The 57,671-nt window shown below is 63.1% G+C and carries 48 protein-coding genes and 1 tRNA gene (2 of these 49 only partly in view); 39 read left to right on the top strand and 10 right to left on the bottom strand.

The window, feature by feature from the left end; translation table 11 throughout:
- The 9 genes from phaC to ACS13N_RS16550 all read left to right on the top strand — a co-directional run.
- Positions 1-1,256, top strand: the 3' portion of a protein-coding gene (gene phaC, locus ACS13N_RS16590; protein WP_438932651.1) for a class I poly(R)-hydroxyalkanoic acid synthase. Its footprint begins 541 nt before the window's first position; 1,256 of the gene's 1,797 nt are visible here — the last part of the coding sequence; the start codon falls outside the window, past its left edge; it ends in the stop codon at positions 1,254-1,256.
- An 86-nt stretch (positions 1,257-1,342) separates the two neighbouring features.
- Positions 1,343-2,524: an acetyl-CoA C-acetyltransferase gene (locus ACS13N_RS16585; RefSeq protein WP_438932650.1), complete on the top strand. Its 1,182-nt coding sequence runs from the start codon at positions 1,343-1,345 to the stop codon at positions 2,522-2,524.
- Positions 2,525-2,635: 111 nt separating this feature from the next.
- Positions 2,636-3,376, top strand: a complete 741-nt coding sequence (locus ACS13N_RS16580; RefSeq protein WP_438932649.1) for a 3-ketoacyl-ACP reductase — start codon at positions 2,636-2,638, stop codon at positions 3,374-3,376.
- Between the two features lie 407 nt (positions 3,377-3,783).
- Positions 3,784-4,338, top strand: a complete 555-nt coding sequence (gene phaR / locus ACS13N_RS16575; RefSeq protein ID WP_024975563.1) for a polyhydroxyalkanoate synthesis repressor PhaR — start codon at positions 3,784-3,786, stop codon at positions 4,336-4,338.
- 197 nt (positions 4,339-4,535) lie between these two features.
- Positions 4,536-5,528 carry a tRNA dihydrouridine synthase gene (locus tag ACS13N_RS16570; RefSeq protein ID WP_438932648.1) on the top strand — a complete coding sequence of 331 codons (993 nt, stop codon included), beginning with the start codon at positions 4,536-4,538 and terminating at the stop codon, positions 5,526-5,528.
- Positions 5,529-5,595: 67 nt separating this feature from the next.
- Entirely contained in the window at positions 5,596-6,957 is a 1,362-nt protein-coding gene (gene rimO / locus ACS13N_RS16565) for a 30S ribosomal protein S12 methylthiotransferase RimO (RefSeq protein ID WP_438932647.1), read from the top strand.
- A 107-nt stretch (positions 6,958-7,064) separates the two neighbouring features.
- Positions 7,065-8,249 carry a beta-ketothiolase BktB gene (bktB, locus tag ACS13N_RS16560; RefSeq protein ID WP_438932646.1) on the top strand — a complete coding sequence of 395 codons (1,185 nt, stop codon included), beginning with the start codon at positions 7,065-7,067 and terminating at the stop codon, positions 8,247-8,249.
- The gene (locus ACS13N_RS16555) at positions 8,224-8,976 is read left to right on the top strand and encodes a hypothetical protein (protein ID WP_438932645.1); all 753 of its coding nucleotides are present in this window, start codon (positions 8,224-8,226) and stop codon (positions 8,974-8,976) included. The genes bktB and ACS13N_RS16555 overlap by 26 nt, the downstream gene beginning before the upstream one ends.
- Positions 8,977-9,040: 64 nt before the next feature.
- Positions 9,041-10,252 carry a cystathionine beta-lyase gene (locus tag ACS13N_RS16550; RefSeq protein WP_438932644.1) on the top strand — a complete coding sequence of 404 codons (1,212 nt, stop codon included), beginning with the start codon at positions 9,041-9,043 and terminating at the stop codon, positions 10,250-10,252.
- 81 nt (positions 10,253-10,333) lie between these two features.
- Here ACS13N_RS16550 and serB read toward each other — a convergent pair whose 3' ends face one another.
- From serB to mfd, 3 genes are all read right to left on the bottom strand, one after another.
- Positions 10,334-11,191, bottom strand: a complete 858-nt coding sequence (gene serB / locus ACS13N_RS16545; RefSeq protein ID WP_438932643.1) for a phosphoserine phosphatase SerB — start codon at positions 11,189-11,191, stop codon at positions 10,334-10,336.
- A 102-nt stretch (positions 11,192-11,293) separates the two neighbouring features.
- Positions 11,294-12,478, bottom strand: a complete 1,185-nt coding sequence (argE, locus tag ACS13N_RS16540; protein ID WP_438932642.1) for an acetylornithine deacetylase — start codon at positions 12,476-12,478, stop codon at positions 11,294-11,296.
- 38 nt (positions 12,479-12,516) lie between these two features.
- Positions 12,517-15,948 (bottom strand): transcription-repair coupling factor, encoded by a 3,432-nt coding sequence (mfd, locus tag ACS13N_RS16535; RefSeq protein ID WP_438932641.1) that lies wholly within the window; start codon positions 15,946-15,948, stop codon positions 12,517-12,519.
- A 175-nt stretch (positions 15,949-16,123) separates the two neighbouring features.
- On the opposite strand from mfd, the gene ispD reads away from it, so the two are divergent.
- The gene (gene ispD / locus ACS13N_RS16530) at positions 16,124-16,885 is read left to right on the top strand and encodes a 2-C-methyl-D-erythritol 4-phosphate cytidylyltransferase (protein ID WP_438932640.1); all 762 of its coding nucleotides are present in this window, start codon (positions 16,124-16,126) and stop codon (positions 16,883-16,885) included.
- Positions 16,882-17,388: a 2-C-methyl-D-erythritol 2,4-cyclodiphosphate synthase gene (ispF, locus tag ACS13N_RS16525; protein ID WP_438932639.1), complete on the top strand. Its 507-nt coding sequence runs from the start codon at positions 16,882-16,884 to the stop codon at positions 17,386-17,388. Before ispD ends, ispF begins: the two co-directional genes overlap by 4 nt.
- A 72-nt stretch (positions 17,389-17,460) precedes the next feature.
- On the opposite strand, the gene ACS13N_RS16520 is transcribed toward ispF, so the two are convergent.
- The 4 genes from ACS13N_RS16520 to ompR all read right to left on the bottom strand — a co-directional run bounded on the left by ACS13N_RS16520 (position 17,461) and on the right by ompR (position 21,009).
- Positions 17,461-17,979: a carboxymuconolactone decarboxylase family protein gene (locus ACS13N_RS16520; RefSeq protein WP_438932638.1), complete on the bottom strand. Its 519-nt coding sequence runs from the start codon at positions 17,977-17,979 to the stop codon at positions 17,461-17,463.
- A 79-nt stretch (positions 17,980-18,058) separates the two neighbouring features.
- Entirely contained in the window at positions 18,059-18,607 is a 549-nt protein-coding gene (locus ACS13N_RS16515) for a peroxiredoxin (protein ID WP_438932637.1), read from the bottom strand.
- Between the two features lie 283 nt (positions 18,608-18,890).
- Positions 18,891-20,252, bottom strand: coding sequence for an ATP-binding protein (locus tag ACS13N_RS16510; protein WP_438932636.1), 1,362 nt, complete (start codon positions 20,250-20,252; stop codon positions 18,891-18,893).
- A 34-nt stretch (positions 20,253-20,286) separates the two neighbouring features.
- Positions 20,287-21,009 carry an osmolarity response regulator transcription factor OmpR gene (gene ompR, locus ACS13N_RS16505; RefSeq protein WP_004627064.1) on the bottom strand — a complete coding sequence of 241 codons (723 nt, stop codon included), beginning with the start codon at positions 21,007-21,009 and terminating at the stop codon, positions 20,287-20,289.
- Positions 21,010-21,199: 190 nt separating this feature from the next.
- On the opposite strand from ompR, the gene ACS13N_RS16500 reads away from it, so the two are divergent.
- The 3 genes from ACS13N_RS16500 (at position 21,200) to ACS13N_RS16490 (ending at position 24,574) form a co-directional block, all read left to right on the top strand.
- Complete coding sequence (locus ACS13N_RS16500) at positions 21,200-21,670, top strand: hypothetical protein (protein WP_438932635.1); 471 nt, start codon at positions 21,200-21,202, stop codon at positions 21,668-21,670.
- Positions 21,671-21,738: 68 nt separating this feature from the next.
- The gene (locus tag ACS13N_RS16495; RefSeq protein WP_438932634.1) at positions 21,739-23,355 is read left to right on the top strand and encodes a DUF1800 domain-containing protein; all 1,617 of its coding nucleotides are present in this window, start codon (positions 21,739-21,741) and stop codon (positions 23,353-23,355) included.
- A 25-nt stretch (positions 23,356-23,380) separates the two neighbouring features.
- Complete coding sequence (locus tag ACS13N_RS16490) at positions 23,381-24,574, top strand: DUF1501 domain-containing protein (RefSeq protein ID WP_438932633.1); 1,194 nt, start codon at positions 23,381-23,383, stop codon at positions 24,572-24,574.
- Here ACS13N_RS16490 and hpnD read toward each other — a convergent pair whose 3' ends face one another.
- Positions 24,575-25,459, bottom strand: a complete 885-nt coding sequence (gene hpnD, locus ACS13N_RS16485) for a presqualene diphosphate synthase HpnD (protein ID WP_438932632.1) — start codon at positions 25,457-25,459, stop codon at positions 24,575-24,577.
- A 144-nt stretch (positions 25,460-25,603) separates the two neighbouring features.
- Here hpnD and ACS13N_RS16480 point away from each other — a divergent pair, with 144 nt between their 5' ends.
- From ACS13N_RS16480 to ACS13N_RS16470, 3 genes are all read left to right on the top strand, one after another.
- Positions 25,604-26,821, top strand: a complete 1,218-nt coding sequence (locus ACS13N_RS16480; protein ID WP_438932631.1) for an efflux RND transporter periplasmic adaptor subunit — start codon at positions 25,604-25,606, stop codon at positions 26,819-26,821.
- A gap of 42 nt (positions 26,822-26,863) precedes the next feature.
- A complete protein-coding gene (locus ACS13N_RS16475) occupies positions 26,864-29,983 on the top strand; it encodes an efflux RND transporter permease subunit (protein ID WP_438932630.1) in 3,120 nt (1,039 codons plus the stop codon).
- Between the two features lie 164 nt (positions 29,984-30,147).
- Positions 30,148-30,234, top strand: a tRNA-Leu gene (locus ACS13N_RS16470).
- A 36-nt stretch (positions 30,235-30,270) separates the two neighbouring features.
- On the opposite strand, the gene ACS13N_RS16465 is transcribed toward ACS13N_RS16470, so the two are convergent.
- Entirely contained in the window at positions 30,271-31,590 is a 1,320-nt protein-coding gene (locus ACS13N_RS16465) for an MFS transporter (RefSeq protein ID WP_438932629.1), read from the bottom strand.
- A 147-nt stretch (positions 31,591-31,737) separates the two neighbouring features.
- Between ACS13N_RS16465 and cyoA the strand changes: the two genes are divergently transcribed.
- From cyoA to ACS13N_RS16435, 6 genes are all read left to right on the top strand, one after another.
- A complete protein-coding gene (cyoA, locus tag ACS13N_RS16460) occupies positions 31,738-32,796 on the top strand; it encodes a ubiquinol oxidase subunit II (protein WP_438932628.1) in 1,059 nt (352 codons plus the stop codon).
- Positions 32,797-32,876: 80 nt separating this feature from the next.
- A complete protein-coding gene (cyoB, locus tag ACS13N_RS16455; protein ID WP_438932627.1) occupies positions 32,877-34,880 on the top strand; it encodes a cytochrome o ubiquinol oxidase subunit I in 2,004 nt (667 codons plus the stop codon).
- Positions 34,873-35,529 carry a cytochrome o ubiquinol oxidase subunit III gene (cyoC, locus tag ACS13N_RS16450; RefSeq protein ID WP_438932626.1) on the top strand — a complete coding sequence of 219 codons (657 nt, stop codon included), beginning with the start codon at positions 34,873-34,875 and terminating at the stop codon, positions 35,527-35,529. The genes cyoB and cyoC overlap by 8 nt, the downstream gene beginning before the upstream one ends.
- The gene (gene cyoD, locus ACS13N_RS16445) at positions 35,526-35,960 is read left to right on the top strand and encodes a cytochrome o ubiquinol oxidase subunit IV (protein WP_438932625.1); all 435 of its coding nucleotides are present in this window, start codon (positions 35,526-35,528) and stop codon (positions 35,958-35,960) included. The genes cyoC and cyoD overlap by 4 nt, the downstream gene beginning before the upstream one ends.
- A gap of 93 nt (positions 35,961-36,053) precedes the next feature.
- The gene (locus ACS13N_RS16440; RefSeq protein WP_438932624.1) at positions 36,054-36,479 is read left to right on the top strand and encodes a GNAT family N-acetyltransferase; all 426 of its coding nucleotides are present in this window, start codon (positions 36,054-36,056) and stop codon (positions 36,477-36,479) included.
- 90 nt (positions 36,480-36,569) lie between these two features.
- A complete protein-coding gene (locus ACS13N_RS16435; RefSeq protein WP_438932623.1) occupies positions 36,570-36,905 on the top strand; it encodes a hypothetical protein in 336 nt (111 codons plus the stop codon).
- A gap of 4 nt (positions 36,906-36,909) precedes the next feature.
- On the opposite strand, the gene ACS13N_RS16430 is transcribed toward ACS13N_RS16435, so the two are convergent.
- Positions 36,910-37,806 (bottom strand): LysR family transcriptional regulator, encoded by an 897-nt coding sequence (locus ACS13N_RS16430; RefSeq protein WP_438932622.1) that lies wholly within the window; start codon positions 37,804-37,806, stop codon positions 36,910-36,912.
- Between the two features lie 117 nt (positions 37,807-37,923).
- On the opposite strand from ACS13N_RS16430, the gene ACS13N_RS16425 reads away from it, so the two are divergent.
- The 16 genes from ACS13N_RS16425 to clpX all read left to right on the top strand — a co-directional run.
- Positions 37,924-39,687 (top strand): acyl-CoA dehydrogenase family protein, encoded by a 1,764-nt coding sequence (locus ACS13N_RS16425; RefSeq protein WP_438932621.1) that lies wholly within the window; start codon positions 37,924-37,926, stop codon positions 39,685-39,687.
- Entirely contained in the window at positions 39,684-40,871 is a 1,188-nt protein-coding gene (locus ACS13N_RS16420) for a CaiB/BaiF CoA transferase family protein (protein WP_438932620.1), read from the top strand. Before ACS13N_RS16425 ends, ACS13N_RS16420 begins: the two co-directional genes overlap by 4 nt.
- Before the next feature lie 80 nt (positions 40,872-40,951).
- Positions 40,952-42,337 (top strand): MFS transporter, encoded by a 1,386-nt coding sequence (locus ACS13N_RS16415; RefSeq protein ID WP_438932619.1) that lies wholly within the window; start codon positions 40,952-40,954, stop codon positions 42,335-42,337.
- Positions 42,338-42,442: 105 nt separating this feature from the next.
- Entirely contained in the window at positions 42,443-42,637 is a 195-nt protein-coding gene (locus ACS13N_RS16410; protein ID WP_438932618.1) for a hypothetical protein, read from the top strand.
- A gap of 159 nt (positions 42,638-42,796) precedes the next feature.
- The gene (locus ACS13N_RS16405; RefSeq protein ID WP_438932617.1) at positions 42,797-43,315 is read left to right on the top strand and encodes a sigma-70 family RNA polymerase sigma factor; all 519 of its coding nucleotides are present in this window, start codon (positions 42,797-42,799) and stop codon (positions 43,313-43,315) included.
- A gap of 84 nt (positions 43,316-43,399) precedes the next feature.
- Positions 43,400-45,604 (top strand): TonB-dependent siderophore receptor, encoded by a 2,205-nt coding sequence (locus ACS13N_RS16400; RefSeq protein ID WP_438932616.1) that lies wholly within the window; start codon positions 43,400-43,402, stop codon positions 45,602-45,604.
- Positions 45,605-45,896: 292 nt separating this feature from the next.
- Complete coding sequence (locus ACS13N_RS16395; protein WP_438932615.1) at positions 45,897-47,264, top strand: lysine N(6)-hydroxylase/L-ornithine N(5)-oxygenase family protein; 1,368 nt, start codon at positions 45,897-45,899, stop codon at positions 47,262-47,264.
- Positions 47,261-48,508, top strand: a complete 1,248-nt coding sequence (locus ACS13N_RS16390) for an MFS transporter (protein WP_438932614.1) — start codon at positions 47,261-47,263, stop codon at positions 48,506-48,508. The genes ACS13N_RS16395 and ACS13N_RS16390 overlap by 4 nt, the downstream gene beginning before the upstream one ends.
- Positions 48,498-49,100 (top strand): GNAT family N-acetyltransferase, encoded by a 603-nt coding sequence (locus ACS13N_RS16385; protein ID WP_438932613.1) that lies wholly within the window; start codon positions 48,498-48,500, stop codon positions 49,098-49,100. The genes ACS13N_RS16390 and ACS13N_RS16385 overlap by 11 nt, the downstream gene beginning before the upstream one ends.
- A gap of 15 nt (positions 49,101-49,115) precedes the next feature.
- On the top strand, positions 49,116-51,002 hold the full coding sequence (locus tag ACS13N_RS16380) for an IucA/IucC family protein (protein WP_438932612.1): 1,887 nt from the start codon (positions 49,116-49,118) through the stop codon (positions 51,000-51,002).
- Positions 51,003-51,010: 8 nt separating this feature from the next.
- Positions 51,011-51,817, top strand: coding sequence for a siderophore ferric iron reductase (locus tag ACS13N_RS16375; protein ID WP_438932611.1), 807 nt, complete (start codon positions 51,011-51,013; stop codon positions 51,815-51,817).
- A gap of 86 nt (positions 51,818-51,903) precedes the next feature.
- Positions 51,904-53,064, top strand: coding sequence for an aromatic ring-hydroxylating oxygenase subunit alpha (locus tag ACS13N_RS16370; protein ID WP_438932610.1), 1,161 nt, complete (start codon positions 51,904-51,906; stop codon positions 53,062-53,064).
- A gap of 76 nt (positions 53,065-53,140) precedes the next feature.
- Complete coding sequence (gene mnmC, locus ACS13N_RS16365; protein ID WP_438932609.1) at positions 53,141-55,159, top strand: bifunctional tRNA (5-methylaminomethyl-2-thiouridine)(34)-methyltransferase MnmD/FAD-dependent 5-carboxymethylaminomethyl-2-thiouridine(34) oxidoreductase MnmC; 2,019 nt, start codon at positions 53,141-53,143, stop codon at positions 55,157-55,159.
- Positions 55,160-55,402: 243 nt separating this feature from the next.
- Positions 55,403-56,746 (top strand): trigger factor, encoded by a 1,344-nt coding sequence (gene tig, locus ACS13N_RS16360; protein WP_438932608.1) that lies wholly within the window; start codon positions 55,403-55,405, stop codon positions 56,744-56,746.
- A gap of 41 nt (positions 56,747-56,787) precedes the next feature.
- Entirely contained in the window at positions 56,788-57,435 is a 648-nt protein-coding gene (gene clpP, locus ACS13N_RS16355) for an ATP-dependent Clp endopeptidase proteolytic subunit ClpP (RefSeq protein ID WP_438932607.1), read from the top strand.
- A 196-nt stretch (positions 57,436-57,631) separates the two neighbouring features.
- Positions 57,632-57,671, top strand: the 5' end (the start) of a protein-coding gene (clpX, locus tag ACS13N_RS16350; RefSeq protein ID WP_438932606.1) for an ATP-dependent Clp protease ATP-binding subunit ClpX. It continues 1,235 nt past the right edge of the window; only the first 40 of its 1,275 coding nucleotides appear in the window; the start codon lies at positions 57,632-57,634; its stop codon lies off the right edge, out of view.

The raw sequence follows: 57,671 nt of genomic DNA, 5'->3' as shown, positions 1-57,671 counted from the left end.
TTGAATCGCGCGGCGAATCCCTGCGGACCGGCATCCTGAACATGCTGCAGGACATGGAGCGAGGCAAGATCTCGCAGACCGACGAGACGGCGTTCGAGATTGGTCGCAACGTGGCCAACAGTGAAGGCGCGGTCGTCTTTGAAAACGACTACTTCCAGCTCATCCAGTACAAGCCACTGACGGCCAAGGTGCATGCACGCCCGCTGCTGCTGGTGCCGCCTTGCATCAACAAGTACTACATCCTCGATTTGCAGCCGGCCAACTCGTTGGTGCGCTATGCGGTGGAGCAGGGCAATACGGTGTTCCTGGTGTCGTGGCGCAACCCCGATGTCAGCATGGCCTCGCGCACCTGGGAGGACTACATCGAGGGCGGCGCGATCGAAGCTATTCGCGTGGCGCGTGAAATCTCGGCGCAGGACCAGATCAACGTTCTGGGCTTCTGCGTAGGCGGCACGATTCTCTCCACGGCACTGGCCGTTTTGGCCGCGCGTGGCGAGCATCCGGCCGCAAGCCTGACGCTGCTGACGACGTTGCTGGACTTTACCGACACCGGCATTCTGGATGTCTTCGTCGACCAGGCCCAGGTGGAGATGCGTGAGCAGACCATCGGTGCAAATGCACCGACTGGCCCTGGTTTGCTGCGCGGCGTGGAACTGGCGAACACCTTTTCGTTCCTGCGCCCGAACGATCTGGTCTGGAACTACGTGGTCGAGAACTATCTGAAGGGCAAGACGCCCGCACCGTTCGACCTGCTGTACTGGAACGGCGATTCGACCAACCTGCCGGGGCCGTGGTACTGCTGGTATCTGCGCCACACGTATCTGCAGAACGACCTGAAGGAGCCGGGCAAGCTGGCAGTGGGCGGCACGCCTGTCGACCTTGGCAAGATCGATGTGCCGGTCTACATCTACGGCTCGCGCGAAGACCATATCGTTCCGTGGCAATCGGCGTATGCGTCGGTGCCGCTGCTTAAGGGCAATCGGCGCTTTGTTCTGGGTGCCTCGGGGCATATCGCCGGTGTCATCAACCCGCCGGCAGCCAACAAGCGCTCGCACTGGATCAATACCAAACTGCCCGAGACCGCCGATGCGTGGTTCGACGGCGCTAAAGAGCACCCGGGCAGCTGGTGGCCCGACTGGTCGGCCTGGCTGGCGTCGCACGCTGGCGCACAAAAGGCCGCCCCCAAACGCTATGGCAATGCGGACTACTCGGAGATCGAGCCCGCACCTGGCCGTTACGTCAAACAGAAAGCGTAAGATCGCGCGCAAGATCCCCCGTTGCCCCGGCGGCTGCAGCCGCCGGCGGTGTTCCCGACTCTCTTTCGACTGTGGAAGGTAAGCAAATGACCGATGTTGTGATCGTATCGGCGGTTCGTACCGCCGTAGGCAAGTTTGGTGGTTCGCTGGCGAAGATCGCCGCGCCTGATCTGGGCGCAGCCGTGATTCGCGAGGCGCTGTCGCGTGCCAAGGTCTCGCCGGACCAGGTGAGTGAAGTCATCATGGGCCAGGTGCTGACGGCCGGTTCGGGCCAGAACCCGGCGCGCCAAGCTGTCATCAAGGCGGGGCTGCCCAACATGGTGCCGGGCTTGACCATCAACAAGGTGTGCGGCTCGGGTCTGAAGGCTGTGATGCTGGCCGCCAACGCCATCATTGCAGGCGACGCGGATATCGTTGTGGCCGGCGGCCAGGAGAACATGTCCGCCGCACCGCACGTGCTGCCGGGTTCGCGCGACGGTTTCCGCATGGGCGACGCCAAACTCATTGATTCAATGATTGTGGACGGGCTGTGGGACGTCTACAACCAGTACCACATGGGCATCACCGCCGAGAACGTCGCCAAGGAATACGGCATCACGCGCGAGGCGCAGGACGAGTTTGCCGTGGCCTCGCAGAACAAGGCGGAAGCCGCGCAGAAGTCCGGCCGTTTCAACGACGAAATCGTCCCGATCATGATTCCGCAGCGCAAGGGCGATCCGATCGCCTTCACGCAGGACGAGTTCGTTCGCCATGGCGCGACGCTGGATTCGATGGCCGGCCTGAAGCCTGCCTTCGACAAGGCCGGTACTGTCACGGCGGCCAATGCCTCGGGTCTGAACGATGGCGCTGCTGCTGTGGTCGTGATGTCGGCGACCAAGGCCAAGGAGCTGGGTCTGACGCCGTTGGCAACCATTCGCGCCTACGCCAGCGCTGGCTTGGATCCGAAGGTGATGGGCATGGGCCCGGTGCCGGCGTCCAAGCGCTGTCTGTCGCGTGCCGGCTGGTCGGTGGGCGACCTGGATCTCATGGAGATCAACGAGGCGTTTGCCGCGCAGGCGTTGGCGGTGCATCAGCAGATGGGCTGGGATACGTCGAAGGTGAACGTCAATGGCGGTGCAATCGCCATCGGTCACCCGATTGGCGCATCGGGCTGCCGCATCCTGGTGACGCTGCTGCACGAGATGCAAAAGCGTGATGCGAAGAAGGGCTTGGCCTCGTTGTGTATCGGCGGCGGCATGGGTGTGGCGCTGGCAGTCGAGCGTCCGTAAATCTTTGTAGTGTTATCGGCGTGTGTTGAACGAAAGCAGCGCACGCCGATCCGAAGCATCTCCGTTTGAGAAAAACTCAGGCGGCTCCAACAACAAGGACTAGGAGTGGACATGACCAAACGCATCGCATACGTCACCGGTGGCATGGGCGGTATCGGAACGGCGATTTGCCAGCGCTTGGCGCGCGACGGCTTTATTGTCGTCGCAGGTTGCGGCCCGAACTCGCCGCGCAAGGCAAAGTGGCTCGAGCAGCAGAAGGCGCTGGGCTTTGATTTCGTCCCGTCCGAGGGCAACGTCGGCGATTGGGAGTCGACCAAAGCCGCGTTTGACAAGGTCAAGGCCGAAGTGGGTGAGGTGGACGTCCTCGTCAACAACGCCGGCATTACGCGCGACGTGGTCTTCCGCAAGATGACCCGCGCTGACTGGGACGCTGTCATCGATACCAACCTCACGTCGCTGTTCAACGTGACCAAGCAGGTGATCGACGGCATGGTGGATCGCGGCTGGGGTCGCATCGTCAACATCTCGTCGGTGAACGGCCAGAAGGGGCAGTTTGGCCAGACCAACTACTCGACGGCCAAGGCAGGCCTGCATGGCTTCACGATGGCGCTGGCGCAGGAAGTGGCCACCAAGGGCGTGACGGTCAACACCGTGTCGCCGGGCTATATCGCTACCGACATGGTGAAAGCGATTCGTCAGGATGTGCTCGACAAGATCGTCGGTACCATCCCGGTTAAACGCCTGGGTGAGCCGACGGAAATCGCCTCGATCTGCGCATGGCTGGCGTCCGAAGAGTCGGGCTTCTCCACCGGCGCGGACTTCTCCCTCAACGGCGGCCTGCACATGGGCTGACCTTCAAATGCCCATGCTGCGGCAATGCTGCAGCATGGGCGCAGCAATTTTTCCCCTGAAAATCGTTTGGTGCTGCGATGCTTAAGTGCGTCGCAGCAGCGCATTTTTGTTGTCCATCGGTGCACGTCTGGGTGCGTCAGCCGTATCAAAATGCTGCGGGTTTTCACCGGGGGAGGTCGCCTTTTCTTTGCAGGGCGATCCGCATAGAATCCAATCACGGAGGCGCTCCGCAGGGAGACACGGGGCGTCCGATCATAACCGGATGCATCTGCGCTGAGTCTGCATTGAAGCATTCGCACGCAGGTCGGAACAGCCGGGCAACCGCGTATTTTGCTGCACCGCTTGGTGTAGTCATTTCGCACTGCATCGGCTGCACCGCAGCAGCATCGCCAACACGGAAAGGCACGATGGCCACCAGCAAGAAGGGCACCGAACGGCTGATCAAGAAATATCCCAACCGCCGGCTCTACGATACCCAGACCAGCACCTACATCACGCTGGCAGACGTTAAGCAGCTTGTGATGGAAACCGAGGAATTTCGCGTGGTCGACGCGAAGTCCGGTGAAGACCTGACCCGCAGCATCCTGCTGCAGATCATCCTGGAAGAGGAAACTGGCGGCGTGCCGATGTTCTCTGGTGCGATGCTCGCGCAGATCATCCGCTTCTACGGCAATGCCATGCAGGGGATGATGGGCACGTACCTGGAAAAAAACATCCAGGCGTTCGTCGACATCCAGAGCAAGCTGGCCGAGAACTCGAAGGATCTCTACAGCGGTAACAGTTTCAACCCTGACATGTGGTCGCAGTTCATGAACATGCAGGGGCCGATGATGCAGGGCATGATGAGCAACTACATCGAGCAGAGCAAAAACCTGTTCGTGCAGATGCAGGAGCAGATGCAGAGTCAGGCCAAGAACATGTTCGGGACGTTCCCGTTCAACCAGCCGCCCGAGAAGAAATAAGTTCGGCGGGCTGACAAAACAAGGCGAATCGCGTGGCGGTTCGCCTTTTTTGTTTTGGGGCGCGAGACAGCGCGGCGGGGTAAAATGCGGGTCCTTCAGGTGAGGCATGCGTCTCATCGACAATCATGTTTCCCGCCTCGGCTTCTCATGTTTGATGTCCGTCTCCGGCCTGCGCGCCGGTTGTCCTCCGTTCTCGCATGAGCCGGCTTTTGCTCGCCCCAATGGAAGGGGTTGCGGATTTCGTCATGCGCGACGTGCTGACACAAGCGGGTGGTTATGACGGGTGTGTCTCGGAATTCGTCCGTGTGACAGGCTCTTTGCTGCCCCGGCGCACCTACGAGCGCGAGACGCCCGAAATCGCCAACGGCGGCTACACCGCCAGCGGTACCCCAATGGTCGTTCAATTTCTGGGTAGCGACCCTGAATGGCTTGCCCGGAACGCCGCGTACGCAGCGACCTTGTCACCGCATGGGATTGACCTGAACTTCGGCTGCCCGGCCAAAGTGGTGAATCGACACGGCGGCGGTGCCATGCTGCTTGCCACGCCGGAAGTGCTGCACGACATCGTGCACGCTGTGCGGGCTGCGGTGCCGGCTCACATTGCGGTGACGGCCAAGATGCGGCTCGGTGTGTCGGATACCTCGCGGGCGATTGACTGCGCGACGGCGCTGGCGGAGGGCGGTGCTGAATCACTGGTTGTGCATGCCCGCACGCGCGATCACGGCTACCGGCCACCCGCTCATTGGGATTGGATTGCACGCATTGCCGACACGGTCAGCATGCCCGTGACCGCCAATGGCGAAGTCTGGACCGTTGCCGACTGGGAGCGCTGCCGCGCCGTCAGCGGCTGTGATGACGTGATGATCGGGCGCGGCGCCGTGTCCGATCCATTCCTGGCCCAGCGCATTCGCGGGCAAATTGAGCAAACGCCGTCTGCTGCCGAATGGCCGATCGTGCTCGGTTACCTTGCCGATTATCTGAAGAAGCTGCACGCGCGTATCCAGGCCAAGCACGAGCATGGTCGCGTCAAACTGTGGCTCAGCTATCTGAAGCGTACGTGGCCGCAGGCTGCGGAACTGCACGACGCGATCCGCCGACTGCAGGACGCAATGGAAATTGAGCGCGTGATTGAACAGATGCGCGAACAGCTGCAGCTTCGGCTTGGCCGCCCCGGCGTGGCGAACGGTTAAAATACGCAACCGTGCGGCACACCCGATGTGCACCACGCAACTTCTCTCCCCACATCAGGTTGTTCCCATGTCCGACGTCAGTACCCAAAGCCCGAAAGTGGGCTTCGTGAGCCTTGGTTGCCCTAAGGCGCTCGTAGATTCCGAGCAGATCATCACCCAGCTCCGCGCAGAAGGGTATGAGATCTCCGGCACGTACGGCGGGGCTGACCTGGTGGTCGTCAATACCTGCGGCTTCATCGACGAGGCCGTGCAGGAGAGCCTGGACGCGATTGGCGAGGCGCTGGCCGAGAACGGCAAGGTGATCGTGACTGGTTGCCTGGGCGCCAAGAAGGATGCTGCCGGCCAGGACATCATCACCAACGTGCACCCGAAGGTGCTGGCCGTGACCGGCCCCCACGCGCTGGGTGAAGTGATGGAAGCGGTGCACACGCACCTGCCCAAGCCGCACGACCCGTTCATCGACCTGGTGCCGCCGCAGGGCATCAAGCTCACGCCCAAGCACTACGCGTATCTGAAGATTTCCGAGGGCTGCAACCATCGCTGCAGCTTCTGCATCATCCCGTCGATGCGCGGCGATCTGGTCTCGCGCCCGGTGGCGGAAGTCATGCTGGAGGCGGAAAACCTGCTGAAGGCGGGCGTGAAGGAACTGCTCGTCATCTCGCAGGACACCAGCGCGTACGGCGTCGACGTCAAATTTCGCACTGGCTTCTGGAACGGCCGTCCGCTGAAGACGCGCATGACGGAACTGGTGGCGGCGCTGGGTGAACTGGCCTCGCAATATGGCGCCTGGGTGCGTCTGCACTACGTCTATCCGTATCCGAGCGTGGACGAAGTGATGCCGCTGATGGCTGAGGGCAAGGTGCTGCCGTATCTCGACGTGCCGCTGCAGCACGCCCACCCGGACGTGCTCAAGCGCATGAAGCGCCCGGCCAACGCCGAGAAGACACTCGACCGCATCCGCGCTTGGCGCGAGGTGTGCCCGGAGCTGACCATCCGCAGCACGTTTATCGCTGGTTTCCCGGGCGAGACGGAAGAAGAGTTCCAAACGCTGCTCGACTTTATCGCCGAGGCGGAGCTGGACCGCGTTGGCTGCTTCGCCTACTCGCCGGTGGAAGGCGCGACCGCCAACGACCTGCCGGGCGCACTGCCCGACGAGGTGCGTGAAGAGCGCCGCGCGCGCTTCATGGAAGTGGCCGAGCGCGTGTCGGCCCGCCGTCTGCAGCGCAAGGTCGGCAAGTCGCTGCGCGTGTTGGTAGATGAGGTGAATCAGGAAGGCGGTATCGGCCGTTCGTCTGCCGATGCGCCAGAGATCGACGGTCTGGTCTACATCGCGCCGCCGTCCAAGCCATACAAGCGCTACAAAGCGGGCGATTTCGTGTCGGTCAAGATTACTGGCGCGGATGGTCACGACCTGTGGGGCGAAGTTTGAGACCCGCGCATCGCGCAGGTCGGCTTAGGTAGTTCCACGTAAAATTTAGCGAACGATCGTTCGTTTATACTGGCCGCCATCCGATTTCTAATTGCATGGAGACAGCAATGGCACGTGAAGTGGTGGTGGTCAGCGGCGTTCGTACCGCAATCGGGACGTTTGGCGGCAGCCTGAAGGATGTGGCGCCGTGCGAACTGGGTGCGCTGGTGGTGCGCGAGGCATTGGCTCGCGCCGGCGTGAAGGGCGAAGAGGTTGGCCACGTGGTGTTCGGCCACGTGATCAACACCGAGCCGCGCGATATGTATCTCTCGCGCGTGGCGGCCGTGAATGGCGGCGTGTCGGCTGAGACGCCCGCATTCAACGTCAACCGCCTGTGCGGCTCGGGCCTGCAGGCCGTGGTGAACGCCGCGCAGACCGTGCTGCTGGGTGACGCCGACATCGCCATCGCTGGTGGGGCTGAAAGCATGAGCCGCGCCCCGTACCTGGCACCTGCTGCCCGCTGGGGTTCGCGTATGGGCGATGCCAAGATGGTCGACATGATGCTCGGCGCGCTGCACGACCCGTTCCACACCATCCACATGGGTGTGACGGCGGAAAACGTCGCCCGCGAATTCGGCATCAGCCGTGAGCAGCAAGACCAGACCGCGCTGGAATCGCACCAGCGTGCCTCGCGCGCCATCCAGGCCGGCTACTTCAAGGACCAGATCGTTCCGGTGACGATCAAGTCACGCAAGGGCGAGATCCAGTTCGATACCGATGAGCACGTCCGCCACGACGCGACCATCGACGACATGACCAAGCTCAAGCCGGTCTTCGCGAAGGAAAACGGTACCGTGACGGCCGGCAATGCCTCGGGTCTGAACGATGCGGGTGCGGCGCTGGTGCTGATGGAACGTTCGGTGGCCGAGGCACGTGGTCTGAAGCCGCTGGCACGCCTGGTGTCGTATGGTCACGCCGGCGTGGATCCGAAGATCATGGGCATCGGCCCGGTGCCGGCTACGCGCAAAGCGCTCGAGCGTGCCGGCCTGTCGGTCAAGGATCTGGACGTGATCGAAGCCAACGAGGCGTTTGCCGCGCAGGCTTGCGCCGTGACGAAGGAACTGGGCCTGGACCCGGCCAAGGTCAACCCGAATGGCTCGGGCATCTCGCTCGGCCACCCGATCGGCGCAACGGGCGCTCTGATTACGGTGAAGGCGCTGCACGAGCTGCAGCGCATTGGTGGTCGCTACGCACTGGTGACCATGTGTATTGGTGGAGGACAAGGCATTGCGGCGGTGTTTGAACGCATCTGAACGCTTTCTTTCAATTGAGCGCCTGATCAGGCCAGCCGGCGCGTTGCTTGCGCTGGTGCTGGCCACAGGCGTGGCGACGGCATCTGCGCAGACGCCGTCTGCCAACAACGGTTATGACGTGTCGACCGGCGGTGCCAACGTGCAGCCGGGCGACCTTGGCCTGAATCGCGCCATTGCCGATGGCGACAAGCGACGGGCCGCCAAGGCTGCCAAGGCCGCGAGCAATGGGTTCTCCGCCCAGACTGACCAACCCCACGCGCTGCAGCCCCAGCCCGACTACGCGAAATATCCCGTCTACACCGGCGTCATCGGCGACGTGCCGATCCACATGCGCCTTGGGCGCAAGACCGGTGAGATCGACAGTGTCCACGGCGAGTATACGGCCGGTCAGGGCCAGGCCGTGCGCCTCGTGACCGGCGAATACGAAAACGGTGGCTTCCTGATGGAGGAGTCCGATGACGGTACGAACGTCACCGGCACGTGGGAGGGCGCCATCGACGCACGCGGCATCGTGCACGGCACCTGGACCGATGTAGCGCACGGCGGCGGTACGCTGCCATTTGTGCTGCGGCCAGTCGCCGTGGTGGTGATTCCTCCGTACGATGCTGCCGCCAACAGCAATGCTGCAACACCCGCCACGCCGCTGATGCCGGCCGCACCCGGTCAGGTCGCCCCTGCGCCGGTGCTGCCGCCCGTCAATCCCGCGCGATCCGGCGCGCACTGGTAAGCTGCCGGGTCAGTTGCCCGCAGCCGCCATGCGCTGCACGTACGCCACTCGCCAGGACTCTTTCGTGACCGACGATACCAAGCTCCCGCCCAAGTTTCCCGCAACCTTGGCTGTGCATCCGGACCTGAACGTCCCGCCGGGTTTTGCGGCGTTCTCGCATGCCACGCATCGCGCCTCGACCGTGGTGTTCAAGGACCTCGCCGACATGCGCGCCTTCGGCAGCGGCAGCGTGGTGCACTGGCGCTACGGCCTGCACGCCACGCCGACCTCCGACACGCTGTGTCAGGCGCTCGCACAGATCGAAGGCGGTTCGCATGCGCTGCTGCTGCCCTCAGGCCTGGCGGCGATCTCGCTGGTGTACTTCACACTCATCAAGTCCGGCGACGATGTGCTGATTCCGGACAACGCCTACGGCCCGAACCGCGACCATGGCGAATGGATGGCCCGCCAGTTCGGCATCACCGTGCGCTACTACGACCCGATGATCGGTGCAGGCATTGCGGACCTGATGCGCCATAACACCAAGCTCGTGTGGCTTGAAGCGCCCGGCTCGGTGACGATGGAAGTGCCCGACTGCACCGCTATTGCCGAAGTGGCACGCGCGAACGGCGCCATCACCGCCATCGACAACACTTGGAGCGGCGGCGTGTACTATCAGCCGTTCGCGCACGGCATCGACATCTCTGTGCAGGCGCTGACCAAGTACCAGTCCGGCGGCAGCGATGTGCTGATGGGTGCCACCATCACCAACGACGAGGCGCTGCATCACAAGCTGCTGGCCACGCGCATGCGGATGGGCTGGGGTGTATCGGCCGACGATTGCTACTTCGTGCTGCGCGGTCTGCCAAGCCTGCCGACGCGCCTGGCTGCACACGACGCGCATGCGCGTGAAGTGGCGGAATGGCTGGCTGATCGGCCGGAAGTCGTGCGCGTGCTGCACCCGGCGCTGCCCGATTGCCCGGGCCATGAGAACTGGAAGCGCGACTTTACCGGTGCGAGCGGCCTGTTCTCGATCGTGCTGCACGAGCGTTACTCGCAGGCGCAGATCGATGCCTTTATTGAAGGCCTACGCTATTTCGCGATCGGTTTCTCATGGGGTGGGGCGCACAGCCTGGCACTGCCGTACAACATCCCGTCGATGCGTACGGCCACCGCTTGGCCGCCGGCCGGTTGGGAGAGCGCGGGCGGCTTCGTGCGCCTGTACATCGGTCTGGAAGACCCACGCGATCTGATCGCCGATCTGAAGCAGGCGATGGAGACGCACCTGCGGGCTTGATCTGGTCGGGTCCGTCAGGGCAAGGGAGCGGGGCGCACAGGTTGCGCCCCGTTTTGATTTCTCCAACCGGCGGTTGGGGCCTTACTGCTGCGGGAACAGATTCAGCAAGCCATCCAGGCCGACGACGTTGAACGCCACGTCGGCCTGTGCCTGCACGATGGGCTTGGCGCGGAAAGCTACAGACAAGCCCGCGACCCCCATCATCTTCAAGTCGTTCGAGCCATCGCCCATCGCAATGGCGTTGTGCGGCGTGACGCCCATGTCCTTGCAGAACGCCTTGAGCGTTTGCGCCTTCACGTCCGCATTGACGATCTCGCCGAGCACGCGGCCGGTCAGCTTGCCGTCCACGACTTCCAGCGTATTGGCACGCGTGCGGTCGAGCCCCAGGCGCTCCTGCAGGCGCGAGGTGAAGAATTCGAAGCCGCCCGACACCAGCAGCGTGCGGATGCCCATTGCCTGCACGGCCTTGAGCATCTTTTCTGCGCCCAGCGAGAGCTGCAGGCGCTCGTTGTAGACGCGCTCCAGCACGCTCGCATCCAGGCCCTTGAGCAGCTCGACACGGCGCGTCAGGCTCTCGTTGAAATCCTTGATCTCGCCGCGCATCGACGCCTCGGTGATGGCGGCCACCTGGGGCTTGAGCCCGCAGAAATCCGCAATCTCGTCGATGCACTCGATGGTGATGAGCGTGGAATCCATGTCCATCGCCAGCACGCGGAAATCGCCGAACGTCCATTCGTCGGGAATCCACGCGTAGTCCAGCTTCAGGTTGGAGCAGATGGCGTCGAGCTGGACGCGCAGCTCGCTGGGCAGCTCATGCACCCATTCGATGGCGGCGACGTTGGGCGCGCGCATTTCAAACGTGGCAGTGCCGAACAGGCTGCGGACGGACTCGATATCGCCGGTGGACAGCGGCGACAGGCTTTGCAGAACGACAGGCATGGGAGGACGGGAGAAAGGATGCGCCGGGGGAGCGCGCTATTGTAGCGAAGCCCCCGGTAGGAATGCGCCCCACCAAAAGGTGAGGCGCGCACTGCACAAATTTCAGGCGGAGGCCGTTTCCGCTGTCAGGCTGCGGGCGACCTTGGCGAGGAAGCGGTCACAGGCATCGAGCTGGGCCAGTTCTACGTATTCGTTGGCCTTGTGCGCCTGCTCGATGTTGCCGGGGCCGCACAGCACGGCCGGAATGCCAGCACGCTGGAACAGGCCAGCCTCGGTGCCGTAGGCGACCTTGCGCTTGTCGTTGTCTTCAGTCAGCACGCGCACGAGCTGCGTGATGGCGGCCTGCTCGGAAGCGTCCAGCGACGGTGCGGCGGCAATTTCAGCCAGTTCGATGCGGGCGTCCGGGTGCTCGCGCTGCATGGCGGGCTCGATGGTTTCGCGCACATAGCGTTCCACGCGCGCGCGAATGGCAGGTGCATCCACGCCTGGCAGGTTGCGGAACTCGAACACGAACTCGCACAGCGCGGGGATGGTGTTGAGCGCAATCCCACCGTTGATCAGCCCTGTGGACGACGTGGTGAACGGCACATCAAACGCCTCATCAAACGGACCCTGGGCGCGGAATTCATCCGCCAGATCGCGCACGAAGCAGATGATGCGCGCGGCATATTCAATAGCGTTGACGCCCTGCGGCGTGAGCGACGAATGTGCGGCGCGGCCATGCACGCGGCAGCGGTAGGCGTTGATGCCCTTGTGCGCAACGATGGGGCGCATGCTTGTGGGCTCGCCGACGATGCAGCCAGCAGGCTTGATGCCGCGCGCGATCAGGTCTTCGATCATGCGTGGGGCGCCCACGCAGCCGACTTCTTCGTCGTACGACAGCGCCAGGTGCACCGGCTCGCGCAGCTTGGCTTGCAGCAGCGACGGCACCAGCGCCAGCGACGAGGCAATGAAGCCCTTCATGTCGCACGTGCCGCGTCCGTAGAGCTTGCCGTCGCGCACTTCCGGGGTGAACGGATCGCTGTCCCATTTTTGGCCGTCCACCGGCACCACGTCGGTATGGCCCGACAGCACGATGCCGCCTTGCACGCTGCCGTTTTCCGCCGGAATGGTGGCGAACAGGTTGGCCTTGTTGCGCTCGTCATTGTGCGAGAGATGCGATTCAAGGCCGACGCCGCGCAAGTAGTCGCGCACAGTTTCGATCAGGGCGAGGTTGGAGCCGCGGCTGGTGGTGTCGAAGCCGACCAGCTTGCGGGTCCAATCGAGCGTAGAGAGAGCGGTGCTCATGGTGTTTCCTTATCTTTTGATTCGGCGATGCTAGCGCATCAGCTCAATTGCCGCATGGCGTGGCGAATCGTCTGCGCCAGCGCGGCCGTCTCGGCCGGGATGTTCTCGATACGCAGACGATCCTGCCCGGCCAGCTTGATCTGCCGGTTTTTCTGCACGAGGTCGATGATCTTGATCGCATCCACCGGCGGGTTGGGTACGAAGTGCAGCGTGACCGCTTCCGCGCCCTTGTCGATCTTGCGGATGCCAAGCGGCACTGCCGCAATGCGCAGGCGGTGCGTCTCGATGAGCGATTGCGCCTGCGGCGGCAGCTTGCCGAAGCGGTCGATCAGCTCTTCCTGGATGTTATCGATGGTCTCGCCGCTCTCGCAGTTGGCCAGGCGCTTGTACAGCGACAGGCGCTCCTGCACATCGCCGCAATAGTCCTGCGGCAGCAGGGCGGGCGTGCCGAGGTTGATCTCGGTGGTGGCGGCTAGCGGCGCCATCAGGTCGGGTTCCTTGCCGGCCTTGAGCGACTTCACCGCCTGGTTGAGCATGTCGGTGTAGAGCTGGAAGCCGATCTCGGAGATTTCGCCCGACTGCTTGTCGCCCAGCACCTCGCCCGCGCCGCGGATTTCCAGATCGTGCATCGCCAGGTAGAAGCCCGAACCCAGTTCTTCCATCTGTTGAATGGCTTCGAGCCGGCGCTGCGCCTGCTTGGTGAGGCCGTCCAAATCGTGCGCCAGGAGATACGCATAGGCCTGGTGGTGCGAGCGCCCGACGCGGCCGCGCAACTGGTGCAACTGCGCCAGCCCGAACTTGTCGGCACGGTGGATCAGAATCGTGTTGGCGGTGGGCACGTCGATGCCGGTTTCGATAATCGTCGTGCACAGCAGGATGTTGGCGCGCTGGGCCACAAAATCGCGCATCACGCGTTCCAGCTCGCGCTCGTGCATTTGCCCGTGGGCGACCACCACGCGCGCTTCCGGAATCAACTCTTCCAGCTTGGCTCGCTTGTTCTCGATGGTCTCGACCTCGTTGTGCAGGAAGTAGACCTGGCCGCCGCGTTTCAACTCCCGCAGGATGGCCTCGCGCAGCACACCGTCTTCTTCGCGGCGCAGGAAGGTCTTGATCGCCAGGCGCTTCTGCGGCGCGGTGGCAATGACCGAGAAATCGCGCAGGCCTTCCAGCGCCATGCCCAACGTACGCGGGATCGGCGTGGCGGTGAGCGTGAGCACGTCCACCTCGGCGCGCAGCGTCTTGAGCGCTTCCTTCTGGCGCACACCAAAGCGGTGTTCCTCGTCGATGATGACGAGTCCCAGTCGGTCGAATTTAACGTCCGGCGACAGCAGCTTGTGCGTGCCGATCACGATGTCGATGGTGCCGGCGTTGATGGCCTCGATGGCGCCGTCGATTTCCTTCTTGTTCTTGAAGCGCGAGATCTCGGCAATGCGCACGGGCCAGTCGGCAAAGCGGTCGACCAGCGTCTGGTAGTGCTGCTCGGCCAGCAGCGTGGTCGGCGCGAGAATGGCCACCTGCTTGCCGCCCATCACCGCCACGAAGGCGGCGCGGAGGGCGACTTCCGTCTTGCCGAAGCCAACGTCGCCGCAGACGAGGCGGTCCATCGGCTTGCCCGAGGTCATGTCGGCGATGACGGCGGCAATGGCTGCGGCCTGGTCGGGCGTTTCCTCAAAGCCGAAGCTCTCGGCAAACTTAACGTAGTCCTCCGGCGTGAGCGGGAAGGCAAAGCCCTGGCGCAGCGCGCGGCGGGCGTACAGGTTCAGCAGTTCGGCCGCCGTGTCGCGAATCTGCTGCGCAGCCTTACGCTTGGCCTTTTCCCACTGGCCGGAGCCGAGCGAATGCAGCGGTGCAGTCTCCGGATCAGCGCCGGAATAGCGCGAGATCACATGCAACTGGTGCACCGGCACGTAGAGCTTGTTGCCCTTGTCGTAGTCGAGGTGAAGGAATTCCTCCTCGCCGTTGCCCATGTCTATGGAGATGAGCCCTTGATAGCGGCCGATGCCATGTTCGCTGTGCACCACTGGGTCGCCGATCTTCAGTTCGGCCAGGTCGCGCACCATGGCGTCGACGGCGGTGGCCTGTTCCTGCTTGCGGCGGCCGGCGCGGCGCGTGGTCTGCGCGTACAGCTCGGCTTCGGTGATGATGGCGATGCGTTCGTCACCGAGGATGAAGCCCTGGTACAGCGGCGCCACGCCCAGCACGAACTTGGCGTCGCCACTCATCAGGTCGGCATAGTCGGCCACGCCTTCGGGGTGCAGGCCACTGGCGGCGAGCATCTGCGCGAGCGTCTCGCGGCGGCCGGCGGATTCTGCGCAGATCATTACGCGGCAGTTGCCGCGCATCAGGAACGATTCGAGGTTGACCAGCGGATCTTCTGCGCGACGGTTCACTGCCACGTTGGGCAGCGGTAGCGAGAGCGGCGCATCGCCGGGTTCGGCGCGCAACACTAGGCGTGCGTGCGGCTTGGCGGCCACGAAGAACGCTTCTTCATCCAGATACAGCGCGGCGGGCTCCAGCAGCGGCCGCTCGCGGTCGTGGCGCATGAAGTTGTAGCGCTGCGTGGTGTCGGCCCAGAAGCGGCGTACCGCACCTTCGATGTCGCCGACGAAGGCGAGGTGCGTGGTGCCTGGCAGGTAGTCGAACAGCGTGGCGGTCTCTTCAAAGAACAGCGGCAGGTAGTACTCAATGCCGGCTGAGGGCACGCCGTTGCCGATGTCCTTATAGATGGGCGAGCGCGTTGGGTCGCCTTCAAACACCTCGCGCCAGCGGCCGCGGAAGGCGGTGCGCGAGGCCTCGTCCATCGGAAACTCGCGGCCCGGCAGCAGGCGCACTTCGTTCACGGGGTAGAGGCTGCGCTGCGTGTCGGGGTCGAACGAGCGGATGGTCTCGATCTCGTCGCCGAACAGGTCGAGCCGATACGGCAGCGGCGAGCCCATCGGGAACAGGTCGATCAGGCCGCCGCGCACAGAGTATTCGCCGGGGCGCATGACGGCGCTGACATGCTCGTAGCCTGCCAGCGTGAATTGCGCCTTGAGAGCAGCCTCATCCAGCTTTTCGCCTTTCTTGAAGAAGAACGTGTAGGCGGCCAGGAATGACGGCGGGGCCACGCGTTGCAAGGCGGTCGACGCCGGCACCAGCAGGATGTCGCACGCGCCGTTCTGCAGGTCATGCAGCGTCGCCAGCCGCTCGGAGATCAAGTCCTGGTGCGGCGAGAAGTTGTCGTACGGCAGCGTTTCCCAGTCCGGCAGCAGTTTCACGCGCGCCTGCGGGGCGAACCAGCGCAGTTCTTCGGCCAGGCGCTGGGCATCGACAGCGTTGGCGCAGACCACCGCCAGCATCGGCACGGCGGCGCGATGTTGCTCCAGGTAACGTGCGAGCAGCAGGGCATCTGCCGCGCCTTGCAGGCCGCTGAAGACGAAGCGCGCCCCCGGTTTGACGGCGGGCAGGGCAGAAAGCGAGAAATCGGACATGGGAGACGTCGGGTTCTTGTAGGACCGGTCGGCAAGACAAAGCACGACACCCCGCCGGCATTTGCAGGCGGGGTGTCGTGACGTTGGCCGCTATTATAAAATCCGCGCGAATTACATGCTGGTGACGGCTCAAAAACCGTGCAAACGCCGCATTCACGCTCATCTCCTGCATTCCATGTCCGAACCTTCCCGCCCAAGCCGACGCCGTTTTGCGCTGATTCCCTCAGCCGGCACTGGCTCGCGCGCCGGCGGCGATTTGCCCAAGCAATATCAGGCGGTCGCCGGACGGCCGATGTTGTGGCACACCGCACAAGCCTTTCTGGGAAGCCCCGAGATTGATTCCGTGTTGATCGTGACGACGCCGGGCGCACAACCGCTCGTACAGCGTTTTCCCGATGGCGGTTTCGATGCACCCAAGCTGGTCGAAGTGGATTGCGGCGGGGATTCGCGCCACGCGTCGGTCACGCATGGGTTGGCAGCGTTGCGCGGGATGGGTGCGCACGACGACGATTGGGTGCTCGTGCACGATGCGGCGCGCCCAGGTCTGACACCGGAGCTGATCGCCCGCCTGATCGCCGCTGTAGAGGCTGAGGGCTCGCAAGCTGTTGGTGGCATCCTCGCGCTGCCCGTGGCCGATACGCTCAAGCGTGCGGATGCTGCGCAGCACATCGACGCCACCGTGCAGCGAGATGGCTTGTGGCAAGCGCAGACGCCGCAGATGTTCCCGCTTGGCCTGCTGGAACGTGCGTTGCGTGATGCGCTCACGCAGCACCGTATCGTCACAGATGAGGCCAGCGCCATCGAGGCCGCAGGCCACAAACCGTTGCTGGTGCCCGGCGCGCTGCGCAACTTCAAGGTGACGTATCCCGACGATTTCGCGTTGGCCGAGGCCATCCTCGCGCAAAGCGCACAACCCAATGAGGCACCACAAGCATGAACTGGATAGACATCCGCATTGGCCAGGGCTACGACGTACACGCGCTGGTGGAGGGCCGCAAGCTGATCCTCGGCGGCGTGGATATTCCCCACACGCGCGGGCTGCTCGGCCACTCCGATGCCGATGCATTGCTGCACGCCATTACTGACGCGTTGTTCGGCGCCGCTGGCCTGGGCGATATCGGCCGGCACTTCCCCGACACTGATCCGGCCTTTGCCGGCGCCGATAGCCGCGTGCTGCTGCGTGAAGCCGTGCAGCGCGTGCGCAAAGCCGGCTATGCCGTGGGCAACGTTGACGCCACCGTCATCGCGCAAAAACCGAAGCTCGCCCCGCACGTGCCGGGCATGGTTTCCAACCTGGCGGAAGACCTCGGCATTGCGCCCGAGCGCTGCAACGTCAAGGCCAAGACCAATGAGAAGCTTGGCTTCGAGGGCAAGGAAGAGGGCATTGTCGCGCAGGCCATTGTGTTGATCTATCGCGCGGAAGGCGCCGATCAAGACTGAAGTGCCTCTTGACGAAAAACGGCAGCCCGGATTGCTCCGGCGCTGCCGTTTTCGTTTGTGGAGCGTGATGGTCTATTCGGACGCAATCACAATGGCTGTCGCGTTGATGACCGAAGCGATGCGCCCAACGTCGCGCAATTGCTGTGTGCTCATGCCCATCTCCCTGAGCAGCTTGTAGTGTGAGCTCACGCAGAAGTGGCATTTGCCGACGATGGACGCTGCCAGGGCGTACATTTCAAAGCGCCGTCTGTCGATGCCGCCGTGGCTGCTGTAAGCGTTCATGCGGAGTTCGGCGCGCTGCGTTTTCAGGTCGGCGTCGTCGGCCATCTCAACAAACGGATACCACGTGTTGTTCATGCCCATCAGCGCGGCGGCTGTAAGCACGCCGGTCGTTTCCTCGGGCGACAGCACGCCGGCATTGCGAATCACTTCAACCAGCACCTTGCTCTTGGCGGCAAAGGCTGCCGCCAGCGCCACGCCCACCGCATCGGTCCCTTCGAGCGAAGACCGCGCAATGGTGCCGTCCACGTTCAGGCGGATGTCCTTGGCGTAGTCGGGTATCAAGCCTTTGATCGTCTGCAGGAATTCCATCGGGTTCTCCTATCAACGGTGCCTGAAAAAATAAGGCCCGCGCAAGGCGGGCTTCGACTCGGCAAACCTCGCGCGGCGATTACAGCGTAGCGCCGCCAACCGCACGGTTGCACGGGCACAGCTCGTCGGTCTGCAGACCGTCAAGAATGCGCAGCACTTCGTCCGGGTTGCGGCCCACGTTCAGGTTGTTGACCGATACGTGCTGGATCACGTTGTCCGGGTCGACGATGAACGTTGCGCGCAATGCAACGCCGGCCTCGTGTTCGCGCACGCCGAGTTGGTCGACCAGCGCGCCGGTCGTGTCGGCAAAGGACCACTGGTTGAGCTTGTCGAGGTCTTTGTGCTCGCGGCGCCATGCGAGCTTGACGAATTCATTGTCGGTCGAGCCGCCGAGCACGACAGTGTCGCGGTCATCGAAGTCGCCATTGAGCTTGGCAAAGGCAACAATCTCGGTCGGGCACACGAAGGTGAAATCCTTCGGATAGAAGTAGATGACTTTCCACTTGCCCGGGAACGAGGTCTCGGTGATGTCTTCGAATGCCGACTGGCCGTTTTCCTCGTGATGGTTGAATCCCGGCTTCACGCCGACGACCTTGAACGGTTCGAGCTTGTCACCAATGGTTTTCATGAGCTTCTCCTGAGGTTGTGCAGCAGGGGGAACAGGGCTTGCAAACGCAAACTCGCCACCCGTCCAGCAAGGGGGGAAGGAGGGCGGGCAGAGAGGCGAAGAATGCAACTGCGGCGGATGCGCAGCCTAGCGGCTGCAGTATGGTCGACGATGTTGAAACCGGCTAATTGATTGTCTCAACGTCGGCCATAGCCGATGAGGGCGCTGGACATGCCGACGCGTCGACCTTAGTCGTTGCAAATGACAGTTGTAGGAAGCAGGGCATGTGCCTGGGCGGCACAGATCAGGTGCGGATGTAGCAGGCGCTGACAACCAGTCCGGTTTCGGGTGGGGTGCGGTTTTCGAGCACCAGCCGGCCGCCACCACGCTGCAGAATGCGATTGACGATCGACATGCCGAGCCCGGCGCCCTTGGCCTCACTGCGCGCCGATTCCAGTCGATAGAACGGGCGCGTGAGCAGTGCAAGCTGATCGGCCGGCACACCGGCACCGCGGTCGGCCACGCACAGCACGACTTCGTTGTTTTGCAGCAGGGTGCTGACCGTGATGTCGGCGCGGCCAGTACCGGGCGTCTTGCCGTAGCGGCGCGCGTTCTCGATCAGGTTGTCGAGAATGCGCTGCGTCTCCATGCGGTTGCAGCGGGCGATGGCTTCCGGTGCGAGCTTGAGCGTGAGGTCGATGTCGTCGTGCGCCGAATACACCGGTGCCGTGTCGCGTACCAGTTCGGTCAGATCCACGTCTTCCTGCATCTCGCTGGAAGGGCGTGCGTAGTCGAGGAACTGGCCGATGATGGCGTCCATCTGCTCGATGTCGGCCACCATCAGCTCGCGCGTTTGCTCGTCGACGGGGCTCATCTCCGTTTCCAGGCGCAGGCGCGTAAGCGGCGTGCGTAGGTCGTGCGAGATACCGGCCAGCATGACGGCGCGATCGGCCTCAAGCTGCTTGAGGTCGCGCACCATCTGGTTGAAGCTGTGATTCGCCTGCGCCACTTCTGTGCCGCCAGCTTCGGGCAGTGATTTCGGGTCGTCGCCCGCACTGATGGCGCGCGCCGTATCGGCCAGGCGCTTGAGCGGCTGGTTCACGCGTGACGTAATGAACGCCGCGCCCAGCACCGACAGCACCAGTGCCGCCATCGACCACCACAGCCACTGTAGCCCCGGCACGTGCTCGAAACGGTCCGGGCTGATGGCGACCCAGTAATCGTCGCCTTCGATCTGGAAGCTCACCCATACGCCCGGAATATCGTTGACCGCCGTGGCGATCACCGTTTCGACACCCAGCCGGTTGCGAATCTCCTGTTGGACGAGCTGTGTCAGGTAAGGGTTGGTGTGCGGCTCGCGGTACTCGTCCTCCTTCTCGCGCGGATAGACCTTGATGCCTTCGTTCTGCACGAGGTCCAGCAACAGGAAGCGCCGGCGTGCCGGGTCGGAGTACAGCAGCGCCGCCCGCGTGAGCTTAACCACGCTGACCACCTGCATGGCGATCTGCTGTGCGCGCGGCTCGCGCTCAAAAATGCGGAAGCTCTGGAACCAGACGCCCAGCGAGATCGCGATCAGGAGGGCGATCAGCATGAAGGTTCGCCAGAACAGCGAACCGAACACACTGATCAACAGACGCCGCAGCGCGGCCGGACGCGGAATGCGCAAGTCGGATGCGGATGAGAGGGGTTACTTGGCGCCCTTACTTGGCACCATCAGGAATGAACACGTAGCCCAGGCCCCAGACCGTCTGGATGAAGCGCGGGTTACTGGCGTCGGGCTCGATCAGCTTGCGCAGGCGGGAGATCTGCACGTCGAGGCTGCGGTCGAAGACTTCGTATTCGCGGCCGCGTGCCATTTCCATCAACTTTTCACGCGATAGGGGTTGGCGCGGATGGCGCGCGAACACCTTGAGCACGGAGAATTCGCCCGTCGTGAGCGTGATCTCTTCGTCGTTCTTCTTGAGCGTGCGCGTGGCCAGGTTCAGCACGAAATCGCCAAAGGCGAAGGTTTCGGGCGTTTCCGACGGTGCACCGGGAATCTCGGCCGGGCCACGGCGGCGCAGCACCGCATGGATGCGTGCGATCAGCTCGCGCGGGTTGAAGGGCTTGGGCAGATAATCATCGGCGCCCATTTCCAGGCCGACAATGCGATCCACGTCTTCGCCCTTGGCGGTGAGCATGATAATGGGCGTCTGATCATTTGCGCCGCGCAGGCGCCGGCAGATCGACAGGCCATCTTCGCCCGGCATCATGAGGTCGAGCACGAGCAGGTCGAAGCGCTCGCGCAGCCAGAGTTTGTTCATGGCCGTGGCGTTTTCCGCCACCAGCACGGTGAAGCCCTGTTCCCCGAGGTAACGGCGCAGCAGATCGCGCAGGCGGGGATCGTCGTCGACGACGAGAATCTTTTGACCAGAATTTTCCATGGCGCTAATGGTAACGACAAAAACACAGGCCCAAGGGAGTTCAGACGGCGGTAGAACCCCAATTGAAACAGACGGTTACATTATTTACCGGGCCACGCGAACAGTCTGTAGGACGCACGGCTACACTGCCTTGGCGGTTCCTCAGTTGGGGTCAAAATGTGCTGACCCCCGCAAAGGGGGCTGGCGTGCAATGCGGTTGCCTGATATCGATTGTCGCGCAATGATGCATGGCGCATCGGTTTCCAGCAACATGGACGTGGCTTCTCTCTCTCTTTTGACGGATCGATCAGCAAGTTTCCGGCGGCGCTTGGCGCTGACGGCGTGGGCTGCCGCCCTGTGCCTGGCGTATCTGCCGGCGCAGGCGCGCGGGCCGCACAATGCGCCACCCGGTGGATTCGGTGGTGGAAACGGGTTCGGCCGATTCAATGGCGGCGGCTTCTTCGAGGCTGCCGCGCCGCACAAGGGCGGGAATCAGGGCGGAGGACGCGGTAACGAGGCAGATGAACGCCGTCGCCGCGCCGCCGCCATGGAAAACCGCCGAGCTGAGAACGAAGGCCGGTCAGGGTCACCCCCGCAGCGCAAGCTGTCACCCGAGGAACGCAAGCAGTTGCGTCAGAACATCTATGACGTCACGCGGGACATCTATCACCGTGGCGGCTAGGTAGGAGCCGAGGAACGGCGCACAGTCGCTGCCCCGGCAAGGCATCAGGGTCGACTCGGGGGACCGACATGCGAGTACGTGGCACGATATTTCTGGCGCTGGCAGCCGCTGGCGTCCTTTCACTTCCGCCCGCGCAGGCGGCGACGCAGGACAAACCGCATCGCCACAGCACGCATGCCAAGGCACCCGCTGCCGACGAGCAGCGCCTGGACCGCGAAGACGCGCGCTATTTCCTCACCCGTATCGGTTTTTCGCCGTCTGAGAGCGAACTGGATACGTACGCCGGATTGACGCACCGCGAGGCCATCGACCGTGTGCTGGCGCAGACCGGCACGGTTGCCACTACGCCGCCGCCGGCGTGGGTCAACGAACCGATCATCCCCTACAACAAGCTGCCCGACGAAGATGCCCGCAAGGCCGCTCGCCAGAAGAACGCTGCGCACGAGCTGGAACTGCGTGCCTGGTGGATGGGCGAGATGATCAAGACACCGTCGCCGCTGACCGAGCGCATGACGCTGTTCTGGCACAACCACTTCGTGTCCAGCTCGCAGAAGGTGCCGTTTGCGCAGTTGATGTACAGGCAGAACGTGCTGCTGCGCCAGGACGCGGTCGGCAACTTCGGCACGATGCTGCACGCCATCGGCAAAGACCCGGCGATGCTGATCTACCTGGATGGCGCCGAGAGCCGCAAGGGCAAGCCCAACGAGAACTTCGCCCGCGAGGTGATGGAGTTGTTCACGCTGGGTGAGGGCCATTACACCGAGCAGGACATTAAAGAGGCGGCGCGCGCCTACACGGGCTGGAGCATCGACCGTGAGCACGACTTCGCCTACCTCTGGCGCCCTCAGATTCACGACACCGGCGTGAAGACCGTATTCGGCCAGAGCGGCGACTACGACGGCGATCAGATGCTCGACATCCTGCTGTCCCGCCCGGAGACGGCCACCTTTGTCGTGACCAAGCTGTGGCGTGAGTTCGTCTCGCCTGATCCAGATACGGCGCAGGTGCAGCGCGTGGCCGATGCGTTCCGCTCAAGCAGGTACGACATCAAGGTTGCCCTGCGCGAGCTGTTCATGGCGCCAGCCTTCTGGGCGCCGCAGACGCGCGCGACGCTGGTGAAGTCGCCCGTGGAAATGATTGTCGGCACGCTCAAGCAATTCAATGTGCAGTACTCCGACCCGACCCCGTTCGCGATCAAGTCTGCGCAGCTCGGGCAGAACCTGTTGGCGCCGCCCAACGTGAAGGGCTGGCCGGGTGGCGATGCGTGGATCAACTCGACGACGCTGCTTGGGCGCAAGCAGTTTCTGGACCAGCTGTTCCGTTCGACCGAAATGAAGGCGCCGCCGCAGCAAGCTCAGCAGCAGAAGCCCGGCGTGATGATGGCTGCGATGCGTGCGGATCTGAAGGAGGGCGGCACCGTGCAGGGCCTGGGTCAGGCGCTCAAGGGCATGGGGCAGGAGGGCCGTTTCAAGCTGGCGCAGTCGCAGACCATGGTGTCGTTCAATTCGGCCAAGTGGCTGGCCCAGTTCGGGGCGGATGGGGATGATCCGCCGCAACTCGGGCCGCGCATCTCGATCCAGCGTGCTGTGCTGCCGATCGAGCCGACCGCGCCCATTCCCGTCAAGCTGGCCGGTACTGCGTATCTGCGCACGCTGATGATGGACCCGGCCTACCAATTGAAGTAACGCCATCTCTGCAGGAGCACACATCATGGAACGTCGCGATTTTCTGAAGGCAGGCGCCATGCTCGGCATGGGTGGTGCGATGCCGGGCATCGTTTTCGCGCAAGGGCAGCGAGATCAGGGCGGGCGCAAGGGCTACGGCAACCTGCTGATCCTGATTGAGCTCAAGGGCGGCAACGATGGTTTGAACACTGTCGTGCCGTACACAAGCGAGCAGTACTACACGCTGCGCCCGCGCATTGCCATCAAGCGTGAGCAGGTGCTGCAGCTGGATGACCGCTACGGTCTGCACCCGTCTCTGCAGGCGATGATGCCGCTGTGGCAGGCGGGTGAGCTGTCAGTGGTGCAGGGGTTGTCGTATCCGCAGCCGAATCTCTCGCACTTCCGTTCGATCGAGATCTGGGACACGGCTTCGCGTTCGGATCAATATCTGCGCGAAGGCTGGCTGACACGTGCGTTTGCTGCGCGGCCGGTGCCGGCATCGTTCGGTGCGGATGGCGTGATCATTGGCACTGCGGATCTCGGCCCGCTCGACGGCGGCTCCCGAGCCGTGGCGCTGGCCAATCCGGACGCCTTCCTCAACGAAGCCAAGCTGGCGATGCCGTCTCACGCCATGGGCAATGCCACCCTTGAGCACGTGCTGAAGGTCGAGGCGGATATCGTTAAGGCTGCCGACGGGTTGCGTCCGAAGGCGGGCAAGTTTGCGTTCCAGACGCACTTTCCGGATGGCGGCTTCGGCAATTCGATCAAGGCAGCGATGCAGGTGGTGGCCGCGCCCGGGCATGGCGGGGCCGATGTGGCTGTGGTGTGCCTGTCGCTGGGCAGCTTTGATACGCACACCAACCAGCAGGGCACGCAGGCGAACCTGCTGAAGCAGTTGGGCGATGGCATTGCCTCGCTCAAGAGCGCGCTCACGGAGCTGGGCCGCTGGAATGACGCGCTCATCGTCACGTATTCCGAATTTGGCCGCCGCCCGCGCGAGAACCTGAACAACGGTACGGACCACGGCACCGCTGCCGCGCATTTCGTGGCGGGCGGTCGTGTGAAGGGCGGGCTGGCCGGCCAGGGGCCGATACTGGAGCGCTTGGATGGCGGCGGCAATCTCGACCCATCGGTCGATTTCCGCTCGCTCTACGCGACGGTGCTGGAGCGCTGGTGGGGCATGGATTCGCAGTCGGTGCTGGCCGGCAGGTTTGCACCGCTGGATCTGATCAAGACCTGATCAACTGCGGATTTGCGTCTTCCACGCCAACCACAGCTTGCGCAGCGGCGTCAGGTCGGTGCGCTGCGTGAGCACCTGGAAGCCGTCGGCCTCCACCTCGTCGAGCAGGCGCATGGCCAGCACGCCGCGGATCAGCGCTGAGCGCTGGGCGCGGCGATCTTCGGCCGGCAATGCGGCCAGCGCTTCTTTGTAGGTGGTGCGGGCGCGTTCGGCCTGGAACGCCATCAACGGCTTGAAGCCATCCGCATAGCGGCGGTTGAACAGATCCGCCGCTGGCACATTGAAGCGCTGCAGTTCATCCACGGGGACGTAGACGCGGTTGTGGCGCACGTCTTCGCCCAGGTTGCGGATGAAGTGGACCAGTTGCTCGGCCAGCGACAACAGCCGCCCGAACTCCAGCGTGCGCGCATGCGTGTGGCCGGCAATGCGCGCAGCCAATCGGCCCGCCACACCGGCCACCTGATCGCCATGGCGACGCAGGTTGGGCCAATCCAGATAACGGTTTTGCATGGCATCGGCTTCTACGCCGGCCAGCAGTTCTCCCAAGTGCACCGCGCCAATGTCATAGGCGGATAGATGCGGTTGCAGCGCCTTGGTAGCGGGGTGATCGGGGCGGCCTTCAAACAGCCTAGCAAGCTCCTGGCGCCACCATTGCAGCTTTGACTGCACGACGGCCGGGTCGGTTGCGTCGCGCACGGCGTCTTCCAGTTCACGGCGTACGGCTTCCAGCGCGATGGTCGCGCGACGGCGCTCGGGTGTCAGAAACAATACGCTGTAGTACAGGTCGCTGCCGGGCGGGGCGGCCTTGTCGGCGCAGTAGTCGTCGGGGGTCACGGAAGGGGCCGTCGCAGTGGACGCGCGGTGGGAAATAGGCAGGGCGGCCATTCTACATGGCGCTGCAGTGCAGCATGTGAGAGGCCGCTGCCGGGCGGCCAGCAATAAAAGTCAATCAGACAGCGCCGTGTCGTTGACCCTGCGCATTGCCGTGGGTATATTACTGACCGGTCAGTTATTTACTGAGAGCGTGTCATGCCCGCTGTGCCTGCGATGTACCCGTCGTACCCGCATTCCGACTCCACCGGTTCTTTCGACACGCTTGCGCTGTCGCGAGGGCGCTCTTGGTCTCTGGCCGTATCAACGGTCTTGCTGACCGGCGCAGCGCTGTTGGCTGGCTGCAGCAAAGAGCAGCCCAAGGCGCCTGAAGTCCGCCCCGTACGCACCCTGACGGTCACAAGCGAGCAGGGGGCCGGCACGGCAGAATTTTCCGGTGACGTGCGTCCGCGCATTGAGTCGCGCCTGGGCTTCCGCGTGCCGGGCAAGATCACTGCACGATTGGTCGATGTGGGCGCCACGGTGAAGAAAGGCCAAGTCCTGGCGCGCCTCGACCCGACGGATCTGGCGCTGGCGCAGCAATCGGCCCAGGCTCAACTGTCTGGCGCAAAGACCGACCGCGATCTGGCCGCCGCCGACCTCAAACGTTATTCCGAGCTGTTCACCAAGGGCTTCATCAGCGCCGCTGAACAGCAACGCCATCAAGCCAACTACGACGGCGCACAGGCTCGTTACGAGCAGGCAGCAGCGGGCTATCGCAATCAATCCAACCAAGCCGCCTATGCCACGCTCGAAGCCGATGCGGACGGTGTGGTGACGGGTGTCGATGCTGAGGTCGGGCAAGTGGTGTCTGCCGGCCAGCCCGTTGTGCGCGTGGCGCAGACGGCCGAGAAGGAAGTCGTGGTCGGCATTCCTGAAGACCAGGTGGACACACTGCGCAAATCGCCGGATGTGAGCGTCAAGCTGTGGGCGGACCAGTCGCGCAGCATTCCGGGCAAGGTGCGCGAGATTGCGCCGGCAGCCGATCCGCTCACGCGCACATACACCGTGAAGATTTCGGTACCGAACCCGCCGCCTGAACTGAAGCTTGGCATGACGGCGGTGGCCAGGTTCGTGCGCCCCGGCGGTGGAGCAGGCAGTGGTGGCATGGGCGTGCGTGTGCCGATCAGTGCGCTGCTGCAGGAGCAGGGCAAGAACGTGGTGTGGCTGTATGACGCCACATCGCAGACGGTCAAGCCCGTGCCGGTGACGGTGGGCGAGCCGCGCGACAACGTGCTGCTGGTCACCAGCGGCCTGGCGCCGGGCCAGACCATCGTGACCGCTGGCGTGCATCTGCTTAAGGCCGGCCAGAAGGTGATGCCGATGGCCCCGGCAGATCAGCCGTCGGCCCAGTCCGCCATCACGCCGCGCCGGTAAGCCACAACCGGCTTCCGCCCCAACACGCCAACCTTCGCGCGCATGGAACACTCCCGTTTCAACCTGTCACGCTGGGCGCTCGAACATCAGCCGCTCACGCGCTTCTTGCTGGTGGCGCTGTTGCTCGGCGGCATCTTTGCGTATTCCAAGCTGGGGCAGGATGAAGATCCGCCCTTCACCTTCCGTGCGATGGTGGTGCAGGCTTTCTGGCCCGGCGCCACAGCCGAGCAGATGTCGCGTCAGGTGACCGACAAGATCGAGAAGGCGCTGCAGGAAGTGCCGTACGCCTGGAAGATCCGCAGCTACTCCAAGCCGGGAGAGACGCTGGTCACCTTCCAGTTGGCCGACACGTCGCCCTCAAAGGACACGAAGCAGCTCTGGTACACAGTGCGCAAGAAGGTGGGGGACATCGCGCCAACGTTGCCGCAGGGCGTGCGCGGGCCGTTCTTCAATGATGATTTTGGCGATGTGTACGGCTCGATCTATGCGCTGTCGGCCGATGGCTTCACCTATCGCCAGCTCAACGACTACGCAGATTCCATCCGGCAACAGTTGCTGCGCGTGCCCAACGTCGCCAAGGTCGAATTGCTGGGCGATCAGGACGAGAAGATCTACATCGAGTTCCAGCAGGCCAAGCTGGCGCAGATGGGGCTGGACATCAACAGCATCGCGACGCAGATCGGCCAGCAGAACAACATCGGCCCCAGCGGTGTGCTGGTGACGCCCACCGACAACGTGCAGATCCGCCTGTCGGGGCAGTTCTCGGACATCCGCGATCTGGAGAACCTGACGCTGCGCGGCCCTGGCGGCACGACCAACATCCGCCTGGGCGACATTGCCGCCGTCAAGCACGGCTACATCGACCCGCCGCACGCCAAGATGCGCTACAACGGCCGCGAGGTCATCGGCCTGGGCATCTCGATGACCAAGGGCGGCGACATCATCCAGCTCGGCAAGGACCTGCGCGCGACGGTCGATCGGATCCACGCCAAGCTGCCGATGGGCATCGAGATGGAGCAGGTGCAGAACCAGCCGAAGTCGGTGCAGAACTCGGTGGGCGAGTTCGTGCACGTGCTGATCGAGGCCGTGGTGATTGTGCTGGCGGTGAGCTTTCTGTCGCTGGGCCTGCATACGAAGCCCAAGCTGCGCATTGATGTGTGGCCCGGTCTGGTGGTGGGCCTGACGATCCCGCTGGTGCTGGCGGTGACGTTCCTGTTCATGAACATCTTCGACATCGGCCTGCACAAGATTTCATTGGGCGCGCTGATCATCGCGCTGGGCCTGCTGGTGGACGACGCGATCATCGCGGTCGAAATGATGGTGCGCAAGCTGGAAGAGGGCTTCTCCAAGATGGAAGCCGCCACCTTTGCGTACAGCTCCACCGCCATGCCGATGCTGACCGGCACGCTCATCACCGCCACAGGCTTCTTGCCGGTGGGGCTGGCGCGCTCGACGGTGGGCGAATACACGTTCGGTATTTTTGCGGTGACGGCGCTGGCGCTGGTGCTCTCGTGGTTTGCGGCCGTGGTGTTTGTGCCGTATCTCGGTTTCCTGCTATTGCGTACCAAGTCGCATGTGGGTGACGGCGGTCATCACGAGCTGTTCGACACGCCGTTCTACAACCGCTTCCGCGGCTGGGTGAACTGGTGTGTGGAATACCGCAAGACGGTGATCGTCATCACGTTGGTGGCGTTCGGGCTGGGGGTGTTCGGCTTCAAGTATGTGGAGAAGCAGTTCTTCCCGGATTCCAGCCGCCCCGAGCTGATGGTAGAGCTGTGGCTGCCGGAAGGCTCCAGCTTCAGCCAGACCGAAGCCGAGGCCAAGCGCTTTGAAGCGCTGATGCGCAAGGAGCAGAACGTCGACAGCGTGACGCTGTTCATCGGCTCCGGCGCGCCGCGTTTCTACCTGCCGCTGGACCAGATCCTGCCGCAGACCAACGTCGCCCAGGCCATTGTCATGCCGACCTCGCTGGAGGCGCGCGAAGGCGTGCGTCAGCACGTCATCGGTTTGCTCAAGTCGCAATTCCCGCATCTACGTGGCCGCGTGAAGCTGCTACCGAACGGGCCACCGGTGCCGTATCCGGTGCAGTTCCGCGTGATGGGGCCGGACATTGGCGGCGTGCGCAAGATCGCCGACCAGGTCAAGGCGATCATGACTGCCAACCCGAACACCGTGGGCGTGAACGACAACTGGAACGAGAACGTCAAGGTGCTACGCCTGGACATCGACCAGGACAAGGCGCGCGCGCTGGGCGTGTCGACGGGCTCGATCTCGCAGGTCACGCAAACGGTGATGTCCGGTGCGCCCATCGCTCAGTACCGTGACGGCGACAAGCTGCTCGATATCGTCATGCGCCCGCAGGAAGACGAGCGCAACACGCTCGACGCACTGCAGCGTGTGCAGGTACCGACCGCCAGCGGCCGCACCGTGCCGCTCACGCAGGTGGCGCGCGTGGGCTTTGCGTGGGAGCCGGGCGTGATCTGGCGCGAGAACCGCGACTACGGCATCACCGTGCAGTCCGACGTGGTGGACGGCGTACAGGGCCCGACGGTGACGGCGCAGATCAACCCGCTGCTCGACAAGATCCGCGCGGATCTGCCGCCGGATTATCAGATCAAGATTGCCGGCGCGGAGGAGGAGAGTGCCAACGCAGGTGCATCGATTGCCGCGCAGATGCCGCTATGCATCTTCATCATCTTCTTGTTGCTGATGCTTCAGCTGCACAGCTTCTCGCGCTCGGTGATGGTGTTCCTGACCGGCCCGCTCGGGTTGATCGGTGCCGCGGCGACGTTGTTGCTGCTGCGCGCGCCGATGGGCTTCGTGGCGCAGCTCGGCATCACGGCGCTGATCGGGATGATCATCCGCAACTCGGTCATTCTGGTGGACCAGATCGAGCAGGATGTGGCGGCGGGTGTGCCGACCTGGACGGCCATCGTCGAGGCGGCCGTGCGGCGCTTCCGTCCCATCATCCTGACGGCTGCCGCAGCGGTATTGGCAATGATTCCGTTGTCGCGCAGCGTGTTCTGGGGCCCGATGGCCGCGGCCATCATGGGCGGCCTGATTATCGCCACGGTGCTGACGCTGCTGTTCCTGCCGGCGCTGTATGCGGCGTGGTTCCGTGTCAGGCGGCCGGAATCCCAGGCAATGGCGCCGACGGTCTAACGATCACATCCGGCGTAGCGACCCTCGCCGAAGTGGTGCGAGGGAGGGGACTCGAACCCCTACACCACATCGGGTGGCGAAGGGGATGGAAACCCCCGAACGACTGCGATATAATCGCGGGCTTCCTTTCCGGCGCCCCTTCAGTGGGCGGCGTGCTCCATCCAGCGAGGGTGGCGAAATTGGTAGACGCACCAGGTTTAGGTCCTGACGCCAGCAATGGTGTAGGGGTTCGAGTCCCCTCCCTCGCACCACTTACCTCGTTCCGAGGTTTTCTCCAGCGAAAGCGCTCACGCGTCGGGCGTCCCCAGCGCCTGGTTGATCCGTAGCGCCACCAGCGTACTCACCACGCCTGACAGCAGATACACGCTGACGGCCCCGAGCCCGAACAACGACGACAGGCCCAGTGCCACCAGCGGCGCGAATGCCGCGCCAAACAGCCAGCCGAAGTCAGTGGTCAGGGCGGCGCCGGTGTAGCGGAATCGGCTTTCGAAGTTCGATGTCACCACGCCGGCTGCCTGGCCGTACGACAGCCCCAGCAGACCGAAGCCGACGAGGATGAAGATGTCCTGCCCCACGGCACCGCCGTCGAGCAGCCACGGCGCGGCCAGGCTGAAGATGCCGATCAGCACTGCCATCACCGCCAACGTGGTACGCCGGCCGATGCGGTCTGCAATCAAGCCCGAAACCAGAGTGCTCACGAACGCGATCACGGCGCCGATGATCTGGACGGTCAGCACTGCGGACACACTCTGCGTCTTGCGCAGCGACACCCATGACAGCGGGAACACCGTGACCAGGTGGAACAGCGCGTAGCTGGCCAGTGCCGCAAAGGCTCCCAGGAAGATGTTGAAACCCTGCGCGTTGACCATCTGCAGCGTACTGATCGGTTCCAGCTCGCCTTCTTCCAGCAGTTGCGTGTACTCGTGCGTGACGACCAGCCGCAGCCGTGCAAACAGCGCCACCACGTTGATGGCAAAGGCGACGTAGAACGGATAGCGCCAGCCCCAGTCGATGAACTCCTGGAATGTCAGGCTGGAGTAGAGGAACAGGAACAACGCGCCCGCAATGATGAAGCCGGTGGGCGCGCCGAGTTGCCCCAGCATGGCGTACCAGCCGCGCTTGTTCTCGGGCGCGTTCAATGCCAGCAGCGACGGCAGGCCATCCCAGGAGCCGCCAAACGCGATGCCCTGCATGAAGCGGAATAGCGCCAACAGATAAATCGCCGAATGGCCAATCGACGTGTACGGCGGCAAAAACGCAATGCCCACCGTGGCCGTGCCCAGCAGAAACAGCGAGGCGGTCAGCTTGGTGCTGCGTCCCCATCGACGCTGGATGCGCATGAACAGCGCCGTTCCGAATGGGCGCCCGATAAAGGCGAAGGAAAAGACCGTGAAGCTGAACAGCAGCCCGGCCAGTTCGCCTGCAAACGGAAAGTAGACCCTAGGGAAAACGAGTACCGACGCGATGCCGTAGACGAAGAAGTCGAAGTACTCTGACGCGCGCCCGATCACCACGCCTGTGGCGATCTCCGCGGGTGCCACTTCATGATGCCCTGGCGCGGGCGGTGCAGTTGGCGACGCGCGATGCTGATGGGTCAGGCTGGCCATCGTGGAGTCTCCGTCGAGAGCAGGAGGAATGTCGTACAGCACTTAAAGTCCGGCAATGACCAGAATAGGCGCCTAAACTGCAACGGCAAATCGAAAGTTCGCTGGGCCGTCCCAGCGCGACGTTAATCAGACGCCACTTCCGAGACCATGCCACGCTTCGATACAGCGGTGACGCCCCTTAAAGTAACGGGAAAGTCGCTTTTGAGAAGTGCCGCAATCACCGCCTTGGTGAGTCTTGCGGGATGCAGCAACGCAGTGCTGTTGTCGCCGGCCGGCGACATGGCAGTGCGACAGCGGGACCTGATCATCATTGCAACCTGCCTGATGCTGTTGATCATCGTGCCCGTGATCTTTCTCACGCTGCTGTTTGCGTGGCGATATCGGGAAAGCGCCAAGAACGCTCCCTACAACCCGGAGTGGGACCATTCCACGGTGCTGGAATTGGCAATCTGGGCTGCGCCGCTGTTGATCATCATCACGCTGGGCGCCGTGACCTGGGTCAGCACGCATCAACTCGATCCGTACCGGCCGCTCACACGGCTGGATGAAAGCCGCCCCGTTGCTGCTGATACCAAACCGCTCATCGTTGAAGTGGTGGCGCTGGATTGGAAGTGGCTGTTCCTCTATCCCGAGCAAGGCATCGCGACCGTCAACGAACTGGCGGCGCCGGTGGATCGTCCGATCGCGTTCCGGATCACAGCCACCTCGGTCATGAATGCGTTTTTCGTGCCCTCGCTGGCGGGGATGGTTTACGCGATGCCGGGCATGGAAACCAAGCTGCATGCAGTCATCAACCAGCCCGGCGTGTATGACGGGTTCTCGTCGAACTACAGCGGTGCAGGCTTCTCGCACATGCGGTTCAAGTTCCACGGCTTGTCCAACGAAGATTTCGACCGCTGGGTCCAGCAGGTCAAGTCTTCAGGCACGCCGCTGTCGAAGGACACCTACCTGACGCTGGCCAAACCCAGCGAAAGCGAACCGGTGCAACGCTACGCCAGCGTGGCACCGAACCTCTACGACCTGATTCTGAATCGCTGCGTGGATGGCCAGGGGTGCCGGGGGAGCACCATGGCGCGTAACCGCAATGACAACGCGGGCCGGTTTGATCCGACGGCGGAAATCTGCACTGCGAGTAATACGGCAGATGCCATGCCAATCTTTGCACCGGATGTCGCCTTGAACGACAACCGACGGCTGTTGCAGTAGCGCACGACCCTGCGCCCCTTTGACGTTTTCCGCCAATCTTGATCGGCCACCATTGATCAACACAGGCCCAGGTGACAACCATGCCCGAGCGCTCCGAACTCGCCAACATGATCTTTGGCCGTCTGTCTTGGGAGGCCATTCCGTATCACGAGCCGATCTTGCTCGCCACCTTCGCAGCCGTCGCCATTGGCGGCCTTGTGGTGGTGGGGGCGCTGACGTACTTCCGCGTCTGGGGCTACCTGTGGCGTGAGTGGTTCACCAGCATCGACCACAAGAAGATCGGCATCATGTATATCGTGCTGGGCATCGTGATGCTGCTGCGCGGCTTTGCGGATGCCGTGATGATGCGGATGCAGCAGGCGGTGGCGTTTGGCGACAACGCGGGCTTCCTGCCGCCGCATCACTATGACCAGATCTTCACCGCGCACGGCGTGATCATGATCTTCTTCGTCGCCATGCCGCTGGTCACCGGCCTGATGAATTTCGTCATGCCGCTGCAGATCGGCGCACGTGACGTGGCGTTTCCGTTCCTCAATAACTTCAGTTTCTGGATGACCACGGGTGGCGCCATCCTGGTGATGATGTCGTTGTTCGTGGGCGAATTCGCGCGTACCGGCTGGCTGGCGTACCCGCCGTTGTCGGGCATCCTCGCGAGCCCCGATGTCGGGGTCGACTACTACATCTGGGCACTGCAGGTGGCCGGGGTCGGTACGGTGTTATCTGGCATCAACCTGCTGGTGACCATCGTCAAGATGCGCGCGCCGGGTATGACGCTGATGCGCATGCCGATCTTCACGTGGACGGCGCTGTGCACCAACGCACTGATTGTCGCCGCCTTTCCGGTGCTGACGGCTGCGCTCACGCTGCTGGCCCTGGATCGCTATGCCGGCACCAATTTCTTCACGGTCGACCAGGGCGGCAGCGCGATGATGTATGTGAACCTGATCTGGATCTGGGGCCACCCCGAGGTCTACATCTTGGTACTGCCGGTGTTCGGTGTCTTCTCGGAAGTGGTGGCCACGTTCTCGCGCAAGCGCCTGTTCGGCTATGCGTCGATGGTCTATGCGACGGTCGTGATCACGGTGCTGTCGTATCTGGTCTGGCTGCACCACTTCTTCACGATGGGGTCGGGCGCCAGCGTCAACTCGTTCTTCGGGATCACGACGATGATCATCTCGATCCCGACCGGCGCGAAGATCTTCAACTGGCTGTTCACGATGTACCACGGCAAGATTCGCTTCGAGCCGCCGATGCTGTGGACGGTCGGATTCATGGTCACGTTTGCCATTGGCGGCATGACCGGCGTGCTGCTGGCGGTGCCGCCGGCGGACTTCTCACTGCACAACAGCCTGTTCCTGATCGCTCACTTCCACAACGTGATCATTGGCGGCGTGCTGTTCGGCCTCATGGCGGGCATTTCGTACTGGTTTCCCAAGGCGTTCGGTTACCGGTTGGTGTCGTCGTGGGGCAAGGCATCGTTCTGGTTCTGGTTCATCGGCTTCTACTTCGCGTTCATGCCGCTGTACTGGCTGGGCATGCGTGGCGTGACCCGCCGCATGAGCCATTTCGACGATCCGTCCTTGCAGATATGGTTCCAGCTCGCTGCCTTTGGTGCGCTGCTGATCGCCATCGGCATTGCGTGCTTCCTGATCCAGCTCGTGGTCAGTTTCATGCGCCGTGAGGAGTTGCGCGACACGACCGGCGACCCGTGGAACGGCCGCACGCTGGAGTGGTCGACCTCGTCACCGCCGCCGCAGTACAACTTTGCGTTCACGCCGCTCGTGCATGACTCCGACGCCTGGTGGCAGATGAAGCAATATGGCTATCAACGCCCGCAGGAAGGCTTCATCCCGATCCACATGCCGAAGGGCACGGCTGCGGGCATCTTGTTGGCAGGCCTGTCCACGCTGTGCGGCTTTGCGCTGATCTGGCACATCTGGTGGTTGGCCGCCGCGTCGTTCGCGGCCACGATCCTCTCGGCAATCATCCACACCTTCAACTACAAGCGCGACTACTACATCCCGGCGGAAGATGTGGTCCGGACCGAAGCATCACGCACCCAACTGATGGCAAGTCATGGCTGATACGACCGTCCCCCTGCATGCGAGCAGCACTGCCAACGCGGATGGCATCCCGCCGGGTGGCTACCAGTTCCACCTGACGGAAGAGCATCACGTGCCCAACGGCACGCTGCTTGGGTTTTGGATCTATCTGATGAGCGACTGCCTGATCTTCGCGTGCCTGTTCGCCGCCTATGGCGTACTGGGCCGCGAGTACGCGGGCGGGCCCACCGGGGCAGAGCTGTTCGAGCTGCCGCTGGTGGCGCTGAACACGTCATTCCTGCTGCTGTCTTCCATCACGTACGGCTTTGCGATGCTGCAGATGCAGCAGAACAAGATCGCACCCATGCAGATCTGGCTGGCCATCACGTGGCTGTTCGGCGCGGGGTTCCTTGCTGTGGAGCTCTATGAGTTCGCACACCTGATACACGAGGGTGCAGGGCCGCAGCGCAGCGCGTTCCTGACGTCGTTCTTCTCGCTGGTGGGCACGCACGGGCTGCACGTGACGTTCGGCCTGATCTGGCTGATCGTGCTGATGCTGCAGGTGTCGCAGCACGGGCTGATCACCGCCAACAAGCGTCGGCTGATGTGCCTGTCGATGTTCTGGCACTTTCTGGACGTCGTCTGGATCGGCGTCTTTACCTTCGTCTACCTGATGGGAACGCTGCCATGAGCGCGCACGACCAAACGATGAGCGGACACGGCGATGGCCACAGCCACCACCATGATCACCACGAGGAAGAGGTCGGCCCGCACGCCACACTGGGCGGCTACCTGACGGGGTTCGTGTTGTCCGTCTTCCTGACGGCGATTCCGTTCTGGCTGGTGATGGGCAACGTGTTCGACAAGTCGTCGACCACGGCCGTGGCGATCCTGCTGATCGGCGCGGTGCAGATCGTGGTGCACATGATTTACTTCCTGCACATGAATGCGAAGTCCGAGGGCGGCTGGAACATGCTGTCGCTGATGTTCACGCTGGTGCTGGTGGTCATTACGCTCAGCGGTTCGCTCTGGGTGATGTACCACTTGAACAGCAACATGATGCCGCATATGCGGCCCATGCTAGGGTCGGGCAGTGCGATCCTGCCGCCGCGGACACAGTAAGTCGGGCGGCGTGTCACGGCTTTGTCGTTGACGCCGGTAGGTGTGCCAAATACTGTGTGCGCATACAGTATTTGCGACCAACCGGAAGGCTGCATGCGAACCCCAGACATCTTCGTTACCGACCAAGCCAGCGATCACGACATCAAGGTCATCGGCGACGGCCTGAACCGTTTCAACGATGCCCACGTCGGCTATGGCGACCGGCAGCCGCTGGCCGTGCTCGTCCGCGATCCGCAGAGCGGCGAAATCGTTGGCGGCGCAAGTGGGCGCACGTCGCTGGGCCTGCTGTTTCTTGACTTGTTCCACTTGCCCGATACGTTGCGCGGCAAGGGCATTGGCACAGAGGTGCTGCGCAAGTTTGAAGAAGAAGGGCGCCGCCGTGGCTGCCGTTCTGCAGTGGTGTACACGATCAGCTTCCAGGCACCGGCGTTCTACGAGCGCAATGGCTGGGTGAGGTTTGGAGACGTGCCATGCGATCCACCCGGTACGAGCAGGGTGTTCCTGAGTAAAGCGCTGTGATGTCGTCGCGCGCGTTGGGCATTTGCCTAGGTGAGAAACTCCAGCACAATGCGTCTCGCACACATCGCCCAACCACGAAGGGACTCATTCATGCACAAGGCATTCGCAGCGCTCACGCTTGCGCTCGCATCTGGCGCCGTCCACGCCGCAGACGTCACCGTTCGCACTGAAAACTATCCGCGCCCGCCGTACTCCGGCGCCACGTACTACATCTACGAGCGCGATGGGCAGACCATCTGTACCAAGCTCCAGGTCTGCAACAAGTACGATCAGTGCGACACGAAATACGTGAAGGGCAGCTACAAGGATGAGGAGGATGTGCAGACCGGCGAGCCGTATGGCAAGACCGATGCCGTGGTGATCGGCAAGGAAAAGCTCGCCAAGCACGTGTGTCTGACCAAGTTCAAGCTGACCAGCCAACCCTGAGCGTTCAGGGGCTCACGTTCTCACGCGCGGCGGCTTCGAGGTATTCCAGAAAGCGGCTTGCTACCGGCTCTGCATCGCCTGTGCGTCGCAATGACAGCACGGGCGATTCTTTTTTCCCGCCGGCCAGCGGCACAAAGCTGACACGGGCATCACCGGCGTGTTGCAGCGTCTTGGGCACGAGTGCCACGCCCATGCCGAACCCCACCATCGTCACCACGGTCTGCCACAGCCGCGTCTCGTGGCGAATCACCGGACTGAAGCCGGCATCGACGCACAACGCGATGATCAGGTCGTGATAGTGCGGCGATACCGTACGCGGAAAGAGGATGAATGGCTCCTGTGCCAGCGCATCCAGTTCGAGGCTCTTGCGGCGGGCCAGTGCGTGGCCCGCGGGCAGACAGGCGACGAAGGGCTCGGAGAAGATCGGCGTGGAAGTGACATCGGCGGGAAAGGTGCCCCAGTACGCGCAGCCCAGGTCGATCTGCTGGCGCTGGAGGGCCTGGACCTGCTCGCCGGTGTTCATCTCGCGCAGGATGATCTCCACCGCTGGGTGATCGGCCTCAAAACGTTCCACCGCACGGGGCAGACCGCGATACAGCATCGAATTGACGAAGCCCACGCGCAGCCGCCCGGCCAACCCGTGCGCGGAGCGCTGCGTGATGCGCTCCACCTCCGCTGCTTGCTGCAACAGCTTGCGGGCCTCATCCAGCAACACCTGGCCGGCGTTGGTGAGCGCCACACTCTTGTTGGTGCGCGCGAGCAGCTGCACGCCCAACTGTTCTTCGAACTTGCGGATGTCGAAGCTCAAGGCCGGCTGCGAGATGAACAGCCGCTGCGCGGCGCGCCCGAAATGCAGTTCTTCCGCCACGGCAACGAAATAGCGCAACTGCTTGAGGTCCATGGCGGGCTCATTCAACGATAAGAGTTATTTATCGTACAGGACAAATCCTGTATTGGACGATTATCGATAGCGTTCCTATGCTGGCCGAACAAAACAGGAGACAGCGAGGCCACCCGCATGAACGACATCGCCCGCGAGCCGCTTACCACCCAATCCGGCGGCCACGAGAACATTCCCGACAGCCGGGGCATCAATTTCTTCCACGTCGACCCGGATCTTGGGCGCCTGCTGCGGTTGTACCTGGGCGATGCGCAATACCGCGAGCTGGAACCGCAACTCAAGTCGCTCGGCCTGCGCGCTTCAGATGAACTGGACGCCTGGGCCATCAACGCCGATCACAACCCCCCGCAACTGCGCCATCGCACCCGCCGTGGCGAGGCCTTGCAGAGCATCGACAAGCACCCCGACTACGTTGCGCTGGAACGTGTGGCCTATGCCGAACTGGGCCTTGCATCGATGAGCCACGTTGGCAACGCGCCGCCGCCGCTGGTCAAATACGCGCTCACGTATCTGTTCGTCCAGGCTGAATTCGGCCTGTGCTGCCCCGTCAGCATGACGGATTCGCTCACGCGCACGCTGCGCAAGTTCGGCGATCCGGGGTTGGTGGCGCGCTATCTGCCGATGCTCGCTTCGCGTGACTTTGACGTGCTGTACCAGGGCGCGATGTTCATGACCGAGCAGGCCGCCGGTTCGGATGTCGCCTGCATCGCCACGCGCGCTGTGCTGGAAACCGCGCCCGACGGCACACAAACGTGGCGCCTATACGGCGACAAGTGGTTCTGCTCCAACGCCGATGCCGACCTCGCCATGGTGCTGGCTCGCCCCGACGGTGCGAAACCCGGCATCAACGGGCTGGCGCTGTTCCTGCTGCCCAAGACGCTGCGCGACGGCACACGCAACAATTACAGGATCATCCGCCTGAAGGACAAGCTCGGCACCCGCTCCATGGCCAGCGGGGAGATCACCCTCGAAGGCGCCACCGCTTACCTGATCGGCGAGATCGGGCGTGGCTTCCACCAGATGGCCGACATGATCAACATGTCGCGCCTGTCGAACGGTGTGCGTGCCGCAGGCCTGATGCGCCGTGCCACCACCGAGGCGCTGCACATCGCGCGCAATCGCGAAGCCTTCGGCCGCAAGCTGATCGACATGCCGCTGATGCAGCGCCAGCTCCTGAAGATGCTGCTGCCGACGGAGCAGGCGCGCTCGATGTTCATGCAGATCGCGCAACTGTTGCCGCTGGCCGATGCCGGCGACGAACAGGCCGCGAAGTGCGTGCGCATCCTGACGCCGCTGATCAAGTTCCGCGCCTGCCGCGATGCGCGCCGCGTAACTGGCGATGCGATGGAAGTACGTGGCGGCACCGGCTACATCGAAGAATGGAGCGATGCGCGCCTCGTGCGCGATTCGCATCTCGGCTCGATTTGGGAAGGCACGAGCAACATCGTCGCACTCGACATTGCGCGCGCTGTGAAACGCGAAGGTGCACTGGAGCCGCTGCGAGCGTATCTGCTGGGGCTGCTCGACGGTGTCACGCTGCCGGCGCAGAGCGACATGCTACTGCGTGCCACGCTCGACCGCGTCTGCCGCACGATCGCCAAGGTGGCCGAAGAGGGCAGCGACCAGCTTGTGCGTCAGGCCGGCTCCGCGCTGTATCACATCACCACGGCGATCTTCATGGCGGTGGAAGGCGTGCGTCTGGCGCCGGAGCATCGGCGTCTGGCGCTTGCGCATCTGGTGCTGCGGCACAAGCTGCTGCCGGTCGATCCGCTGGCCTTGCCCAAGAACGATGATGCGCTGCTGTTCGATGCGCTCGTCAAGCAGCGCGAGGTTTCGTTCGCGCTGGCGATGCAAGCGCTGCCAGCAGGAAGCGAGCAATGAACGCGGTCAATGGCGCGTTGCATGGCCTGAAGGTGATCGACCTGAGCCGTGTGCTCGGCGGCCCGTACTGCACGCAGGCCCTGGCCGATCACGGCGCGCAGGTCATCAAGCTCGAACCGCCCGTCGGCGACGAGACCCGCACCTGGGGCCCGCCGTTTGATGAGAGCGACACCGCCTGGTACTTCAACGGCGTCAACCGCAACAAGCTCGGTATCTCGGTCGACCTGTCGTGCGATGAGGGCCGCGCCGTGCTCTGGCAATTGCTGGAGGACGCCGATGTGCTGGTCGAGAACTTCAAGCCCGGCACGCTGGCGCGTTGGGGCATGGACTTCGAGCGCGATCTGCAGCCGCGCCTTCCTCGGCTGATCCATTGCGCCGTCTCCGGTTTCGGTCCCGACGGCCCGTTGGGTGGGCTGCCCGGCTACGACGCCGCCATCCAGGCCATGGCCGGCCTGATGAGCGTCAACGGTGAGCGCGATGGCGGCCCGATGCGCGTCGGCCTGCCAATTGTCGATATGGTGACGGGGCTCAACGCGCTGGCCGGCATCCTGCTGGCGCTGGCGGAGCGCGAGAAGAGCGGGCGCGGGCAATCGATCGACATTGCGCTGTACGACTGTGGCGTGTCGCTGCTGCATCCGCATCTGCCCAACTACTTCGGCTCCGGCAAGGTGCCGCAGCGCAGTGGCAATGCGCACCCGAACATCACGCCGTACGACAGCTACCAGACCGGCACCACGCCGATCTTTCTGGCGGTGGGCAATGACCGCCAGTTCGCCAAGCTGTGCGCACACATCGGCGTGCCGGCGCTGGCGGAAGACGTGCGCTTTGCCGACAACCGCAGCCGCTGCGCGCATCGCTCGGAACTCAAGCAGGCGCTGGAGGCGCAACTGGCGCGCTTCGATTGCGAGACGCTCGCGCAAGACCTGATCCATGGCGGCGTGCCGTGCGGGCCGGTGCTCAGCGTCGACGTGGTGGCGCGCCATCCGCACACGCTGCACCGGCAGATGGTGGTCGAGCTGGGTGAGTACCGTGGCACGGGCTCGCCGATCAAGCTGTCGCGCACGCCGGCCACGTACCGCAACGCGCCGCCTGCACTCGGCGCCGATACCGCCGCCGTGCTGGCCTCGCTCGGCATCGACACGGAAACCCGGCAGCGCCTGTTCGAGGCTGGCGTTCTGAAATGAACTGAAGCGGATTCATCACAACAAGGCAGACGGCCCAGCAGAGGCCGCGCCAAACCGGCAGTACCACCAAGGAGACCATCATGTCCAACCTGCAGCCGCGCCGTGCCGCGGTCGCTGCCTTCATCGGCACCACCATCGAGTGGTACGACTTCTATATCTACGGCCTTGCCGCCGCGCTGGTCTTCGGCAAGGTGTTTTTCTCCAAGACGCTGGACCCGGGCATCGCGACGCTGCTGTCGTTCGTGACGCTGTGGGCCGGCTTTGCCGCGCGGCCCATCGGCGGGATCATCTTTGGCCACCTGGGCGACAAGATTGGCCGCAAGACCACGCTGATCATTACGCTTATCCTGATGGGCCTGGCGACGATGGGTATCGGCCTGCTGCCGAGTTATGCGCAGATCGGCATGTGGGCACCGGTGGGGCTGGTGGTGCTGCGCGTGATCCAGGGCGTGGCCGTGGGCGGCGAGTGGGGCGGTGCGGTGCTGATCGCCAGCGAGAGCGCCCCTAAGCGCAAGAGCATTCTGTACTCCGCGTTTGCACAGCAGGGTTCGCCCACGGGCAACCTGCTGGCGACGGTGGTGTTCTTTGCGCTGAGCGCATTGCCGACGCCGCAGTTCATGCTGTGGGGCTGGCGTGTGCCGTTTCTGCTGTCGGCGCTGCTGGTGATCGTGGGCATGGTCATCCGCCTGAAGCTGGAAGAGTCCGACGACATGAAGCGCGTGCTGGCACAGAAGAAGACCGTCAAGCTGCCACTCAAGGACGTGGTGCGTGACCACTGGGGCCTAGTGCTGCTGGGAGCGGGCACGCTGCCGCTTATCCACGTGACCTACCTGAAGAGCAACTTTGCGCTGGCGTGGGCCACGAAAGAACTCGGCTACGCGCAGGACACCTTCCTCGGCATCATCGCGATTGCGCTGGTGGTGCAGTTCATCACGCAGCCGTTGGGCGCGTGGCTGGTCTCGCGCATGGACATGCGCCGCGCGATCTGCCTGATGGTGTTGCCCGAGTTCCTGCTCATGCCGGTGATGTTCTTCGCCATTGAGACCAAGGTGTACTGGATCGCGCTGTTGGGCATGTGCCTGGCGACGATTCCGCATTCGATGTTCTATGGCGCCATTGGCGGCATTCTGGCGCGCGTGTTCCCGACGCGCATCCGTTATACGGGGCTGTCGCTGGCGTATCAGTTGTGTTCGCTGGTGGTGGGAGGGGGCACGCCGGTATTTGCACAGTGGGTGCTCAACAGCACCGGCAACATCATAGGCGTGGCTGCATCGTCGGCGCTGTATGCGCTGGTGTCGCTGGCCTGCACGCTGGTGCTGCTCAATCGCACGGGCTATCGCGCAGACGAACTGTCCACCGCCGAGCGTGCCGACGCGATGGATCTGGGGCAGGGTGACGCCGATGCGCGTATTGGTACCCCCGGCGCACCTGCTTCACCTGTCGGCAAACCTGTTGCCGCGGCCTGAACGCGGGCGCCTACGCGAAACGTGCGGTGGCGCGTCTGCCGCACGTTCCCTACGATGACAAGGCAAGCAGCACAAAGCAATGTGCAGACAACAGGGAAGCGCGCCATGTCCATCTTTGACGAGAACGAGCACCGCGAGGCCTTCTGGGAAACCGTGCGCCAGGCCATCGAGGCGCGCGAGCAGGCCGATGAAGCACGCCGCTCCGGCCGCATGACCGGGCTGGCGATCGGCCTGTCGCTGGCCGCCCTGGCTATTGCGCTGATGGCGTGGCGGCATCGTTCTACCGACGATGCGGCTTAAGAGCATCTTGTTGCTCGGCACCCATTCTTAGTGCTCCCTTTCGAATCCCCATTTGCGAACAGGGTTGCTCGACTCATACAATGAGAATGATTCTCATTTGTATGGGCGCAATGTGTACGTGGTTGCGTGCGCGCGTCCGGTCCATTTCCGGGAGCCCGCATGCCGGCCGTTCAGCCCAATCCGCTGCACGACATCGACGCGCTTTACGTGTGCCACAGCGATTGGCTGTTCGCCTGGCTGCGCAGGAAGCTCGCGTGTCCGGAAGAGGCGGCAGATGTGCTGCACGACACCTTCATGCGCGTACTGGCCGTGCCGGATGCGTTGAGCGAGGTGCGCGAGCCGCGTGCTTACCTGACCACCACCGCCAAGCATCTGATGATCGATCGTGCGCGCCGGCGGCGTATCGAGTGTGCCTGCCTGGATGAGCTGACGTTGCGATGTGAGCAGTTCGGTCATGCACCGTCACCGGAGCAGCGCATGGCACAGGCGCAGACGCTGCAGCACACGAGCACGATGCTGGAAACACTGTCGCCCAGCGCGCGCGAAGCCGTTCGCCTGCGCTACATCGAAGGGCAGTCCCATGCGTGCATTGCCGAGCAGCTTGGCAAATCAACGCGCATGGTGCGTAAGTATCTCGTGCTAGCGGTTGAGCGTTGCTCGACTTGCGCGAGGGCCTGATCGAAAAAAGTTCCAGATCGAGTTCCGCTTTTGCAGTGTGGATCGTCGATGGGTGTGGAAACCACACGCATCTTCCAACACACCATGCCAAAGCACATCAACACAACAACGGTTTTTCCATCTGAAACGACTTGCCGCACGACGCTGCGCCCGCTGGCGCTTGCTGCACGGCTGACTTGCGCAGTGCTGCTGGGGGCAGCGCTGCCCGCGCAAGTGATGGCGCAGAGTACCACCGCAGAGGTGAATGCCACATTGCCCACCGCGACCGTAGTCGGCCGCGGCGAGACAGCGCAGAGCCCCGGCAAGGGCTTTATCGCCAAGCAAAGCTCGGCAGGCACCAAGACCGATACGCCGATCATCGAAACGCCGCAGTCGATCTCCGTGATCACGCAACAGCAACTGGAAGACCAGCGGCCGCGCGGCTTGTCTGAAGCGCTGAACTACACGACGGGCGCGTTCACTGGGTTGGTCGGAGCGGCCAACCGCTATGACTACGTTGCGCTGCGCGGCTTCAACGACGCCAGCGTCAACAACGCGCTGCTCGATGGCCTGAGCCTGCAGGGCGATCAGGGCAGCTACAGCTCGTTCCAGATCGATCCGTATTTCCTGCAGCGCATTGACGTGCTCAAGGGGCCGGGCTCGGTGTTGTTCGGGCGGGCTTCGCCAGGGGGCGTGGTGTCGCTCGTCAGCAAGAAACCGCTGTTCCAGCCGTATCACGAAGTCGAGTTCACGGTTGGCAACCGCAACCGTGTTGAGGGAGCATTCGATATCTCCGGGCCAGTGGATCAGAACGGCGTGATGGCCTTTCGGGTGACCGGCCTGGCACGCGGCATGGATTCGCAGTTCCAGCACGTGCGGGAAGAGCGCTTTGCCATTGCGCCATCGCTGGCCATCAACTTCACGCCCGACACGCACCTGTTGCTGCAGGCGTATCTGCAGCACGACCCAGAAGGTAGCTTCAATAGCGGTGTGCCCGCGGAGGGCAGCCTGTTCCCGCACAACGGCCGCACCATCTCGCGCTACTTCTTCGACGGAGACCCGACGGTCGAAAAATTCCGCCGCACCGAGCGCATGCTGGGTTACCAGTTCGAGCACGCGTTCAATGACCAATGGACGGTGCGCCAGAATTTCCGCTACGTCTTCGGCGACGTGCGCATGCGCCAGATCTACGGCTTCGGCTGGGCCGATGCGAATAACCTCACGCGTTACTACGCCGGCGCCAAGGAAGCCACGCACGCCTATACGGTCGATAACCAACTCGAAGGCAAGTTCGTGACCGGCCCCGTTAAACACACGATGCTGGTTGGCCTGGACTACCAGAAGCGCCACGTCGATGGCTTCTGGGAATCCGGTAGCGCAGACCCGATCAACGCGTTCAACCCCGTCTATGGCAACCCTGGTTTGACCGGAGTGACTGCTGCGCCGATCGACCGCTGGCTTGAGCAGACCGGCGTGTACCTGCAGGACCAGATCGCCATCGACCGCTGGCGCTTCACGCTGGGCGTGCGCGAGGACCACGCCAAGGCATCCAACCTGTATGGCACAGGCACGCCGTCGGAGTGGAGCGGCTCGAAGTTCACCAAGCGTGCGGGTGTGGTCTACCTGTTCGACAACGGCATCGCCCCGTACTTCAGCTATGCCGATGGCTTCAACCCGAGCATCCGGACGGATCAGCGGGGCAATCTGCTGCAACCGGCCACCGCCAAGCAGTTCGAGGCGGGCGTGCGTTATCAGCCGAAGGGCTCGAGCACGATGCTGTCCGCCGCCGTGTTCAACCTGGAACAGGAGAACATCGCCAACCGGCCTGCTGCCCAGGTCTACTACGTGCCCACTGGCAAGGTGCGTACGCGCGGGCTGGAACTGGAGGCACGTTCACAGATCACGGACAACGTTTCGCTGCTGGCCAACTACACGTTCACCGACATGAAGTTTGTCGAGTCCACCGACGGCTTTGTGGGCAACACGCCGTATCAGGCGCCGCGCCATATGGCATCGGTGTGGGGCGATTGGACCTTCATGCCCGGCTACACGGCAGGTGTGGGGGTGCGCTACGTTGGCACGAGCTATGGCGACAGCGCCAACAGCTTCAAGGTACCGCCGTACACACTGGTTGATTTGATGCTGCGTATCGATCTCGTACGTTGGGACCCATCGCTCAAGGGCGCAAAGCTGCAATTGTCGGCAAAGAATATCTTTAACAAAACGTATGTGGCATCGTGCATGAACAGCAACTACTGTTATTGGGGTGATGCCCGCAACGTGATGGCGACCATTTCGTATCAATGGTAATTAAGAATTATTCACGCAAACATCATCGTGTTTGTGTAGTATGGTGACTTAGCTTGTTGCCCGGCGGCTTTGCATTAAAGTCGTCGGGCCATTCGGAATCTGTCCTGATATCGCATCCGCGATATTCCATGATCCTTCTGCGGCCGGCACGCATCGGTCGTGATCAAAACCCCACCTGAGTTCACCCAGCCTAGGCGCGGCCTGATGCCGCCAGCCAACGGGAAGCGTATGCGCGTTCGCCCAGCTGGAGTCTTGTTGTCATCGCTTTTGTAAATCAGGAGGTTCAAACGTGATGGAATCAGAAGTTCATGAATTTATTGCCATTGGGTTGGGTCCGTTTAATTTAAGCCTGGCTTGCCTGGCTGAACCCATTGCCGATTTGAATGGGGTATTTCTGGAGCGTGCGCCGGAATTCAATTGGCATCCTGGCATGCTGATTGATAACACGACATTGCAGAATCCATTCCTGGCGGATCTCGTCAGTTTGGCCGATCCAAAAAGCCGCTTCAGCTTCCTGAATTACTGCAAGCAGGAAGGCAAGATCTATTCGTATTACTTCCGCGAGAACTTCTACCTGAGCCGGGCGGAGTACAACCGCTATTGCAAGTGGGTCGTCGCGCAGCTCACCTGTGCGCGCTTCCACCACGACGTGCAGGCGCTGGCCTATGACGCGCAGCGCGGCTGCTACGTGGTCTCGGGCTTTCGCGGCGCGGAGTGCAAGCCGTTCGTCCTCTGTGCACGCAAGCTGGTGCTGGGTGTGGGGTCGTCGCCGTCGTTCCCGGCGTGCGTGCGGCGCGATGGCCACCGCTATCTGCACACCGCGGACTACATCGACGTGCGTGAATCGCTGCACGAGAAACGCTCCATCACCATCGTCGGCAGTGGGCAGAGCGCGGCGGAGGTCTACTACGACCTGCTCAAGGAGAGCGACAAGTACGGCTACCGCCTGGTCTGGATCACGCGCTCGCCGCGCTTCTTCCCGATGGAGACCACCAAGCTGACGCTGGAGATGTTCTCGCCAGACTACATCGACCACTTTTACAGCCTGCCCGACGGCCGCAAGGATGCCATCGTCCGTGCGCAAGACAGCCTGTACAAGGGCGTCAATACCAGCCTGATCAACCAGATCTACGACTTGCTCGACGACAAGCGCAAGGTGGGTGAATTGCGCACGCACCTGATCACCAACTGCGAGTTGCAGGCGTGCCGCCACGACGCTGCCACCGGCACTTACGAGATCGAGTTCCAGCAGGTCGACAGCGGTGCGCGCTACGCCCATTGCACAGAAGGGCTTGTGCTCGCCACGGGCTACGAACAGAACATCCCGGCGTTCCTTGACGGCATCCGCCATCGGCTGCGCTGGGATGCCAAGGGCCGCTACCAGCTCTCCCGCAACTACGCGGCAGACGTCAATGGCAGCGAGGTCTACGTGCAGAACGCGGGCCTGCACACGCACGGCGTGACCAATCAGGACATTGGCATGAGCTGCTATCGCAACTCCTACATCATCCGAGAGCTGACCGGCGTGGAGCACTACAAGATCGAGCCGCGTGTGGCCATCCAGGATTTTGCGATTCCGGCCACGCCGGAGTTCATCCCGCTGGCGGCTGAGCGGAGCGTCACCGTGCGCGCGAAGGAGCCTGTCGAGGAAGCCGTATGACGCTGCGCAACACCATCATTCTGATGACGGTGTTTGCCGTCATCAGCGATGCGATCCTGATCCCGTTCTACCCGCAGTTCTTCGTGTCGCGCTATGGGCTGGACAGCCCCGTGCACGTGGGGGCGTATGTGGCCGCCATCTCGATTGCCGTCATGTGCACGCTGCCGATCTGGGCGCGTGTGGCCAAGCGCGTGGAGCCGCTGTATCTGCTGGTCTACACGCAGTTCGCAGCAGGCACCTTCAGCCTGCTCAGTGACTGGGCGCCCGATGTGGTGACGTACTGGATGCTGTCGATGCTGATGTTCATGTGCAAGAGCAGCTACCTGCTGATGTATCCGTACATGATGCGGCTCACGCCCAAGGAGCAGCATGCCGCCACGGTGGGCACGCTTTCGGTGGTGGTGCACTTTGGTGCCATCTTTGGGGCGGTGGTGGGCGGTCTCGTGCTGCAGACGTGGGGGCCGCGCGCCAGCATCGTCGCCATGGCGGCGGGGGACTTCTTCCAGATGGGCGTGTGCATGCACCTGATCCGCAGCGGCAAGATCGTGCGGGTCAACTCGGGCGAGCATGCCGAGGCGGCCGCCGCGGAAGCTGCACGCGTACCGAGCACCGGTTGGCGCGACCGTCTGCCGATCCTGCGCCTGGCACTGGTGATGCTGGTGTTCGACTTCAGCGCATATCTGATCCGCCCGTTCTTCTCCGTGTACTGGCAGCAGGTGTCGGGCGTCGATAGCGAGTTCGTTTCAGGCATGGCGTTTGCCATTCCGGGCGTGGTCGCCATCGTAGCGCTGCGATTGCATGCCCGCATTCGTGCACGCGGCGGTCAATTGCCAGACCACACGGTGGGCAACTTGCTGCTGGGCATGGTGGGGCTGCTGCTGCATGCGGCGCCGAACCCTGCGTTGATCGTGCTGGGTCGTGTGCTGTACGGCTGGGCGCTGTTCCAGATCATCGTGAAGCTGGAGGTGAACCTGTTCCGGCTGTCGACGCCGCAGCGCTATGCGCACGACTACAGCATCACCAATTTCTTCCAGAACATGGGGGTGCTGCTGTCTTCGTTTGCGGCAGGGGCGATCGTCAATCGTTACGGGCTGCATCTGCCGTTCCTGCTAGCTGCTGGTGGCTTTGTGCTGACGGCGCTGCTCGATCGGCTGATCCTGAACGTGCCCAGCGCCGGCCATGCGGATGACGCGGGCAGGGCAGACGCACCCGCCAACCTGGAGGCACCGGCCCATGCCAATTGATGCCCGCACCATCCACCGTCGCGCCGATGCGGAAAGCGCGCCTTACACCGATGCGGACGGCTTCACCTTCCACCTGCTGCGCATTCCGGAAGACATCCCGATGCTGCACCGCTGGTTTCAGCCCGAGCGCGCATCGTTCTGGCTGATGCGCGACAAGACGGAGGCCGAAGTCGGTCAGGTTTATCAGGACCTGATGGATTCCGGCCACGCCACCGCATACCTGGTGTGGCAGGGCGGTCGTCCGGCATTCCTGGCCGAGTGCTACGACCCCGCCCACGATCGCATCCGCACGTTCTACAACGTGCAACCGGGCGACCTCGGCATGCATATCTTCATCGGGCCATCGGATGTGCGCATTGCCGGCTACACGCGCACGGTGTTCTTCGCACTCATGCGTTTCATGTTCGAACGCCTGGGCGCAGCACGCATCGTGGTTGAGCCCGACGCCAACAACACACGCATTCACGCCATCAACCGCGCCGCCGGTTTCGTCTACGACCGCAACGTCGCCTTTACCGAAAAAATCGCCAGCCTCGCTTTCTGCACCCGGCGGGATTTTGAACAAGCCACCAGCGCTATCGCCATTGCATAACCCAAAGGATTCGCCATGAACGTCACGATCCACAACCAGCTCTCGCAACACCCGGCCCAGGCCGCAGCGCACCTCACGCCGGAAGTCTGGACGCAGGTCAACCGCCTGCTTTTGCGCAAGGCGATTGCCGAATACGCGCACGAACTCATCCTGGAGCCCGAGCACCTGCATGCCACCGCTGGCGGCTTCGCGCAGTACCAGGTGTTCTCTGATGACGGCAAGGTCTGCTATCAGTTTGAAGCGCAGCAGCTCGCGCTGCGCCACTGGTTCATCAAACCGGAATCGATTCACCGTCTGGTTGAGGGTGCGGAGCAACCGCTCGACGCGTTGCAATTCATCATCGAATGCCGTCAGCGGCTTGGTATCCGTGACGAGTTGCTGCCCATCTACCTCGACGAGATCAGCAGCACGCTGTTCGGCAGCGCGTTCAAACGCATGAAGGCCGACGCGCCCAGCAGTGCGCAACTGGCGGAGGCCACCGATTTCCAGGCCATCGAAGTCGCCATGATCGAAGGGCACCCCGGCTTCGTCGCGAACAATGGGCGCCTGGGCTTCACCTCCGTCGACTATCAGGCGTATGCGCCGGAAGCCGGCTCCGACATCCGCGTGATCTGGCTGGCCGTGCACAAGGATCACGCCACGCCGTCAACGCTTTCCACATTGAACTACGCGCAAATGCTGGCCGAAGAGCTGGGCCAGCACACGGTGGATGACTTCACACGCCAAGTGGCTGCGAAGGGTGTTGATCCGGCGGACTACCACTTCATGCCCGCGCACCCGTGGCAGTGGTTCAACAAGCTGTCCATCACGTTTGCGGGTTACGTGGCCCAGCGCAAGATCATCTGCCTGGACTACAGCGCCGACCACTACATCGCCCAGCAATCCATCCGCACGTTCTTCAACACGAGCGATCGCACCAAGCGCTACGTGAAGACATCGCTGTCGATCCTGAACATGGGCTTCATGCGTGGGCTGTCGCCGTATTACATGTCAGGCACACCGGCCATCAACGAGTTCATCAAAGGGCTGGTGTCTGACGATGCCTTCCTGCGTGAGAACGGTTTCACCATCCTGCAGGAAGTGGCGGCCATCGGCTTCCGCAACTTCTACTATGAGGCGGCCATTCCGGTGGATACGCCGTACAAGAAGCAGTTCTCGGCGCTGTGGCGGGAAAACCCACTGCCGTTGCTCAAGCCGGGCGAGCGCCTGATGACGATGGCGGCGCTGCTGCATGTCGATAAAGATGGCCACGCGCTCATGCCTGAGCTGATCCGCCGCTCGGGCATGCCAGCGCTCACGTGGGTGCGCCAGTACCTGCAGGTGTATCTCACGCCGCTGCTGCATTGCTTCTACGCCTATGAGCTGACGTTCATGCCGCACGGCGAGAACCTCATCCTTGTGATGAACAACCACGCACCTGTGCGCGCCATCATGAAAGACATTGCCGAGGAATGCGCCATCCTCGACATCAACGCGCGCGAGTGGCTGCCCGAACGTGTGCAGCGCTTGGCGGTGGAGGTGCCGGACAACTTCAAGCTGCTCGGCATCTTCATCGACGTGTTTGATGGCGTGCTGCGCCACATCAACCACGTGCTGGTGGAGAACGGTTGCTGCACCGAAGACCAGTTCTGGGGCGCCGTGGCCGATTGCGTCTACGACTATCAGGACGCCCATCCGGAGCACGCCACCAAGTACGCACACTACGACATGTTCGTGCCCGAGTTTCTGCACTCGTGCCTGAACCGCCTGCAGCTCGGCAACAACGTGCAGATGGTGAACCTGGCTGACCCGGCATCGAGCCTGAAGATCGCGGGCAACCTGGTCAACCCAATCGCCAGGTTCCGCCGTGCTGAGCAAGCGGTGCAGGCCCAAGCGGCAGACGTGGAGGAAGCGGCTGCATGACAGGTGGCATGCAAGCCTTCGCAGAAGACGCTGGGGGGTCAGGCTTCGCCTTGGCGGAGACCTGGCGCCCGCCACCGGTACCGAACCCGGATCTCGCCCACGTGCTGCGGCTGGCGCAGCGCGTCATCCCCAGCCTGCGCGGCGACCAGGGTGGGGCGCCACCGGTCGACGCGCTGCACCTGGGCGACGGCACTGCATTGCGGGCGCTGTGTGATCACTGGGCGTGGGCCTATCCGGAGGCGGGCGCGCATTACCTCGCACTGCGCTGCTGGGGCCTGGCGATCTGGCAGCCGATCTACCTGTGCGTGATCGCTGTGCATCTGGACGGAGCAGCGCCCCGGCTGGCGGCGCTGGCGCAGCCGGTGAGGACCGGCTTTCCTAGTGGCTTCCATCTGCCCGTGCACGTGCCAGTCAACGGTGCGTTCGCCGCGCGGATGGATGCCGCCGTTGCTGAATTGCGGGCGTTCTGCGGTGCAACCCGGCGGGCATTGAAACCACTGGTCGCCTTGCATGAGCGGGCTGCCGATCGTCTGCAAGCCGAATGCGTGTTTGGCGCACTGATGGCCGTGCGGCCACACACGTCGATGTCCGATGCGGACGTCATCGCCATGGGCGAGGCATGGCTCGCCAGCCTCGGCATTGCCGGCGGCTGTGACTTCTTCGCCTACCGCGCACGCGACGGCACGCCCACGCTTGCGCTTGACCGCAAGGTCTGCTGCCACCACTTCCGCCGCAGTGACGGCGAGAAATGCAGCACCTGCCCGAAGCTCTCGCTCGACGCACGTATCGCCCGCTTGCTGGCCGAGGTGTCGTAGCGCGTGCTTTTCCCCGATACCTGATGGGGCGGACGCCATTTCAGCGCGAATGCTGAACCGCTCGCCACACCGTGTTGGAGACCCCGATGACTGATGTCGGACGCCTGGCCCATGTGATGCCGGCGCATACCCAATTGCCCGTCGCCGCGTACTTCGACGACGCCTTGTTCGCGTGCGAACTGGAAACTATCTTCAAGCAATCCGCCTGCTACATCGGCAACGAGAAAGCCGTGCCGGAACCTGGCGACTGGCGCCGCCTTGCCCAGGAGGGCGGTGGCCGCGTGCTGATGCGTAACGCCGGCGGTGTGGAACTGATGTCCAACGTCTGCCGCCACAGGCAGGCGCTTATCCTCGGCGGCGAAGCCGGCAACGTGACGGGTCTGGCCAATGCTACTGGCAACCTGCGCGCCGCCGGCGGCCATATCGTTTGCCCGCTGCATCGCTGGACGTACACCGACCGCGGAGAGCTGATCGGCGCACCGCAGTTCACGAGCACTCCATGCAAGAACCTGCAGCGCTTCACGCTGCGCAATTGCCACGGCTTGCTGTTCGAAGGTCCGCGTGATCCGGCGCACGACATGGCGCCGCTGTTTGCTCGCCCGGAGTTCGACTTCGGCGATTACGTGCTCGACCATGTGGAAGTCCACCAATGCAACTACAACTGGAAGACCTTCATCGAGGTCTACCTGGAGGACTATCACGTCGCGCCGTTTCACCCCGGCCTCGGCCATTTCGTCGCCTGCGACAACCTTGAATGGGAGTTTGCCGACTGGTACAGCATGCAGCGCGTAGGCATCCACCAGGCGCTCAGCCAACCAGGCTCGGACATCTACGGTGCGTGGCATGACCGGCTGCTCGATTACCGCTCCGGCACGTCCCCCGACTTTGGTGCCATCTGGGTCACGTACTTCCCGACCCACATGATCGAGCTGTATCCGCACGTGCTGGTGCTCTCCACGCTGTACCCGAAAGGTCCGCAGGACACCGTCAACGTGGTCGAGTTCTACTACCCGGAAGAGATCGCCGCGTTCGAGCGCGAGTTCGTGGAAGCGCAGCGCGCCGCCTACATGGAAACCTGCATCGAGGACGACGAGATCGGTGAACGCATGGACGCCGGACGCCGCGCGCTGATGGAGCGCGGTGTGTCGGAAACCGGGCCATACCAGTCGCCGCTGGAAGACGGTATGCAGCATTTCCATGCGTGGTACCGCCGCATCATGGGCGCGCTGCCGGTCGCCGACGTGTAGCCGCGCCCACCTGCGTCAGATCAAGGCGAGCGGGGAGGGCGGCGGTACAATCCGTCGCTTCTCTCCCAGGTGTTTCATGCCACGCGGCCTCGTTCTCGCCACGCCTCAGCTCACGTCGGACGGCACACCGTTCTCCGCGCAATACGACGATGTCTATCACAGCACCGAAGGCGGTCTCGCACAGGCGCAACACGTCTTCCTGGGCGGCAACGTGCTGCCCGGGGCGTGGCAGGGCAAGAACAGCTTCACCATCGTCGAGACCGGCTTCGGCCAGGGCCTGAATTTCCTGGCGACATGGGCGGCGTGGCGTGACGATCCGCAGCGTTGCGCGCGTCTCGATTTCGTTTCCCTCGAAAAGCATCCGTTCGATCATGCGGGCTTGTTCGTCGTGCATCCGAAAGACGGTGCGCTGGCACCGTTGGCCGAAACGCTGCGCCAGTCGTGGCCGGTGCCAGTGCCCGGGGTGCATCGCCTCGTATTCGAAGGCGGACGCATCACGCTGACGCTGCTCTTCGGCGATGCGATGGAGATGCTGCCGCAACTGTCCTGCGCCGCCGACGCGTTCTACCTGGACGGTTTCTCGCCCGCGAAGAATCCTGATCTCTGGCAGCCGCGCGTCTTCAAGCAGCTTGCGCGTGTCGCCCGCGCTGGCGCCACGCTGGCGACGTACACAGCGGCCGGCTTTGTACGGCGCGGCCTGCAGGAAGCCGGCTTCGAGGCGCGCAAGGCACCGGGCTTTGGCACTAAGCGCGATATGACAGTCGCGCAGTTTCCGACGCACTGGAAGACGCGGCGCGGCCCGGTCGACGCGCCCGTTTGGTCTGAGCGCCACGCCATCGTCCTCGGCGCGGGGCTGGCCGGATGTTCCGTTGCGGAGCGGCTTGCCGCACGCGGCTGGCGTATCACGCTCGTCGACGCAAATGATGGCCCCGCACGCGGCACATCCGCGCATCGTGCCGCGGCCATGCATCCGCATGTGTCGATTGATGACAGCGTGCTCTCCCGCCTGTCGCGCGCCGGCAATCTGCTCGCGCGCCGGCATTGGGATGCGCTCGACCGTGCCGGTTTTGCCACCGGTTTTCAGCCAACCGGTGTGCTGCAGCTCGCCGAGCACGAAGACGATGCCGCCGAACAGCTGCGCGTCGTGCAGGCGCTCGGGTACCCCATCAGCTACATCGATTGGTTGCGTGCCGAGCAAGCCACCGAACGCGTCGGCGCTAACGTGCCGCAGGGCGGCTGGTGGTTCGAGCAGGCCGGCTGGGTGGCGCCGCCTGATGTCTGTCGGGCCAATCTCGCCGCAGCCGCCAACGCAATCGACGCGCGTTGGAATACCCGTGTCGAATCGTTGCGCGAAGCGGGCGGCCAATGGCAAGCGCTTGACGCCCGCGGCGGCGTCATCGCTAGCGCACCGGTTGTCATCCTCGCCAACAGCCTGGACGCTGCCCGGCTGGCGCCACTGGCATCCGCGTCGCTCAAGCCAGTGCGCGGCCAGCTTACCGATGTGCCGATTGCTAGCCTCGAGCCGGGCGTTGCTTGGCCCAACGCCGTGGTGTGCGGTGACGGCTACCTGCTGCCCGCCGAGCCGGACGCGCAGTCCGTACGCATCGGTTCGTCGTTTCAGCCGGGCGAATCCGATCTGGCCGAGCGCCCCGACGATCACGCCGCCAACCTCAAGCGGCTGGCGGGCCTGCAGCCGCAGCAATCTCAGGCGCTGTCGCGGTTGAACCCATCGAGGTTGCATGGGTATGTCGGAGTGCGGTGCGTATCCGCCAACCGCTTGCCGTTGATCGGCGCGGTGGTCGATGAAGCAGCGGCCATGGCGCCAGGCTTCCGTCTGCGAGGGCCGCACGCCAAGCTTCCGCGTGTACCTGGGCTGTATGCCGCACTTGCATACGGCTCGCGTGGCCTCACATGGTCGGTCTTGGGTGCGGAACTGCTCGCTGCGCAAATCGACGGCGGTCCGTTGCCACTGGAAGCCGATCTGGCGGCGGCGCTCGACCCGGGGCGCTTTGTCTTGCGCGCATTGCAGCAAGGGCGCAAGCAGGGGCAGGGTGCTGCACCCGCTGAAGCTGAAGCGGCAGATACGCTCGACTGACGCGCTGTTTGATGGCTTTTCCCAGCGTTCCGACCCAAAAAATCAGGGTCGGCGAGTGTTCCATGCCATAATATGCGTTTTGCGTTTGCCAGCCCGAACGCGCCCGTTGCGCCGCCAAAGTCTCAACTGAGCGGCCCTCGCGTCGCGTCCGCGTAAGCCCGGCAAGACCAAGAACTCTGAACCACGGCTGCTGCTGGCGCTGCGCCGTTCGACGCAACTTTCATCTGAATCTGGAATACGACCATGTCGACTATCGAAAACCTCGGCAAGCTTGATCGCAAAGTGACCCTGGCTGTCCCGAAGGCCGAAGTGGAGCAAGAGAAGCAAAGCCGTCTGGCGCGTCTGTCCAAGACCGTCAAGATGTCTGGCTTCCGCCCGGGCAAGGTCCCGATGAAGATGGTCGAGAAGCAATACGGCCAACAGGTCGAATTCGAAGTGCGCTACGACAAGGCAGCCCGCCAGTTCTTCGACATCACCAACGAGCAGGGCGTGAAGGTTGCCGGTCAACCGCGCTTCGAGGTGAAGACCGAAGGCGTGGCCGACGACCAAGTCGCATTTGACGCCACCTTCGAGGTGTACCCGGAAGTCAAGCTGGGCGATCTGGCCGGCGCGGAACTGACCCGCACCAAGACCGAGATCACCGACGCTGAAATCGACAAGACGCTCGACATCCTGCGCAAGCAACGTGTGCACTACCACACGCGCGGCGAAGCTGGTGAGCACGGTGACGGCGGCGCTGCTGTCGCACAAAACGGCGACCGCGTGACGGTCGACTTCGTCGGCACGATCGACGGCGTTGAATTCGCAGGCGGCAAGGCTGAAGGCTTCAGCTTCGTGCTGGGCGAAGGCCGTATGCTGCCCGAGTTCGAGCAAGCTACGCTGGGCCTGAAGCAAGGCGAGTCGAAGAAATTCCCGCTGGCCTTCCCCGAGGACTACCACGGCAAGGACGTGGCTGGTAAAACGGCTGAATTCACGGTCACGCTCAAGCAAGTCGAGTGGGCACACCTGCCGGAAGTCAACGAAGCCTTCGCGCAATCGCTGGGCATCGCAGACGGCAACCTCGACAAGATGCGCGCCGACATCCGCGAAAACCTCGAGCGTGAAGTCAAGCGCCGCACCCACGCGCTGCTCAAGGACCAAGTCATGGAAGCGCTGCTGAAGGTGGCAGAGCTGGACGTGCCGAAGTCGCTGGTCGAACAAGATCAGGAGCGCCTGGTTGAAATGGCACGTCGTGACCTCGAGCAACGTGGCATGCCGAACGCCAAGAACATGCCGATCCCGGCTGAAATGTTCACGCAACAAGCTGAGCGCCGCGTGAAGCTGGGTCTGGTGCTGGCCGAAGTCGTGAAGGCACACAATCTGGAAGCCAAGCCGGAGCAGATCAAGGCCGAGATCGAAGAGTTCGCGAAGAGCTACGAAGATCCGAAGGAAGTCATCCGCTGGTACTACGGTGACCAACAGCGCTTGGCCGAGATGGAAGCCTACGTGCTCGAAAACAACGTGGTAAATTTTGTGTGCGACAAGGCCAAGGTCACTGACAAGGCTGTGTCGTTCGAAGAGCTGACCGCCACCCCGGCGCAAGGCTGATTCGATCGACTGAGTTTTCGAAGTAAGCACCGGAGAACCGCATGATCCGCAATGAACTGATCGACCAACTTGCCCGTACCCAGGCTTCTGCGCTCGAAACGCAGGGGCTCGGTCTGGTGCCGATGGTGGTCGAGCAGTCGGGCCGCGGCGAGCGCGCCTACGATATCTACTCGCGCCTGCTCAAGGAGCGAGTGATCTTCATGGTGGGCGAGGTCAACGACCAGACTGCCAACCTCGTGGTGGCACAGCTGTTGTTCCTGGAAAGCGAGAATCCGGACAAGGACATCTCGCTGTACATCAACTCGCCGGGCGGTTCGGTGTCGTCCGGTCTGGCGATGTACGACACGATGCAGTTCGTCAAGCCGGATGTGTCGACGCTGTGCATGGGCATGGCAGCGAGCATGGGCGCGTTCCTGCTGGCGGCCGGCGCGAAGGGCAAGCGTCTGGCACTGCCGAATTCGCGCATCATGATTCACCAGCCGCTGGGCGGTGCGCGTGGTCAGGCCTCGGACATCGAGATCCAAGCGCGCGAAATCCTGTATCTGCGTGAGCGCCTGAATACTGTGCTCTCGGAGGCGACCGGCCAGCCGGTCGACAAGATCGCTCGCGACACGGACCGCGACAACTTCATGAGCAGCGAGCAGGCCAAGGAATACGGCTTGATCGACCAAGTCATCACGAAGCGCTGAAGTGTCAGAATAAGCGCCATGTGCGCGGTAATCGGTGCATTTCGGGTCACCCCGGCGACAACCGACTAGCTGCACTAAACATGTCAAGCGGTGTCAAAAACGAGGCTTCGCGCCTCGTTTTTGCTTTGTACAACACCTGCGGATCGTCGCCAGATAATTTGGCGTATGATGCTGCCAAGAACTACTGGTAATCGTTATGGCGGACAAGAAAGGCTCGACTGGCGAAAAGCTGCTGT

It is taken from the genome of Ralstonia sp. 24A2, from assembly GCF_051783885.1.
GTDB lineage: Bacteria > Pseudomonadota > Gammaproteobacteria > Burkholderiales > Burkholderiaceae > Ralstonia.
The sequence above is the reverse complement of the archived record's forward strand: the minus strand, read 5'-3'. Positions and strand labels throughout refer to the sequence as shown.

Excerpts from the sequence above, each read along its gene's own strand:
- ACS13N_RS16585 (WP_438932650.1), top strand. The coding sequence starts at position 1,343 with ATGACCGATGTTGTGATCGTATCGGCGGTTCGTACCGCCGTAGGCAAG.
- ACS13N_RS16580 (WP_438932649.1), top strand. The coding sequence starts at position 2,636 with ATGACCAAACGCATCGCATACGTCACCGGTGGCATGGGCGGTATCGGA.
- phaR (WP_024975563.1), top strand. The coding sequence starts at position 3,784 with ATGGCCACCAGCAAGAAGGGCACCGAACGGCTGATCAAGAAATATCCC.
- ACS13N_RS16570 (WP_438932648.1), top strand. The coding sequence starts at position 4,536 with ATGAGCCGGCTTTTGCTCGCCCCAATGGAAGGGGTTGCGGATTTCGTC.
- rimO (WP_438932647.1), top strand. The coding sequence starts at position 5,596 with ATGTCCGACGTCAGTACCCAAAGCCCGAAAGTGGGCTTCGTGAGCCTT.
- bktB (WP_438932646.1), top strand. The coding sequence starts at position 7,065 with ATGGCACGTGAAGTGGTGGTGGTCAGCGGCGTTCGTACCGCAATCGGG.
- serB (WP_438932643.1), bottom strand. The coding sequence starts at position 11,191 with ATGCCTGTCGTTCTGCAAAGCCTGTCGCCGCTGTCCACCGGCGATATC.
- argE (WP_438932642.1), bottom strand. The coding sequence starts at position 12,478 with ATGAGCACCGCTCTCTCTACGCTCGATTGGACCCGCAAGCTGGTCGGC.
- mfd (WP_438932641.1), bottom strand. The coding sequence starts at position 15,948 with ATGTCCGATTTCTCGCTTTCTGCCCTGCCCGCCGTCAAACCGGGGGCG.
- ispD (WP_438932640.1), top strand. The coding sequence starts at position 16,124 with ATGTCCGAACCTTCCCGCCCAAGCCGACGCCGTTTTGCGCTGATTCCC.
- ispF (WP_438932639.1), top strand. The coding sequence starts at position 16,882 with ATGAACTGGATAGACATCCGCATTGGCCAGGGCTACGACGTACACGCG.
- ACS13N_RS16520 (WP_438932638.1), bottom strand. The coding sequence starts at position 17,979 with ATGGAATTCCTGCAGACGATCAAAGGCTTGATACCCGACTACGCCAAG.
- ACS13N_RS16515 (WP_438932637.1), bottom strand. The coding sequence starts at position 18,607 with ATGAAAACCATTGGTGACAAGCTCGAACCGTTCAAGGTCGTCGGCGTG.
- ompR (WP_004627064.1), bottom strand. The coding sequence starts at position 21,009 with ATGGAAAATTCTGGTCAAAAGATTCTCGTCGTCGACGACGATCCCCGC.
- ACS13N_RS16500 (WP_438932635.1), top strand. The coding sequence starts at position 21,200 with ATGCGGTTGCCTGATATCGATTGTCGCGCAATGATGCATGGCGCATCG.
- ACS13N_RS16495 (WP_438932634.1), top strand. The coding sequence starts at position 21,739 with ATGCGAGTACGTGGCACGATATTTCTGGCGCTGGCAGCCGCTGGCGTC.
- ACS13N_RS16490 (WP_438932633.1), top strand. The coding sequence starts at position 23,381 with ATGGAACGTCGCGATTTTCTGAAGGCAGGCGCCATGCTCGGCATGGGT.
- hpnD (WP_438932632.1), bottom strand. The coding sequence starts at position 25,459 with ATGGCCGCCCTGCCTATTTCCCACCGCGCGTCCACTGCGACGGCCCCT.
- ACS13N_RS16480 (WP_438932631.1), top strand. The coding sequence starts at position 25,604 with ATGCCCGCTGTGCCTGCGATGTACCCGTCGTACCCGCATTCCGACTCC.
- ACS13N_RS16475 (WP_438932630.1), top strand. The coding sequence starts at position 26,864 with ATGGAACACTCCCGTTTCAACCTGTCACGCTGGGCGCTCGAACATCAG.
- ACS13N_RS16465 (WP_438932629.1), bottom strand. The coding sequence starts at position 31,590 with ATGGCCAGCCTGACCCATCAGCATCGCGCGTCGCCAACTGCACCGCCC.
- cyoA (WP_438932628.1), top strand. The coding sequence starts at position 31,738 with ATGCCACGCTTCGATACAGCGGTGACGCCCCTTAAAGTAACGGGAAAG.
- cyoB (WP_438932627.1), top strand. The coding sequence starts at position 32,877 with ATGCCCGAGCGCTCCGAACTCGCCAACATGATCTTTGGCCGTCTGTCT.
- cyoC (WP_438932626.1), top strand. The coding sequence starts at position 34,873 with ATGGCTGATACGACCGTCCCCCTGCATGCGAGCAGCACTGCCAACGCG.
- cyoD (WP_438932625.1), top strand. The coding sequence starts at position 35,526 with ATGAGCGCGCACGACCAAACGATGAGCGGACACGGCGATGGCCACAGC.
- ACS13N_RS16440 (WP_438932624.1), top strand. The coding sequence starts at position 36,054 with ATGCGAACCCCAGACATCTTCGTTACCGACCAAGCCAGCGATCACGAC.
- ACS13N_RS16435 (WP_438932623.1), top strand. The coding sequence starts at position 36,570 with ATGCACAAGGCATTCGCAGCGCTCACGCTTGCGCTCGCATCTGGCGCC.
- ACS13N_RS16430 (WP_438932622.1), bottom strand. The coding sequence starts at position 37,806 with ATGGACCTCAAGCAGTTGCGCTATTTCGTTGCCGTGGCGGAAGAACTG.
- ACS13N_RS16425 (WP_438932621.1), top strand. The coding sequence starts at position 37,924 with ATGAACGACATCGCCCGCGAGCCGCTTACCACCCAATCCGGCGGCCAC.
- ACS13N_RS16420 (WP_438932620.1), top strand. The coding sequence starts at position 39,684 with ATGAACGCGGTCAATGGCGCGTTGCATGGCCTGAAGGTGATCGACCTG.
- ACS13N_RS16415 (WP_438932619.1), top strand. The coding sequence starts at position 40,952 with ATGTCCAACCTGCAGCCGCGCCGTGCCGCGGTCGCTGCCTTCATCGGC.
- ACS13N_RS16410 (WP_438932618.1), top strand. The coding sequence starts at position 42,443 with ATGTCCATCTTTGACGAGAACGAGCACCGCGAGGCCTTCTGGGAAACC.
- ACS13N_RS16405 (WP_438932617.1), top strand. The coding sequence starts at position 42,797 with ATGCCGGCCGTTCAGCCCAATCCGCTGCACGACATCGACGCGCTTTAC.
- ACS13N_RS16400 (WP_438932616.1), top strand. The coding sequence starts at position 43,400 with ATGCCAAAGCACATCAACACAACAACGGTTTTTCCATCTGAAACGACT.
- ACS13N_RS16395 (WP_438932615.1), top strand. The coding sequence starts at position 45,897 with ATGGAATCAGAAGTTCATGAATTTATTGCCATTGGGTTGGGTCCGTTT.
- ACS13N_RS16390 (WP_438932614.1), top strand. The coding sequence starts at position 47,261 with ATGACGCTGCGCAACACCATCATTCTGATGACGGTGTTTGCCGTCATC.
- ACS13N_RS16385 (WP_438932613.1), top strand. The coding sequence starts at position 48,498 with ATGCCAATTGATGCCCGCACCATCCACCGTCGCGCCGATGCGGAAAGC.
- ACS13N_RS16380 (WP_438932612.1), top strand. The coding sequence starts at position 49,116 with ATGAACGTCACGATCCACAACCAGCTCTCGCAACACCCGGCCCAGGCC.
- ACS13N_RS16375 (WP_438932611.1), top strand. The coding sequence starts at position 51,011 with ATGCAAGCCTTCGCAGAAGACGCTGGGGGGTCAGGCTTCGCCTTGGCG.
- ACS13N_RS16370 (WP_438932610.1), top strand. The coding sequence starts at position 51,904 with ATGACTGATGTCGGACGCCTGGCCCATGTGATGCCGGCGCATACCCAA.
- mnmC (WP_438932609.1), top strand. The coding sequence starts at position 53,141 with ATGCCACGCGGCCTCGTTCTCGCCACGCCTCAGCTCACGTCGGACGGC.
- tig (WP_438932608.1), top strand. The coding sequence starts at position 55,403 with ATGTCGACTATCGAAAACCTCGGCAAGCTTGATCGCAAAGTGACCCTG.
- clpP (WP_438932607.1), top strand. The coding sequence starts at position 56,788 with ATGATCCGCAATGAACTGATCGACCAACTTGCCCGTACCCAGGCTTCT.